The organism is Corynebacterium spheniscorum (genome assembly GCF_900113445.1).
In the GTDB taxonomy this organism is placed as follows: domain Bacteria; phylum Actinomycetota; class Actinomycetes; order Mycobacteriales; family Mycobacteriaceae; genus Corynebacterium; species Corynebacterium spheniscorum.
Window position 1 is genome coordinate 1 of the sequence record NZ_FOPJ01000002.1, and the last position, 52,994, is coordinate 52,994.

A 52,994-nucleotide genomic window follows, 5' to 3' on the forward strand; every position below is an offset into this window, starting at 1 on the left:
CCTTTCCGAACCCGGAAGCTAAGCCTGTTTGCGCTGATGGTACTGCACCTGTGAGGGTGTGGGAGAGTAAGTTGCTGCCGACCTAAAACTTGATACGGCGGTGTGTGGCACATAATAACCCTAGGGTTGTTGTGTACCACACACCGCCTTTTTTCATGCCCAAATAAAATCAGGGTTAAGTAGCAAAATCTGTGCCTGTCGGTGTCTCGCCGATTGGGCACACGTCTTGCTATCTCAGGCCTCATCTTGTTCGACTTTTTCGACATGGGATATGCGGACTCCCGGATTCCTGTGAGTCTATGCTTCGGCCTTGGTCTATCGGCAAACTACTTGCTGAGATTCCCTATTACTAAACGCAACAAAGGGCAGGCGGAAGAAGCCAAGAAATAAAGCCCTTCTATTCCTGACAAGGGCTCGGTAGCAATGTCGGCCTGGTGCGTATTGATGCGACCTGTGTCCGGGGCGAATCGCTTGGGCAACATATGCGCGTGCTGGTGTGCGGGTGCTGTCAGATGACGGTAAACCCATGGCCTTGCTTTCCCCAGGGTTGTAGCTGGGTAATAAGCGAAGTCCCTCAGGTGGGCACACTTTTTGCTACTTAACCCTAGAATCAGTCCACATGAAGGACATAGAGCAGAAGTATATTCACGGACACCAGCAATCCGTCTTGGCATCACATGGGCAAAGAACTGCCGCTAACAGTTGCGCCTACTTCCTGCCACTGTTGAATAAAGGCATGTCGCTTTTAGATGTGGGCTGCGGGCCGGGCACTATTAGCGCGGACCTAGCAGAGCATGTGCGCGAAGTAGTGGGCCTCGATATTGCGCCTATTTCACGCAGTGTGAGTGCCAAGAACCTAAAATTCTGCCAAGCAGATATCCAGGACTATGAGGGTGGTCCCTTTGATGTGGTTCATGCACACCAAGTACTCCAACACCTATCTGACCCGGTAGCGGCAATAAAGAAAATGGGGGAATTAGCCACCCAGTTCATAGCTATTCGGGAAGCCGATTATCAGGCGATGGTGTGGTACCCAGAAATCCGCGGCATGGATTTATGGCGGGAACTATATATTGAGCGTGCGCGCAGCTTAGGTGGGGAACCTAATGCGGGCAGATACCTTAAAGCCTGGGCCCATGAAGCAGGCTTTAAGGACTTTAAGATTGCGACTTCTACCTGGACCTACGCTACACCCGCGGAAACGAAATGGTGGGGTGATTCCCAAGCTAGGCGCATGCGCGAATCACAGTGGGTTGAGATGGGACATGTAGAAGAGATCGCGAGTGCTTGGGAGGAATGGGGAAGACACCCTGATGCGTATTTTTGTATGCCGCATACCGAAATCATTATCCGGTGCGGCAAAGACCCGCACGTGTAAACCGTGAAGGATCTGTGCCCAGCCTTGAGGGCACGATCTCGGGGAAAGCACAATCCCCCCGCCGAAGCGGCGGAGGGATTAAGAGGAGCTTAGTAGCAGACCGCGCCTTGGGCGGCGGAATGTACCAGCTTGGCGTACTTGCCCAGCACGCCGTGGAGACGCGGGTTCTCGGGGATCACCCAGTCCTTACGGCGGGACTCGAGCTCATCGGGGTCGACGAGGACATCGATGCGGCGCTCGGGGATATTGACGACGATGGGGTCGCCATCCTTGACCAGAGCGATGGGGCCGCCGTCGACAGCTTCGGGGGCGACGTGGCCGATGCATAGGCCGGTGGAACCGCCGGAGAAACGACCGTCGGTAATCAGCAGCACATCCTTGCCGATGCCGGCACCCTTAATTGCGCCGGTGATGGCGAGCATTTCGCGCATACCGGGGCCACCCTTGGGGCCTTCATAGCGGATGATGACAACATCACCCTTCTTCAGCTCACCATTGAGCACCGCATCCATGGCGGGTTGCTCCTGGTTGAAGACACGCGCAGTACCTTCGAAAACCTCCGCGTCGAAGCCGGCGGTCTTCACCACAGCACCTTCGGGGGCGAGAGTGCCCTTGAGGATATTCAGGCCACCAGTGGTGTGGATGGGGTTATCCAGAGCGCGCAGGATCTTGCCGTCCGGGTCCGGGGGATTAATGCCGGCGAGGTTCTCCGCAACGGTCTTGCCGGTGACGGTGAGGCAGTCGCCATTGAGCAGACCGGCGTCCAAGAGGGCGCGCATGACCACGGGGATGCCGCCGATCTTGAAAATGTCATTCATGACATATTCGCCGAAGGGCTTGAGGTTGCCCAGGTGCGGGACCTTATCGGCAACGGTGTTGAAGTCGTCGAGGGTGAGGTCAACGTCGGCTTCCTTGGCGATGGCCAGAAGGTGTAGCACTGCGTTGGTGGAGCCACCCAAAGCCATGACCACAGCCACCGCGTTGAGCAAAGAATCACGGGTAATAATGTCGCGGGCTGTGATACCGCGGCGCAGCAACTCGACCACGGCCTGGCCGGAACGGCGGGCGTAGTCGGTGCGATTGCGGTGAATAGCAGGCGGGGCAGCAGAACCCGGCAGGGACATACCCATGGCCTCCGCGGCGGATGCCATGGTGTTAGCAGTGTACATACCGCCACAAGCACCTTCGCCGGGACAGACGGCGCGCTCAATGGCGTCGACATCCTCGCGGCTCATGGTGCCGGCACGGCACGCACCGACAGCTTCGAAGGCGTCGATGAGGGTGACTTCCTTTTCGGTGCCATCGGAAAGCTTGGCGGTACCGGGCATAATCGAGCCGTTATAAAGGAAAACGCTCGAAAGGTTCAGGCGGGCGGCGGCCATGAGCATGCCGGGGATCGACTTATCGCAGCCAGCTAGCAGCACGGAACCGTCGATGCGCTCGGCGGACATAACGGTTTCCACCGAGTCGGTAATGACCTCACGGGAGACGAGGGAATAGTGCATGCCCTCATGCCCCATGGAGATGCCATCAGAAACGGAGATGGTTCCGAACTCTAAGGGATAACCGCCGGCAGCGTGTACGCCCTCTTTGGCAAACTCGGCGAGTTTCTTGAGGGTGAGGTTGCAGGGGGTGATCTCATTCCATGAACTTGCGACGCCGATTTGGGGCTTGTCGAAGTCATCGTCACCGAGGCCGACAGCGCGGAGCATGCCTCGGGCGGCGGCACGCTCTAGGCCATCAGTGACATCGCGTGAACGCGGCTTGATGTCCACTTTTGGGTGATTGTCATTGCTCATGCATGGAAGTTTAGCGCTCCCGGGTTTGAGGTCATGCACTGAGTGCAGGCATACATGGGGGGAGTAGGGGAGGAGCGGGTCTGGTACAGCGTGGACGTCTCACCAGGTGAGACGGTGGGTTGTGCAGGGCTGGTACGGGTGCGTGTGTGGGGGTTGGCTTTCTTGGCCGGTGGTGTACCTGCCTCTGCCCGGGCTCCGCTGTGGGCTGCACTCAGGCTCCGCCCGGGGCTCCGCAACCTCCTCAGGGTTGGGCCTCAGGGTTAAATCCGGGTGCATCCCAGTAGGGAATGCACGCAGCGCTGCAGTAGCGTAGGTCAGGAAGTTAATCATGGCACCGCTCAACGGAACTTGCAGAGGTTTTCGCACGTTGTTTAAGGGCCGAAAGAAGAACTATGAGAAGGAGCATGGACTACCCATGACAACGCCGACCCCCGGAAGGGCTGCTTATCAGCCCAAGCACACCGTTCCAGCCGCCCGTGCGGTGAAGTTACGGAAACAATACGGTGAAGGCGAAACCAAAGTAGTCGCCCTAGATGATGTGGATGTGGAATTCATCCGCGGGGAGTTCACCGCCATCATGGGCCCCTCTGGCTCCGGTAAATCAACGCTCATGCACTGCATGGCCGGCCTCGATGCCGGTAGCGGCGGCCAAGCCTTCATTGGGGATACGGATCTGTCCACCCTAAAAGATAAGGAAATGACCGCGCTGCGCCGCGATCGTCTGGGCTTCATTTTCCAATCCTTCAACCTGGTGCCCACCCTTACCGCCGCTGAAAATATCACCCTGCCTACTGATATTGCCGGCAATAAGGTCGATGAAGAATGGTTTAAGGAAGTCACCAACCGCCTGGGCCTAGCCAACCGTCTCACGCACCGCCCCACCGAGCTTTCCGGTGGCCAGCAGCAGCGTGTTGCCTGTGCCCGCGCCTTGGTCTCCAAACCGGAAATTATTTTCGGAGATGAGCCCACCGGCAACCTGGACTCCAATTCTTCTTCCGAGGTTCTCAGCATTTTGCGCACCGCCGTGGATCACGATAACCAAACCGTGGTGGTAGTCACCCACGATCCCAAGGCCGCCAGCTATGCGGACCGCGTGATCTTCCTAGCCGATGGCCGCATTGTGGATGAAATGCGCAACCCCACTATCGAATCCATCCTCGGCGTGATGGCTGGAATCGAGCGTGAATCCTAATGTCTTCTGGTTCCACAATGCGCAAAGTAAGCGCGCGGAATGTGGCTGCCCATAAACTCCGACTCGCACTCACGGTGCTGGCCGTGGTCTTAGGCACCGCCTTTATCTCCGGTGCATTTATGTTCACCGCTTCTCTGCAAAACACCTTCCAAGAAGCGGTCAGCACCCAATATGACGGCGTGGATGCGGTTGTCACCGCAGATACCCAAAAGGGCAGCACCACCATTAACCCGGAGATGCAACAAGAACTCCGCGATAACCCCAAGGTTGCGGCCTTGAATGTGTCTGCCTCCACCAATGTGGTGCTGGGAAATGACAAAGGCGAAGCCATCCAAACCGGTTCCGCTAGCTCCCGGCTCACCCCCTGGTATGGCGGCGATGATGCCGTCACCGGCGATAAGCACGTGGTGGAAGGTAAAACCCCCAAGGGTGCTGATGAAGTGGTGGTGAATAAGAAAGCCGCCACTAACCTGGGCTTAAGTGTGGGCCAAAAGCTCACCGTGGTGGACCCCAAGGAACGCCACGAGCGCACCATCTCCGGCATCTATGAAATTAAAGGTGTCGATAAAGGCGATGTGCTGCTCGCCATGGATGAGCAAGCCTACGTGGATGAATACACCATCAATGGCAACCTGCCTGGGGTAACTATCCGCGCCGCGGAAGGCACCAGCTCCGATGAGCTCGTCGAAGCCCTCCAAGAAAAGTACCCCACCTATGAGATCTCCACTGGCCAAGCGCTGGCGGAGAAGATCTCTGAGGAACTCTCCAAGGCACTGTCCTTCGTCAAGTACTTCCTCGTGGCTTTCGGTCTTATTGCGCTGCTGGTGGGCTCCTTCATCATTGCCAATACCTTCGCCATGATCGTTGCCCAACGCACCCGCGAATTCGCCTTGCTGCGTGCCCTGGGTGCCTCGCGTAGCCAAATCACCCGCTCGGTGATGTTAGAAGCCATCATTGTCGGCATCATTGGCTCCGCGGTGGGCGTACTCGCTGGCATGGGCCTGGTCAAGGTCATCCACCTGGTCATGGAGCACAAGGAATACCTCGAACCCGGCGCCTCCCTGGGCCTAACCCCACAATCGGTGCTGGTGCCCATGGCTTTGGGTCTGGTGGTCACGCTATTTTCTGCTTGGTTGCCGGCCCGCCGCGCCGGTGTTATTGAGCCGGTTGAAGCCATGCGCCAAAGCGAACAAACCGCTGCCGGTTCGCTGAAGGGCCGCACCATCGCCGGTACGGTTGTGCTGCTCATCGGCGTTGCTTGCGCAGCGCTTGCGGTGGTTCAAAAAGAATGGGAAACCGATCCGCGCTCCATCTTGGTCGGTGTTGCCACCGTCGCGGTGATCTTCGGTTTCTTCCTCGCCGGCCCCGCCTTCTCGCTGCCGATTGTTCCCACCATTGGTCGGATCCTTGGCCTGCCCTTCGGGGCGGTCGGCAAGCTTGCGGCCACCAACTCTTATCGCAACCCGCGCCGTACCGCCGCCACCGCCTTTGCCCTTACCTTGGGCGTGGCCCTGGTCGCTGCCTTCTCCGTATTGGGTGCCTCCATGAAGGCCTCCATGGCGGACCTGGTGGATGATTCCCTGCGTGCCGACTATGTGCTCAGCGGCACCAGCAGTGGGGAATTCCCGCTGCCCACCGAAGCCGCCGAGAAGGTCAAGGATGTAGAAGGTGTCGCCAACACCACCGAGCTTTATTACGCGCCGGTCTATGTCGCGAATATGGGTTCCACTTCCGCGGAAGCCGATGGCAAGGGCTTTAGCATCATCGTTGATGGCGACCTCAGTAACTACGCCGAGGTACCGCTGATTGATGGCCGCATGCCCGATGCTGATCACCCCGGCTTCCTCGCCTCGGAGAAGCTCGCTAAGGAAATGGATTGGAAGGTCGGCGAGAAATATCCGCTGACCTCCGCCCTGGTCCGCGAACCCACCCATGAGGTGGAGCTGCTGGGCACCTATGAGGCCAGCGCCAGCCTCTTCGGCAAGCTCGTGATCTCCAAGAATGCGGTGAGCGATGTCGTCAATGAAAATATTTTGGCCATCAACTCCGTCGGCGTGAATGCCAAATCGGATACTGATAAAGAGAAGCTGCGCCAAGACCTTGAAGAAACCACCAAGAGCTACCTGGTGGTGCAGGTCAAAGACGCGAAGCAGATCTTGGATGAATCCACCCAAATCGTCACCAAGCTTCTCGGCATTCTCTACGGTCTGCTCGCACTCGCCGTGATCATCGCGGTGCTGGGCATTGTTAATACCCTCACCTTGAATGTGATTGAGCGTCGCCAAGAGATTGGCATGCTGCGTGCGGTCGGCACGCACCGTAAGCAAATCCGCCGCATGATCACCCTCGAAGCCGTCCAAATCGCCATCTTCGGTGCACTCATGGGCGTGGTGATCGGCGTGAGCCTTGGCTGGGCCTTCCTCCGCGTGCTCAGCGGTCAAGGCCTCGATAGCTTCGCGATTGATTACCAAACCATTATCTGGATGCTCATCGGCTCCGGCGTCGTTGGCGCCATCGCTGCCATCTGGCCCGCGCATCGCGCCGCGAAGACCCCTCCGCTAGACGCCATCGCGGACTAAGCGTCCCCGCGCAAAAAGAAATGCCCTTGGTTTTCCAAGGGCATTTTTGCTTTCTCCGAGATCGTGTGGCTGCGGTATCCACAGATCCTTCACGCTTAGGCAGTGGGCTGGGCTAAGTCACGGCACCTACGTAGGCACCTAACATGATGCCGCCAATCCCGCCGCCTAGGGTCAACACCAGGTAGCCCCAGAACATGCGGTAATGCTTCACCCGAATGTATTCGCCCAATTCCTTCGCCAAGGTGGACCAGGTCGATAGCGCACCGGCGAAACCAGTACCTGCCGCAACATGGATGATCACATCCACATTCTTCTCCACGGTTTGAGAAGCAATCCAACCTACAACAATGCAGGCAATGGTGTTAGCAATAAAGGTGCCAATCACCCCACCGGGTTTCGTGGCCAGCGCCCACCGCCCCATACCACCAAAGAAGGCGCCTACGAGCACTGCGAGGAAAGAGTAGATAGCGATGATCATGCCTCTTCCTCCTCTTCGAGTTGATCTTTGAGAATGTCCGCCTCGGTGGCGATCAGCGGGGAGGAATCATTATCAGTCATATTGCGGTGGGCGCGGCGGAAGAGCTGGTCGCCTAAAAGCCAAGCCACAATGCACAACGCAATCGTGCCGGCGGCATAAGCGATGCGAACAAAAATTTCGCCCGCCGGGTCAGCTACCACCAGGGCGTAGGCGGAGAAACTGGTGAACCCACCTAGTACGCCTTTACCCCAGAACACCCCAGGCCGGGTGCGGCCCATGAGGAAGGACCCGAGGATATTAATAATGATCAGTGGCCACAGCCCAGCAAATAAGCCGATGGCGGCATAACGCAGTGCAGCGCCTAAGGCGGCACCCAGGCCGGCGGCTATTCCTTCGGTGAACTTCACGGCGATTACCCTACTCTGCTGGCATGAGGAAGACCTCGCCTAGGTAACCCTAGGCGAGGTCTGAGATATTAACGCTGAACGGCAGTGCCAACGGCAGTGCGAACGGCAGCTAGGTTATTTCCACTTCATGCCTTGGTCTTCAATGAACTGCCCAACTTCGGTGGGGGTCTTGCGCAGCTTCGGGTCGAACTTCAGGTAGGCCATGGTCTCGCGGGTAATCAGACCGGAGAGAATCAGAATACCGATCAGGTTCGGCAGCGCCATCAGGCCATTGGCCAGGTCAGCGAAGGTCCACACAACCTTAATTTCGGTGGTGGCACCAATGAACACCACGCAGGTGAAGATAGCGCGGTAAACCACCGAAGCGCCACGCCCAAAGAGCGACTCGGTGCAGCGCTCACCATAGTAAGACCAACCAATAATGGTGGAGAAGGCGAAGAACACCACCGAGATCGACACGATCGTGCCACCCCATTGGCCAGGCAGTGCCTGCGAGAAAGCATCCGCGGTCATGGTGCCGGCAACATCAGCACCCTTATCCCACACCCCGGTAATCACAATCACCAAACCGGTGATGGTCACAACGATGATGGTGTCAATGAAGGTCTGGGTCATAGAAACCAAACCCTGACGCACCGGGTGGTTGGTCTTCGCAGCAGCCGCAGCAATAGCAGCCGAACCCATACCGGACTCATTGGAGAAAATACCGCGAGCAACACCGTACTGAATCGCCATCATCAGGCCCGCACCAGCGAAACCACCGGTAGCAGCAGTGCCCGTGAAAGCATCCTTAAAGATGGTGGCCACAGCAGCGGGGATCTGCTCAACATTCATCGCCAGCACCACCAAACCGCCGATCACATAAATAACGATCATGAGCGGAACGAAAGCAGCGGTGATGCGGCCAATCGCTTGGATGCCGCCCAGAAGCACGGCACCAATGACGATGAACATCAGCACACCAGAAACCCAGGGGTCCAGGCCGAAGGTGTCATGCAGGCCAGCGGCCACCGCATTGGCCTGGGTCATATTGCCAATACCGAAGGAAGCAATAATCGCAAAGACCGCGAAGGCAATGCCCAGGATCTTGCCGATGGGCCCCTTAATGCCGCGGCGTAGGTAGTACTGCGGGCCACCGGATTGCTCTCCGGCAGCATCGGTGACACGGAAACGAACCGCCAAGAAGGCCTCAGAGTATTTCGAGACCATACCCAACAGGCCGGTGATCCAGATCCACACCAGGGCACCTGGGCCACCAAGGGAAAGGGCGGTTGCCACACCAACGATATTGCCCACACCAACGGTGGCGGCAAGCGCGGTGGTTAAAGCTTGGTAGTCGCTGATATCGCCAGCGGCTTTGTCGTCGGAACGGTCAATCAGTCCGTGGCGCAGAGCGCGACCCAGGGTGCGGAATTGGAGTCCCCGCAGCCGGATCGTCATATATATGCCGGTGCCGAGCAGGAGCGGGATGAGGAGGAAAGGTCCCCACACGATTCCTGAAATATTACCGAGGTAGTCGTTGAGCGTCATGCGAATAACCTAGCGGGCTATAGAAATAATCCGCATCACATTCGCAGAAAAAACTTGGCAAAATCGCATTATTCACCCCCGAACGTGGGGAAATTCTGGGGTTGGGGCGCAGTGGGGCAGCTCCAGCAGCGACCTTGGGCATCAAGAAAGTCCATCATGGAAGAAGTGAGAAGAACGTGACACCGCGTCCCTTTCTTAATTGATTGACCGATAGCGCCGAATGAGGAGACAGACACATGGCACATGAGCGCGCCGGGCAAGTCGCCCTTCCTGAAGATCTCATCGATATTGCCGAGCTGGTGACCGCCTACTACACCCGCACCCCGGACCCCCAAGACCCTGATCAACAAGTCACCTTCGGCACCTCCGGGCACCGCGGCTCCTCCTTGGATAATGCCTTCAACAAGGCTCATATCCTGGCCACCACGCAGGCCATTGTGGATTATCGCCACCAAGAAAAGATCGGCGGCCCGATCTTCATTGGCCGCGACCCGCACGCCTTAAGTGAACCGGCGATGATCTCCGCGATGGAAGTGCTCATCGCTAATGACATCACCGTGCTGGTGGATGATCGTGGCCGCTACACTCCTACCCCCGCAGTGTCCCAAGCCATTCTCTCCCATAACGCCACCCTCGAAGGTGGGGTCACCGGCACTGATCCCAAGCGTGCTGATGGCATCGTTATTACGCCTTCGCATAACCCCCCGCGTGATGGCGGCTTCAAATACAACCCGCCCTCAGGTGGCCCGGCAGATACTGATGCCACCGATTGGATCGCCCAGCGTGCGAATGATTACCTTCGCAAAAACCTCGAAGGTGTTAAGCGCACCCCGGTCGAAGGCGTGCTGGATAAAAAAGCCCAGCGCTATGACTTCATGGGTACCTACGTCAAGGACCTGCCCAATGTGCTGAACCTGGATGCCATCCGCGAAAGCGGCCTGCGCATCGGCGCTGACCCCATGGGTGGTGCCTCGGTGGATTATTGGGGTGCCATTGCTGAGGCCCATAACCTCAACCTTACGGTGGTGAACCCCCTAGTTGATCCCACCTGGCGGTTTATGACCTTAGATACCGATGGCAAGATACGCATGGATTGTTCCTCCCCGAACTCCATGGCCTCGCTGGTGCATAACCGCGATAAATATGACATCGCCACCGGCAATGATGCCGATGCGGACCGCCACGGCATTGTCACCCCAGATGCTGGGCTGATGAACCCCAACCACTACCTTGCGGTCGCCATCGAGTACCTCTTTAGCCACCGCGATTGGCCAGAGCACACCGCCGTCGGCAAGACCCTGGTCAGCTCCTCCATGATTGACCGCGTCGTTGCCTCCCTCGGCAAGAAGCTGGTCGAGGTTCCGGTCGGCTTTAAGTGGTTCGTCCCGGGCCTGATCGATGGTTCCATTGGTTTCGGTGGTGAAGAATCCGCCGGCGCTAGCTTCCTGCGTTTTGATGGCAGCGTGTGGTCCACCGATAAGGATGGTCTGATCCTGGACCTCTTGGCCGCAGAAATCACCGCGGTGACCGGCAAGACCCCTTCGCAGCGCTATGCGGAACTTGCTGAAGAATTCGGTGCCCCCGCCTATGCACGTACCGATGCGGAAGCTAATCGCGAGCAAAAGGCGATCTTAAAGAAGCTCTCCCCGGATCAGGTCACGGCCGATACCTTGGCCGGCGAGCCGATTACCGCCAAGCTCACTAAGGCACCGGGTAATGATGCCGCCATCGGTGGGCTGAAGGTCTGCACGGAATCCTCCTGGTTCGCAGCCCGCCCCTCCGGCACCGAAGATAAGTACAAGATCTACGCGGAGTCCTTCAAGGGCGAAGAGCACCTCAAGAAGGTCCAAGCCGAAGCCAAGGATCTGGTTACCGAGGTGCTAGGAAAGTAGCGTGCTAGGAAAGTAGACTAGGGCCCCATGAGCACAAAAATCCCCGCCACCAAAGACACTCGCAGCCTTGATGTGGCGGGGATTCTTGCGCGCTTCGGCATGGCCATGGTGTGGCTGTGGTCCGGCTACACCAAATTCATTGATACCTTCGGCACCACCCAATCCATCCTCGCGTACGAGCTTTTCTCCAACCGCCAGCTGGTCAACTTCCTTGCCATCGCGCTGCCGGTTACAGAACTGCTCCTCGGCGCACTCTTGCTCCTTGGGGTATTCCTACGCGCCAGCAGTTGGTTCGGTGCCGCACTCATGCTGGTGTTCATGGTCGGCATTGCCCAAGCCTGGGCACGCGGGCTGACCATTGATTGCGGTTGTTTCGGCACCGGCGGCGAGAACCCAGATGTCACTGCCATGACCTATATCAAGGAACTGATTCGCGACAGCATTTTCCTTGCGGCCTCGCTCTATACCGCCCGCCGGCCGTTTACACGCTTTGCTCTGCACCCTTAAGTTTCGGCGCTAAGCTAGGCTAGCTCACGTGAGCAAAGTGAAATCCCCGAACCAAGAAGGCCATGGATTCGCCTGGGTCCTGGCCATTGTCCTGATCCTGGCGGTCGCCCTCGTCGGCAGCATCGTGTGGAAGAACCGCGGCAAAGCCGAGGAAACCCACCTCGTTGATCGTGCCTATGAGAAGGTCGATATTGACGCCAAGCTGGACGGCGATGTGGTCACACTCAGCAGCTCCAAAACCACGGACGCCACCCCGCAGGTCGATCTCTACGAGGACTACTCCTGCCCGCACTGCGGCCACCTCGCTGTCGCCACTGATGCGCAGATGAAGGACGCCGTGCAGGCCGGCAAGCTGGTGGTGCACATCCACCCGCTGCACTTCCTCGACCGCGATAACACCTCCGGACACTCCCACCGCGCGCTAGCCGCCGCCCTGGCGGTCGCAGATCACGGCGATACCTCCCTTTATTGGAATTATCGCGCCATGTTGATGGAAGACATGGAAAAGATCTACAACAAGTGGTCCGATGATCAATTCGCCGACGCCGCGAAGGAAATGAACGCCCCCGACACCGTCGTCGAGGACATCCGCAAGGCCGCCTACCTCGACCGTGCCACCCAGGCCGGCAAGGACAACGCTGAGAAGCTGAAGAAGGAAACCGGCAAGGTCTCCTCCCCCCGCGTTGTCAAGGATGGCAAAGACATCTCCGGCACTGACCTGGAAAATTGGGTAGAAATAGCTTCCCAGAGCTAGACCTTCTTTAGCTTTCCCCGAGACCCTGCGGTGCGCGCCCAAGAATCGGTGCGCCCTGCAGGGTGATTTGGGGGAGCCCGCGCCTTCATTCTTTTCTTGACGCGAGTAGTTAATGGAAAGACCTGCAGATTTGTCTTCTCTTCCGGCGGGTTGTACATTAACTGGAGTCCACAAGCAGCAGCTTGATGACGCACGGGGCTATGGCGCAGCTGGTAGCGCACCACACTGGCAGTGTGGGGGTCACGGGTTCGAATCCCGTTAGCTCCACTGCGAGAAGAACTCCGGTTCCGATCGCAATTTTATAACTACACACCCTTTTCTTCGGGGCTATGGCGCAGCTGGTAGCGCACCACACTGGCAGTGTGGGGGTCACGGGTTCGAATCCCGTTAGCTCCACGGATAGTTAAACGTTTGAACCTTGTCTCGCATCATCGCGAGGCAAGGTTCTTTCGTTATGCGCTACTGCGGGGGAGTCCACATCTTCGGCTTCTGGTGCGCGCGCATCTCCCTGATTCCACTCGGATCTCAGGAAATTCCAGGAACGTATCGTCACTAGAATTCGCCGGCTACCAGGTGTTTGAGATCTTCCGCCGGTTCCTCGGCATGCCTGGCAGCTCCAAAAACCACAGTGATGAAGACCAATTTGTCATCACCCCTAGCGCATTAGTCAGCATCTGGTGTATGGTCATTACATGCTGACTATTGCTTCTCGAGTGGACGTAATGAACCGGCTCGGCCGCGCCATGGCCGATCCGACCCGTTCACGAATCTTGCTATCACTATTGGAAGAGCCCGGCTACCCAGCGCAACTTGCGCGGGACCTGGACCTATCACGAACGAACGTCTCCAACCATCTCGCGTGTCTACGCGGATGCGGCATCGTCGTCGCCGAGTCCGAAGGCCGTCGAACCCGCTATGAGATCGCAGACCCGCACCTAGCGGCAGCGCTCACGGCGCTGGTGGATGTGACGCTCGCAGTCGATGAAAACCAACCCTGCATCGACCCGGTCTGCACGGTTCCCGGCTGCTGCGACTCCAGCTCCCAGGACACCGCTGAAAACGAGAACCACACGGAGATGGCACGATGAGCCGAGAATGCTGCGGATCTGAAGAACCAGTTATGCCAGAACCAGTAGACACCTGCTGCGCCGACGAGAAGCCGGCCGCGTCGGAACCGGTTGATGCCTGCTGCGCCGACGAGAAGCCAGCCGCGTCGGAACCGGTTGATGCCTGCTGCGCTAACGAGAAGCCAGTCGCATCGCAATCGGTTGACGCATGCTGTGCCGGCGAGAAGTCTGCCGCGCCGGAACCGGTTGATGCCTGCTGCGCTGCCGAAAAACCAAACGTGGAGCAGCCAATCGACGCCTGCTGCGACCCCTCCGATTACAGCGAGGAACTCGCCCCTTGGTGGCGCGACCGTGCCCTCGCCCTACCAATCGCCTCGGGCGTGTTGTGGGTGGCCGGCCTTATCTTGGATTGGCAGAACCTGGAGACCGCCGAGGTGGTCGCCTTCGCCTTAAGCCTCGCGGCCGGTGCATGGACCTTCGTCCCCGGTGCCCTCAGGCGCTTGTTCACCGGCAAAGGCCGTGGCCGCTTGGGCGTGGCCCTATTAATGACGATCGCCGCCATCGGTGCGGTGCTCCTTGGACACGTCGGCGAAGCCGCCGCGTTGGCCTTCCTATTCTCGATCGCAGAGACCCTGGAAGACCGCGCAATGCACCGCGCCCAGCAGGGCCTGCGTGCCCTGCTCTCCCTAATCCCAGAAACCGCACGTGTCTCGCGCGGAGCCGAAGAACAGACAATCCCGGCCTCCGAAGTCCGCGAACGCGACATCCTGATCGTTGGCGCTGGAGAGCGGGTCGCTACTGACGGCATCGTCACCGAGGGGCGGTCCTGGGTGGACACCTCCGCGATCACAGGAGAATCCATCCCAGTCGAGGTTGGCCCCGGCGAACCAGTGCTGGCCGGATCGGTCAACGGCACCGGCACGCTGCACATCGAAGCGAACGCTGATGGGCGAGATAACTCACTGACGAAGATCGTCCAGCTGGTCGAACAAGCTCACGCGAACAAGGGTGAACGCGCCCGCATGGCCGACCGCATTGCCCGCCCTCTGGTGCCGCTGGTGCTCATCGCGGCTGCCCTGATCGCGGTATTCGGTTTCATCGTCGGCGATCCGGCAACCTGGATCGAACGCGCCCTCGTGGTGCTCGTCGCTGCATCGCCGTGCGCGCTAGCGATCGCAGTGCCTGTCACGGTGATCTCCGCAATCGGCTCAGCCAGCAAGTTCGGCGTTGTCATCAAGTCGGGTGCGGCCTTCGAGCTCCTCGGCACAATCAACCGAGTCGCCTTCGACAAGACCGGCACTCTTACCCGCAACCAACCTGAGGTCGTCACCACCCACGCCACGAATGGGCACTCCGAGGACGAGGTTCTCGGGCTTGCCGCGGCGTTGGAGTCAGCGAGCTCGCATCCGCTGGCCGAAGCCATTATTAACGCCGCCACGCACCGCCCCGAAGCAACCGAGGTGCAGGAGCATCCCGGCCACGGATTAACCGGTGTGATCGATGGACGCCGAGTACGAGTCGGTAGCCCCCGCTGGATCAACCCCGGCACCCTCGGCGAAGAGTCGACGCAATTAGCTGAAGCCGGGATGAGTGTGATTGTGGTGGAGGTTGATGAGCAGGTAGTCGGAGTGATCGGCATCCGTGATGAGCTGCGCCCGGAAGCTGCAGAAGCCATCGCTGCACTGAAAGCACAGGGCGTATCGACTGTGATGCTCACCGGTGATAACACTCGCACCGCTGAGGCAATCGCAGCACAGGCTGGCATCGATGAAGTTCATGCTGAACAGCTCCCCGCCGACAAAGCTGAGCACATCCGTCAATCTGCCGAACAAGTGCCAACGGCAATGATCGGCGATGGCATTAATGATGCCCCCGCTCTGGCGTCTGGCACGGTTGGCATCGCGATGGGCGTCACTGGCTCCGCCGGCGCAGTCGACTCCGCCGATGTCGTGTTCACCGGCCATGATCTGCGGCTCATCCCTGATGCCCTGGCCCACGCGAAGCGAGGCCGGAAGATTATGACTGGCAATATCGCTCTGGCGATGGCGATCATCATCGTGCTATTCCCCCTCGCCCTCTTCGGCGTGCTGGGTCTCGCCGCGGTCGTGCTGGTTCACGAGGCTGCCGAGGTCGTCGTGATCCTCAACGGCATCCGTGCCGCCCGCGTTCATCGCCGTGCTCTCCCACCCGCTAGCAACGAGGCTATGTCTTCGAAGCTCCCTGTCGAGATGGGTAGCCGCTAAGCCGCAGCATAAAGCTGTTCTTCCCGCTGATCGGTGCGAGGAAACAGCTAGCTCTAGGACGAAAGCAAGATTAGAGCACTATTAGTCAGCTCCGCGGCAATAGAAGATCCCAGGTCACAGCCCGTGACCTGGGATTTTCCATATAGTTAAAGGGGTGAGTAGGGGTTAAGTAGCAAAAAGTGTGCTCAACTTTCGATGTTCTCGCTGCTTAGAGTACGTAAATCGGGCTTTTATAAGGTTTCGGATCATGTATCCGCTACTTAACCCGGAAGCTAGAGCGCGAGCACGACGATTTTTGAAGACCAGCACTTTGTGCCGGTAACGGACGGAGTGTCTCTTCCTCAGCTGGGTTTAAGCGAAGAGAAAAGCCCAGGCCGTTAGCTCTAAGTTGGAGCATTTCTTATGTCATTAAAGACGCCAGCCCTCATATAGCCCGTAGTAGTTACAGGCCACCCGGCTACACACCCGCCGCTGCGCGGCAATAGTTTCCGCATTAATGGGCAGATCCTCGCGGTATACCTTCAAAGACCACAGCTCGTCCATCTCCCGAACCGGATCCATTAGTGCCGGCTGGCCTTCGACTAGTTGCCAGCCATGAATACTCAGCGCTTCCCAGGCTGCAATCGCATTGAGGCGATCACGAAACTCAAAAGAATGAGTCTGGCGTAGTCGCTTTTCCAGATTCCCCCTAGCTGCTAGTTCTGCGAGCTCTAGGCGATCCTCTGCCAGTACGGCGGGATCGGCATTCACCTCGCCATAGATCAGCTTCAAAGCATTCTCCACCCAATGCCTGGGGCCTTTGGTGTCGCCATCTTCGAACCACCGCTGGCGCACAGCTTCAATGGGGAAGAAGTACAGATCCTCTATCCCGGTGGGGTGCTGAGGATTATGGAGCATATAGCGCTCCTTCGTGGTTTCCTCATCCCAATAGTTATAAGGCGAAAGCAGCGCCTCTTGGCCGAGTAGTTCCCCAGCGATCACCGCTATGGTCGCAATCAGATCACTGGGGTCGGGCCGCTGCTCGCGCGGGTTTTCCAGCCAAGCATCACGTGAGGTGAAGAAGTAGTCATCAACGTCTTCTAAGGCGACCAACCCCAGCTTTTCTGCGGTGGCTAAAGCACGGCGACGCAACGTAGCCTGGCCGTGCGTCAGCTCGCTGACCACGTACTCGGGCTCATCCATGGAAGGCTCGGGAGGGAAATTTTTAAAGTCGCTGATATCCATGAAGGCTGGCCTGCTCACTTCTATTGCCCGGCGGTGCTCCTTCAACTAAGGAGCGACCAGGAGAGTGTGGGTTAAGTTACATGTGGAATCGAAGTTAGCAGCCTTCAGCAACTTGTGCAGCAACCAACCAGCCCCCTTGGCAGGGCCTCGTGCGCTACCACCAAATAATGGTGGTGATTAGCGCAAGTACCACCAACACCACTGATTGGGCCATGAGAATGGTGTTGGATTTTTGGATCAGTGAAGAGCTCGGAGCCACTTCAATTACGGGTGTGGCAACGCCACCGTGGACGCCACCGTGGTGATGATTCTGATTCATGGGAGCAGAGGTTTCTTTCTTTTCAACAGCAATGGGGTTCTCGCGGTGAGTCAGTGCACTCTTAGTTCGCCGGTGGGTAGGCCGCGCGCAGTTGCTGCATAAAATCAATAATCGTGTCTACCTGAGAGAATTCCCCCACACCCACAATGTGGTGGACTCTCTTTCCATGCTCGTAGAAGCAGGCGACACCTTCATCGACGAACACATTCTGCGGGTCATAACACAGCGCGTCTCCCACATGCCTGATGTCGCTTCCCGGCTTTGGCGGGGTCTCCTGCGAAACGAAATCCATGTTTCCTGGCCGATTGCGGACCAGGAATGCCCGGCTATTGGGTTTATCTACATGGCTATAGTGCGCGCGATGCTCGTGCGATACCTGCCGCACGAGCCGGTATTCGCCGACCTCTCTGGGCCAATCTCCTTCCGATAGTCCCTCCCAGGCCTCAGATCGCTGGAGTGGCACCTCAGTACGCAGATCACCGGTCTCTATGGCGGCGAGCGCTTTGGAGGTCATGCGGTGGAGGTCCTCTGCGATGTCCTTGGGAATGTCTTTAGGAATCTCGAAGGAGGATGTTGGGGTTAGTGCTACCGAGCTATCGGCTGCGGCTTGGATGGATGTGTGACCGGATTGGGTGTTTGCAGAGTCTGGGGTTTTGAGGCCAAGGAGTGCGAAGGCCGCCAACACCAGGGTTGCTACCCCGAGGCCACCATGTGCGGCGATCCGGTTTTTAGGTAGTTGATGAGTACTGCTTGAAGGCTCATACGAAGCCGGATTAGATGCGCAGTGATAGTGATCTTCCATTCGTTCCCTCCCGAAACTTTTCGATCACCATATAGAGCACCCCAAAGGGTGTCAATACCCCCGGGGCAGCCCCGCTAAAACGGCACCTAAGGAAAGGCAGCACCCTAAATAAAAAATGGGTAGGTGACTTCAGCTAAATAGCGCGCCGAGAATTCGGCGTGCCGGGAATGAAAGAATATGTACGTACGAGCAGATAGTAGTGCGAGATATTAAAGAAACTAAGAAGAATCTGGCGCCCAATAGTCGGGGCCTATGTGGTGGGTGGGTTCGTACAGGTTGGGGCGCTTAAATATGTGCGGTGAGCTTGCCTAAATTAGGGGGTAGTGCAGGATTTTGAGACTAATTTCATAGTCGCATTAATGGACATATATACATAGCATTTCCCCCGGTTATTACGGTCGAGTAAGGGCACGATTCAACTTAGACTTAACCGATCCTCAAGTTCAGTAGAAAAACCTCCACATTTCTATTCATTTCCCGGAAGCTCGTGTCAAGATTGGCCAGAGACGTCCACCCCCAAACCTAAGAAACAAGAACGACCATGCTGTGCCCAACTCTGGGGGAGTGCGTCACCATCTCTCACACCTCCTTAGAAAGGAACACTCCATGGTTCTGGAGTTTCTGCTTGCCATAGTTGGTATCGGGATTGTTGCGACACTGATCGCGAAGAAAGTCAACGCAACGGTTGCCCTCTTCGTCGGCGGTTTGGTCATGATGTTGGTGGCCCCGCTATTAGGACGCACGGAAACCGGAAAATACGAGATCCACCCTTCCGGAAATATCCTGCTTGACCAGCTCGATTACATTGGCCAGATCTTCGCGCACACCACCAAGGGTGTGGGCATGATCATTATGGTGCTCTTCGGGTTCTCGGCCTATATGAGCCACATTGGGGCCAACCAGTCCGTTGTCACCGTGCTCACCCGACCCCTGCTGAAGCTGAAAGCCAAGTACCTGCTGGTGCCGCTGGTGTTCTGGGTGGGCAATATTATGTCCCTGGCTGTGCCCTCGGCTTCCTCGCTGGCACTGATCTTGATGGCTACGCTCTTCCCGGCACTTATTGGTGCAGGCTTAAGCCCCTTAACCGCGGGCGCGGTTATTGCCACCACCGCAACCATCATGCCGACGCCCCTGGGTGCCGATAACGTGATTGCTGCGCAGCGCCTGGGTATTGATCTTGACCACTATGTTTTCGCATTGCACGCCATGGTCTCGATCCCCACCCTGATTGCCATTGGTGTGGTGCACTACTTCTGGCAGAAGTACATGGATAAGCGCGCTATTGCCCGCGGGGATAACCTCGGTTCTTCCATCTTGGATGTGGAAGCAGAGCAGGGCCCGGAGACCCCACTGTGGTACTCCATCTTCCCGGTTCTGCCGCTGCTGCTGATCCTGATTCCCTTCATCCTCAGCCAATTCACCAGCTTCGAACTTCATGCCGGGCTGATCCCGGTGACCTTGGTGTCCATTATCTTGGCGGTGATCGCTGAAATTATTCGTAAGCGCACCCTGGTGCAAAGCCTGGAAGACCTCATGATCTTCTTCCGCGGCATGGGTAAGGGCTTCGGTGCGGTGGTCACCCTGGTTATTGCCGCAAATATCCTGGTCCAGGCCATTATTCAGCTGGGCATTGTCGATGCGCTGACTAATGCGGTGGCAGGTATTAATGGTGCCGCGCTCTTGCTCTTCTTGGCGTTCGGTGGCTTGATGCTGCTGCTGTCTTTGCTGGTGGGTGGTGTCTCGCCCTTCTACTCCCTGGTGGAGATCGCCCCGCCGGTGGCTGCCGCATCCGGTATCAATGGTGCGCTGTTGACCTTGCCGCTGCAGCTGGTTGGCAACCTGGCGCGTGCCTGCTCCCCGATTTCCGCGGTGATCCTGATTGTGTCTTCCGCTATCAAGGTCAACCCGATTCAATTGGTGGCCCGCACGGCGGTACCCATGGGCTTTGGCATTGTGATGTCCATGATCATGACCTGGTTCATCGTCGGTGTTTAAGAGATAAGGACTAAGACATGCGCTTATGGATTGATTGCGACACCGGCTTTGATGACCTCATCGCCATTGGTATTGCGGCAACCGCCAAGGATTATCAGATTGTGGGAATCTCCACGGTGGTGGGCAACACCACCTTGGATAACACCACCACCAACACCTTGAGTGCCTGCGAGCTTTTCGACCTAGATGTGCCGGTCTACCGCGGGGCAGCCAGGCCCCTTGCCCAAGCACCCCAAACCATTGAGGGGTTACTCGGGGAAGGCGGCATGGGCACCCGTGGGCGCAAGCTCCCGAAACCTAGCCGAAGCGAAGAGAAGACCCCGGCGATTATTGCGCTGATCGAGGCTTTAGAAGAAGGCCCGCTGAGCATTCTGGCCACTGGCCCGCTCACCAACCTGGCGATGGCGTTGAATCTGCGTCCTGACCTGGTGCGCAATATCAAGGAATTGGTGTTTATGGGTGGCTCCGCAACCAGCGGTAACCACACTGCGGCGGCAGAGTTCAATACCTATGCCGATCCGGAAGCCTTGGCGGTGCTCATTGAGCTTGAGGTGCCGATGATTATGTTTGGGCTGAATCTGACGAGGCAGGTGATGATTCAGCTAGAACATGAAGACCAGGTGCGCGAAGTAGGTACTGAGAAGGCGGAGATCCTGGCGGATCATATTGGTTTCTACCTGCGCCTGGTGGAAAAGGAGAAGGGCAAGCCTATGGCTTTGCATGATCCTAGTGCCGCGGCGTACCTGCGATGGCCAGAATGCTTCAAGGTGGAGCCGATGCACATTGAAGTAGAGCTGGCAGGAAAGCACTCTCGCGGTGCCACGGTGTGTGAATTGCGGGTGCCGCGGAAAGCGGAAGCTAATGCGCAGTTGGCCACCGAAGCTGATGGCGAGAAGATTATGGAGCACGTGATTGAGGTGCTCAAGAAGGCAGCCTCTTAAACGCGGTGTTGAGCAGGGATTTTCTGGTATAGCTGGGGTTAAGACCAAGTCGAAAGAAAGGTGACCCTTATATGCTGCTGGAAAATAAAGTCGCACTGATCACCGGCGGTGCCTCCGGACAAGGAGCGGTGGAAGCTCGCCGCTTTGTGGAAGAAGGCGCCACCGTGATCATCACGGACCTCAATGATGAAGGTGGCCAGAAACTCGCCGAGGAGATCGGTGCGCACTACCTGCACCACAATGTGGCTGAGGAAGAAGACTGGGCGAAGGTCAAGCAGTACATCGAGGAAAAGCTCGATGGGAAGATCGACGTCTTGGTAAATAATGCCGGGATTTTGTCGATGGAAGGCTTGGATGCCTGCTCGGTTGAAGACTTCGACAAGATTATGGCGATTAATACTCGCTCGCAGTTCTTAGGCATGAAGCTGATCAGCCCGATGATGAAGGCAGGCGCCTCGATCATCAATATTTCCTCGCTGGCTGGTATTACCGGGCAGGTGAATGCCATTGCGTATGCCACCAGTAAGTGGGCGGTGCGCGGCATGACGAAGGCGGCGGCGTTGGATCTGGGGCCGAAGGGGATTCGCGTGAACTCCGTGCACCCAGGCACCATCGCCACCCCGATGACGGCGAAGTATGGGGTGACCGAAGATGGCCCCTTGATCTTCGCGGCATTGGATCGCCCGGGTACTGCTGATGAGGTAGCGGAAGTGGTGTGCTTCTTGGCCTCGGATAAGGCCAGCTATATTTCCGGAACGGAGATTGTGGTTGATGGTGGATCTGCAACCGGCGATACGGCGCAGCTGTATGGCCTCTTGCGTTCCCTGGCTCCGAAGGACGAGTCATAAAGGCTCGCTACTCGCGTAGAAAACACCAAGGCACGTGCGGCAAAGCTGCGCACGTGCCTTGAGTATTTTTTGAGCAGACCTTAGCCCGAAGATCTCGGGGAAAGCTTAGGAGTTCTGTTCGACGACCTGGCAAAAACGCTCGATATAGTCCTTGACGAAGTTGACGGTCTTTTCGGGCGTGAGCTTGCCGTTATCGTCGATGTACTGCGGAGAGTTGCCGAGGAAGACCTCGGGCTGGCCGGGGGTGGGCATATCGAAGTAGGAGAGCGCGAGGCGCAGGTTCTTTTGGGAGGAGTAGCCGCCCATGCGGCCCACCGAGTGGCTGATGATGCCTACCGGCTTGTTCTTCCAGGCGACATCGGAGTTGGGTTTGGAGCCGATGTCGACGGCGTTTTTGAGGCAGGCGGGGATGCAGCGGTTGTTTTCCGGAGTGACAAAGAGGATGCCATCGGAAGCCTTGATGGTCTCGCGGAAATCCGTGTACTCCTGCGGGGTGGGCTTGTCTTCGACCTCGGGATCGTCATAGTCGAAGTCATAAAGGGGCAGGTCACGGATCTCGTAGATGGTGGGCTCGAAGCCTTCGGGAAAGAGTTCGAGGGCATTGTTGGCGATCTTGCGGGCAATGGAGCCGCGGCGCAGCGAGCCGATAATAACAGTGATTCTCTTTGCCATAGCGCGGAAAGTCCTTTCAGTAGTAGTTAGAAGTCCCAGTCCTCATCAGAGGTGTTCTCTGCGGTGCCAATGACATAGGCGGAACCAGAACCGGAGAAGAAATCATGTGTCTCCTCCGAGCCGGGGGAAAGCGCGGCAAGGATCTCCGGGCGAACCTCGGTTTCCTCGGCGCTGAAGCGGTCCGCATAACCGAGATTCATGAGTGCCTTGTTGGCGTTGTAGCGGACGAACACCGCGACATCATCCATGAGGCCGACCGGCTCATAGAGCTCACCGGAGTACTTCAGCTCCAGCTCATAGAGATCCTCGAGGAGGTTGAAGGTGAAGTCCTTCATCTCTTCTTGGCGATCGGTTTGCTCCAGGCCGCGCTGGTACTTATAGCCGGAGTAATAGCCGTGGACCGCTTTATCGCGCAGGATCAGGCGGATCATATCGGCGGTATTCATGAGCTTGGCGCGCACCGAGAAGTGCAGCGGCAGATAGAAACCGGCGTAGAGCAGCAGTGAAGACAGCAGCGTGGAGGCTACTTTTCGCTTGAGGGGGTCGTCATTGTAATAGTGGACGAGCACCCGCTTGGCGCGTTCCTGGAGGAGATCATTATTGACCGCCCAGCGGTAGGCGTCGTCGATCTCTGGGGTGGAGCACAAGGTGGAGAACACCGAGGAATAACTGCGGGCGTGCACGGCCTGCATGAAAGCGATATTGGTGTAGACCGCTTCCTCGTGCTCGGTTTTGGCGTCCTGGATTTGGCTGACCTCACCGACGGTGGCCTGCACGGTATCGAGCATGGTCAAGCCCGTGAACACCCGGATGGTGAGCGTGCGTTCCTGCTCATCCATGTTCTTCCAGGCGGGGATGTCATTGGAGAGCGGGACCTTTTCCGGCAGCCAGAAGTTGGCGGTGAGACGGTTCCAAACCTCGAGGTCTTTATCGTCTTGGAGGCGGTTCCAATTCACCGGCCGCAGGCGCGCGGTGGGGTCGTGGCGGAAATGAGGTGGGGTGACAGAGATTGAGTAGAGATCACTCATTGGGTGCGGGTGCTTTCTTTACGTTAGGTGGTCGAGGGGGTTGCTTGGGAAGGGGTATTGCTGGTGGCTGCGGTGTTGGTGCTGGGTGCGGCCTCTGGGATGGCGACTGCCTCTGGGAGGGCGACTGCCTCTGGGTGAGTGCGGGCGAGTTCTGCCCAGAATTCATCGAGACCGGCGTTGACGCGCTCAACATCGCGGGCGGTGCCAAGCAGCTCGAAACGGTAGAGTTCTGGGACTTTGCACTTTTTGGCGATGAGTGGTCCGGCAATGCAGAAGTGCTCGCCGAAGTTGGTGTTGCCCGAGGTGATGACGCCGCGCATCAAGCTGCGGTTGACGGGGTCGTTGAGGAAGGCGCCGACCTGCTTGGGGACAGCTCCGGCGAGGGAGCCGCCGCCGTAGCTTGGCGTGATGAGGACAAAGGGGCGGGTAACGCGGATCATGCCCTCCACGCGCGGTCGAAGAGGGATGCGGGTGGCGGGGCGGTGAAGTTTTTCGATGAAGCGCCGGGTGTTTTCCGAGGCGGAGGAGAAGTACACCAGGTCGGTGGATTCCTCCACGGAAAGCTCGTGGACGGTGAAGCGATGTGTGGGGGCACTGCTGTGATCAGGCACGGTGATTGAAGCTCCTTCGTCGGCGTTGACACTCCACTAATAACACCCATGTGAGCTTTAGTCTACGTTGCGACGGTGTGAGAAACTACGCCACTCCTAATATCCCAGGTGGGGATAAGAAAAAGGCCCCCGAAGGGGCGAGGTTTAGGTCACTTTGGGGTGTGGGTGGGGCGTGCGGGGCGTACCTGAGGGTGTGTACCCTAGTTTCCTGGGGTGCGTGCCTGTGTTGCGTTATTTCAGGAGGGTGACGAAGACCGCGTCCGTGGCGGACTGTCCCAGCAGTAGCGGACCCTCGTGGCCTTCGAGGAGTACCTCGGTGGCATCGGAGTAGGGCGCGCCGGGGCGAGTGGAGACAATCGAGCCGACCTTGAGCCCGTTGTCACCGAAGTATTGGAGCAAGGTGGGGTCATCATCAGCGATGCGTTCCACGCGAACCTTGGATTCTGGATCGACATCGCTAAGCCGAATCGCATCGGGATGCGAGATCGTGCCGTCTTCGCTGGGGATGGGGTCACCATGCGGGTCGCGAGTGGGGTGTCCGAGTTTCTCATCGATGCGGGCGATCATGAAATCTGAGACCGCGTGCTCGAGGTGTTCCGCTTCATCATGGACCTGATCCCAGCGATAACCCAGCATCTCTACCAAGAAGCACTCAATCAGGCGGTGTCGGCGCACCATCTGCAGGGCAGCTTGGCGCCCCTGTTCGGTCAGCGAGACTTCACCGTAGGGGGTGTGTTGGACTAATTCTTGGCTGGCTAATTTCCTAATGGCATCAGAGGCGCTGGAGAGGCGCACGCCAACCTTATTTGCCAATGCCGAGGCCGTCACCGGCTCGTTGGACCATTCTTGGAGGTTCCAAATGGCCTTTACATAATTCTGAGTACTGGGCGACAGACGGGAAACGGACATAAGGGCATGTTAGCAATAGCCCAGGTCACAATGTGATGAGCGAGATGCCGACCGGTGAGTTAAAGGACGCTCGTACATCATATTCTTCACCCCATCTTTAACGATCTGTCATGGGAAAATCCAAAGATTCCTACCCCTGTTCTGGGAAAAGGGGGATAATGGGACACATGTGCTCCTATGACGACCTGATCAAGCATCTCACTCCCGAAGAGTCCTTTGAAAAGCTGCGCGGCGAGCAACTCGGTCGCGTTGTGGTGCGCCGTAGCGATGAGATGGAAATCTTCCCCGTCAACTATGTCGTCGATGAGAAGAACAACATCTACTTCCGCAGTGCCGAAGGTTCCAAGCTTTTCACCATCGCCCTTAACCATGAAGTGCTATTCGAAGTGGATTCCCACACCGAAGAAACAGCCTGGTCCGTAGTTGTTAAAGGTGATGCCGAGGTGGTGCAGGATCTCGATGAGATTCATCGCGCCGACGCCCTGCCGCTACGTGCCTGGATCCCCACCCTGAAGTACAACTATGTGCGCATCACCGCAGAAAAAGTGACCGGTCGCGCCTTCCAGCTAGGCGAGGAACCGGAGCGCTACTAGATTGCAGCCCTCCGAATTCCGGAAACATGTTGCCGAAGCAGGAGCTGCCGCCTTTGAGGCAGCCAGCCTGAAATGGTTAGGCGAAACCTCAAAGCAGGTAGCTGAGGTAGTGGATGTGGGTGAACACCACATCGCTACGGTGCGGGTGAACTCAGTGCGACCCACCGCTGGCGCTGCACGCCAGGCGGGTCGCGAGTTGGCCCGCATTCATGCTGCTGGTGCCCCAGCTTTTGGAGCACCACCAGCTGGCTACGAGGGCCCCTGCTTTATTGGCACCCAAGAACAAGAATGCACCCCGCGGGACACCTTCGCGGAGTTCTATCCGGCGCAGCGGGTGCTGCCTTTTACCTACGCAGCATTCCAGGCTGGAAATATCAGCCAAGGCTGCGTGGAGATGGTGGAAAGAGCCTGTGAACTCATTCAAGAAGCAGAGCTACCACCCTTTGGGCCCGCGCGTATCCACGGTGATTTATGGGCCGGCAACCTGATGTTTAGCGACGCCGGGCCGATCTTTATCGACCCGGCCGCCCATGGTGGGCACCCGGTGACCGATATCGCCATGTTGGCGTTATTCGGCGCACCATTTTTCGAAGAGATCGTTGCCGGCTATGAAGAGATCACGGCCTTGCCAGATGGTTGGCAAGAAACCATCCCCCTGCACCAATTGCACCCCCTAGCGGTCCACGCCTATACCCATGGTCTGGGTTATGCCGAACCGCTTTACCAAGCAGCGATGAAGACTATTCGACTGCTGGAAGGGTGATCCTGGGGGAGGGGAGTGTCTTGGGGCGGCTTGGGCGCGTTGGGTCGCCCGGACGCCCTGGGGCGCGTGGCGCCTAGCGCCACCAGGTGTCATTGGGGCCTGGGGGAAGATGACGCTTATGTTGTCCGCGTAGCCAGAGCTTTTCGAGCTGCTCGCGGGCAGCATCGGGGATCTGCTTGCCTTCCAAGTAATCATCGATGTGCTGGTAGCTCACACCTAAGGCCTCTTCATCGGGCAAGCCGGGACGGTCATCTTCAAGATCCGCGGTAGGAACCTTCTTCCACGTGGAATCCGGCGCACCAAGGTAGCGCAATAGGGCAGCGCCTTGGCGTTTATTCAAGCCTTCAAGGGGGATAAGGTCAGCAGCGCCATCACCATGCTTGGTGAAGAAGCCGGTGACATTTTCCGCGGCATGATCACTGCCGATAACTAATAGCCCCTTCTCGCCGGCTAACGCATATTGGGCGACCATCCGTAGCCGCGCCTTCACATTGCCGCGATTGAAGTCGCCGAGGTGCTCATTACCAATGCTTTGGGCAACAGCGGCGCCTAGGGCAGTGGTGGCGTCCTTAATATCTACCGTGACGGTGTGGTCCGGCTGGATGAACTCTAAGGCGATCTGGGCGTCATCTTCATCGGCTTGGACACCGTGGGGCAAACGCATCGCCCAGAATTCAGCATCCTTACCTTCGCCCCGTAATTTTTCTACGGCTAATTGGGCGAGACGCCCAGCCAAAGTGGAATCTTGGCCTCCAGAAATTCCGAGAACAAATCCCTTGGCTCCGGTCATAGTTAAGTAATCCGCTAAGAACTTAACCCTTTCCTCAACCTCTTGAGCTTCATCGATCAAGGGCTTAACGTGCAGGGCAGACACGATTGTTTCTTGGAGTTTTGACTGATTGGTGGACATGACCCACAGCCTACCCAGGTGACAGGATCAAGGACGTGAATACGCAAACCTTGAATCAAACGGAACGACGCTACGTTAATAAGATCGCGTTTATAGCCGCACTTGGTGGCCTCCTCTTCGGCTATGACACCGGAGTTATCTCTGGGGCCTTGCTTTATATCACCCCGGAATTCGGGATGGATTCCACCCAAGCCGGTTTTGTTACCTCCATGCTCTTGGTGGGTGCAGCCTTCGGTGCTGTCACCGGCGGGCGTATCGCTGATGCCTTAGGTCGGCGCAGCACCCTGATTATCGGCGCAATTATTTTTATTGTCGGCGCATTCTGGTGTGCGGTGGCAGGCACCCCGGGTAACTTAGCTGCAGCCCGCACCTTCCTAGGAGTGGCAGTAGGTGCCGTGAGCATCGTGGCACCTATGTATATCGCCGAGATGGTGCCTTCGGTGGTCCGCGGTCGCTTAGTGTCGCTAAATACTTTGATGATCGTGGTCGGCCAGCTGGTCGCATACTTAGTGAACTCGGCACTGGCGCACACCGGAAATTGGCACTTGATGCTCGGTATGGCCGCTATCCCCGGCATTATCTTCGGCCTTGGCATGATCTTCTTGCCTGATACCCCGGCCTGGTACGCCAAGCGCGGTAATACCCAGCGTGCGCAGGAAGTAGCCGCTCTGACTGGTATGTCGCGGCATCACCGCGAGGAAACCGCGGCCCTGGCGGCTGAAACCGGGCCGCGTAAGAGCGAGTGGGCGCAATTGCGCAGCCAACGCTGGTTGGCTTTGGCAGTAGTGGTAGCCGTGTGCGTGGGTGTTATCCAGCAGATCTCCGGTGTGAATGCCGTGGTGTATTTCGCCCCCACCATGATGAACAAGGTCGGTATCTCTACGGAGAACTCCGTTTACACCGCCATCGTCATTGGTGTGGTCAGTGTGATTGCCTGCTGGGTGGGCTTGAGGATCGTTGATCGTGTTGGTCGAAAGCGCCTGCTTACCATTGGCCTGATCGGCAATATCAGCTCCTTAGGATTACTTGCGATCGTCTTCCACCTGGCCCATGGATCTACTGCCATGGCGATGCTCGCTTTGGGTCTTATGGCGTTGTTTATTGCCTTCCAACAGTCGGCGGTATCGCTGACCACCTGGCTGCTGATGAGCGAATTGGTGCCACTTCCGGTACGTGGTGTGGGCATGGGTATTGCTGGCCTAGCGCTATGGGTGGCCAACTGGGCGGTGGCGCAATTCTTCCTCCCGCTGGTCGACGCCATTACTGGCTCCGGTGCCTTCGCTGTTTTCGCGGTGCTCGGTGTGCTCTCCTTGGTCTTCGTGCGCATCTTCGTGCCTGAAACCACCGGTCGTAGCTTGGAAGAAGTCGGCGAAGAGATGCGCCGCCGCTTTGGTGGTGAAAAGATTCGCCCCGATGCCCTCCCGCAGGGGGCATAAATCTTCTCAACTTGGCCATTGGGCGCTACTGCATTAGTATTGTCCGACGTGTCATAAGCCCACTAGGTGTTTATGCTATGCAGGTGTGCGCCGCGCACCCGCGTATTGACTGATGAGTATAAGAAAGGAGCGCCCGATGAAGGTCCGCAAGTCACTTCGGTCGCTGAAGAACAAGCCGGGCGCCCAGGTTGTGCGTCGCCACGGCAAGGTCTACGTGATCAACAAGAAGGAACCGCGCTTCAAGGCTCGCCAGGGCTAAACCTAAGAATTAATTTTTGGGTTGGCGCGAAGTCGCCTCACTCTTTTCCGCACGCGCGCTATTGCACGCTCCTTAGTACTTCTCTTAATACTCTTTCGCCTAGCGATTGAGGTCAGGGGAGAGGTGCTACGGGGCTAAAAGCAATAGCGCGCGTGCGTACTTTTATCTCCGGCGGGGCGAAGAAGTGTCAAGAAAGCTTTAATGTGAGTTATGTCACCTAAGTGAGGGGCTCTCCTGCGGAAATGACATCGGTGATGTTTTTAAGCGACGGGGAAGAAGCGTCGGGGGGTCAACATGTGGTGGCTTACACCGCTGTCATCCTGGGAATACTCAGCTTGTAACTACTACATGTTGTGGCCCTTGCGGGTTTCGACCACAAAGTATAGGGTTCGTGTTGTCGCTCTGAAGAGAGCAGCACCCGCGGGGCTAAGCCCCAAACACCGAGTACTGCACCGGCCTAATATGGGTCGCAGAGGTCGCAGATTTAGTCTTTGAAAGCGAGAATGAGCATGTCGATCACCGTCTACACCAAGCCCGCCTGCATGCAGTGCAACGCCACCAAGAAGGCTTTGGATCGTGCCGGTCTGGACTACAACCTGGTCGATATCAGCCTCGATGATGAAGCCCGTGACTACGTCATGGCTCTCGGATACCTCCAAGCCCCCGTCGTGGAAGTTGATGGGGAGCACTGGTCCGGCTTCCGCCCAGAGCGCATCCGCAACCTCGCCGCACAGGTTGCCTAAGTAGCTCAACCAAAAACTTTTCAAGTAGATATCGCTCTACTTCAAAGACAACCCACAAACTTTCTTCACATGCTTAGGCCCCCGCACCACGCGGGGTCTGGGCCCAAAGAAAAATAACTGATTCACCCCCTAAGGTCGCTTCCCTCGCCCCCGTACCTCGCAAAATTTTTTGTGTTGGTGGTTAAAGGTAGCGGCCATAGTCGTATCACCTGCGCACGGCCAGCTAGAACGGCCGGACACCCGCAACCTCCAACTTGATACCGCAAACGTTAAGCGACGCCTGTGGGATCAAGAAAAATTTTTAGTGCGAAGGGAAGTGAGCCAGCGTGCTCATCGTCTACTTCTCCTCGGCCACGGAGAACACCAAAAAGTTCGTGACCAAACTCGGATTCCCGAGCAAGCGCATTCCCCTGCACAAAGCAGATGAACCGCTGATCGTGGATGAACCCTACGTCCTGATCTGCCCCACCTATGGTGGCGGCGCATCCATCATGGGCCGTAACTCCAAGCCAGTACCGGTGCAAGTAATTCGGTTCCTCAATAACGAGCAGAACCGCAACTACATCCGTGCGGTCATTGCTGGCGGAAACTCCAACTTCGGCACCGACTTCGGTAAAGCCGGAGACCTCATTAGCCAGAAGTGCCACGTGCCCTACGTGTACCGCTTCGAGCTGATGGGTAATGACGAGGATGTCGAACTTGTTCGTGAAGGCATCCTTGCCAACGCCGAAGCCTTGGGGCTTAGCCCCAGCGCGGCTTAGCTTTAACTATTTGTCCCCTCTCCGCGGCGTCATCGCCAAAAACTCACCACTTCGCGCTCCTGTGAAGCGGTGGCGCGCAGAATCCTAAAGAGAATGCCGAAGGGCAATCTTTTCGACCTGAAAGGCCCACACCAACGTGACTGACTTGGGTAAAACTGTTGCAGAGCCGGTGAAGCCGGAAGACCAGCTGGACTATCACGCGCTGAACGCGCTGCTGAATCTTTATGACGATAACGGCAATATCCAGTTCGACAAGGACCGCGAAGCCGCGAACCAGTTCTTCTTGCAACACGTCAACCAGAACACCGTCTTCTTCCATGACCTCAAAGAGAAGATCGACTACCTGGTCAACAATGAGTACTACGAGTCTGAGGTCCTAGACCAATACGACTTCCCCTTCATTAAGTCACTCTTCCAGCAGGCCTACGCGCATAAGTTCCGCTTCAAGACCTTCCTGGGTGCCTATAAGTACTACACCTCCTATACCCTGAAGACCTTCGACGGGAAGCGCTACCTCGAGCGCTACGAAGACCGCGTGTGCATGGTCGCTCTGACCCTGGCAGCAGGTAACCAGGAAATGGCCCGCAACCTGGTCGATGAGATCATTAGCGGCCGCTTCCAGCCCGCCACCCCCACCTTCCTCAACGCCGGTAAGGCACAGCGCGGCGAACCCGTGAGCTGCTTCCTGCTGCGCATCGAAGACAATATGGAGTCCATCGGCCGTGCCATTAACTCCGCACTGCAGCTCTCCAAGCGCGGCGGCGGTGTGGCACTGCTGCTGACCAATCTGCGTGAAGCTGGCGCCCCGATTAAGAAGATCGAAAACCAGTCCTCTGGTGTCATCCCCGTGATGAAGCTCCTCGAAGACTCCTTCTCCTACGCCAACCAGCTCGGTGCCCGCCAGGGTGCCGGTGCGGTGTACCTGCATGCACACCACCCGGATATCCTGAGCTTCCTGGATACCAAGCGTGAGAACGCGGACGAAAAGATCCGCATTAAGACCCTGTCTCTCGGTGTGGTTATCCCGGACATCACCTTCGACCTGGCGAAGCGCAATGACGACATGTACCTCTTCTCGCCTTATGACGTGGAACGTGTCTACGGCAAGCCCTTCGCGGACCTGTCCATCACCGAACACTACGAGGAAATGGTTGAGGACCCGCGCATCCGCAAGTCCAAGATCAACGCCCGCCAGTTCTTCCAGACCCTCGCAGAAATCCAATTCGAGTCCGGTTACCCGTACATCATGTACGAAGACACCGTAAACAACGCCAACCCCATCGAAGGCCGCGTTACCCACTCCAACCTCTGCTCGGAAATCCTGCAGGTCTCCACCGCATCCACCTACCATGCGGACCTCACCTACGAGCATGTTGGTGAAGACATCTCCTGTAACCTCGGCTCGCTGAATATCGCGATGACCATGGACTCCCCGGACTTCGCCAACACCGTGGAAACCGCTGTACGTGGATTAACTGCAGTCTCCGAGCAAACCTCCATCGACTCGGTTCCTTCCATCCGCAAGGGCAACGAAGCCGCCCACGCCATTGGCCTAGGCCAGATGAACCTGCACGGCTACCTCGGCCGCGAGCGCATCCACTATGGCTCCGAAGAAGGCCTGGACTTCACCAACGCCTACTTCGCTGCAATCCTCTACCAGTGCCTGCGCGCCTCCAACCTGATCGCTAAGGAACGCGGCACCACCTTCAAGAACTTCGAAACCTCCGAATACGCCAGCGGCGCCTACTTCGACCGCTTCGATCCGGAAGAGTTCACCCCGAAGACCGAGCGCGTGAAGGAACTCTTCGAGAATTCCACCGTGCACGTTCCTACCGCAGAGGATTGGGAAGAGCTCAAGCAAGAGGTCATGAAGCACGGCCTCTTCAACCGCTACCTGCAGGCCGTCCCGCCGACCGGCTCGATCTCCTACATCAATAACTCGACCAGCTCGATCCATCCGATCGCATCGAAGATTGAGATCCGCAAGGAAGGCAAGATCGGTCGCGTCTACTACCCGGCACCGCACATGTCGAATGAAAACCTCGACTACTTCGCCGATGCCTACGAGGTTGGCTACCAAAAGGTCATCGACACCTACGCAGTAGCCACCAAGTATGTGGACCAGGGCCTCTCGCTGACGCTGTTCTTCAAGGACACCGCCACCACCCGCGATATCAACAAGGCACAGATCTACGCATGGCGTAAGGGCATTAAGACCCTCTACTACATCCGTCTGCGCCAGGTCGCTCTCACCGGCACCGAAGTTGAGGGTTGCGTGAGCTGCATGCTCTAAATCCGGGCAGAGCAAAAACAACGCCTTCCTGATTCATTTCAGGGAGGCGTTGTGCTTTATCTAGCGCTCTAACTGTGGACCTTAGCCAGCGGGGCTGTAACTGCGGGCTGCTCTCAGGAAGCGCAGTCGCGCCGGGACCGCAGCACTAGGGGAGAGGGGAGGGGGAGCAGGGGGTCCAACGCACAGCGGCCCACGAAGCACAGCACCCCACACGCCGCCGGCGCCAAGCACCCGCGCAACCCCCACAGCGCGCTAGTAGCGCTCAGGCAGCCGCGGGTACTGCGCGGTAATCGTGGTGTGGTGCAAGATGTACTGGCAGTGGTTCTCCGCCGCCGGGCCATTCCCGTGGAATACCGCCTCAGCTAATTGACGGTGCACCATCAACAACTCTTCGTTTAAGGAAGGCATCATCAGCCCATAGCGAATGCGCGCCTCCACGCCACTGAGCAAGCTGGGTGCTAGGGCGCGGAAAAGTTCATTACCCGAAAAGCACATGAGCATGTGGTGGAAGTTATAGTTCGCCTCAATAAAAAGGTCGCTGCGGAAATTCCACACGCCACCAATCGTGATGATCTTATCGGCCGCGGCCAATAACTCATCCTTTTGTTCACGGTTCGCGCGCACAGCGGTAAAACGTGCCGCCTGCGGTTCAATCGCCATTCGCATTTCAGCCAAGGTCTGCAGCTGCGGTATCCGCTCAGTTTCGCTTTCCAAACGCCAACGGATCACCAGGTCGCTATACACAGACCAATGGCTGCGATCCAGCACCGTAATGCCCACGCGGCGCGAAGAAGCAACCAAACCCAATTGCTCCAAAGCTCGCATTACTTCGCGGGCAACCGTGCGGGAAATATTGAAGCGCTCGCCGATACTCTGCAAGGTCATGACCGAACCGACACGGAGTTTTCCATTAATAATGTCGGAGCCAAGTTCGTGTAACACAATATCGAGCTTTGTTGCAGCACTTGTGCGGCGGGAGATGGCAGGCATATCGCTTCCATGGGGTGGTGCTAAAGGGTGGGTTCCTTAAGTGTAGACCTTGAGCCTGATAGTGAAATTCAGGAACCCAATTGTGTACAACCGTACACTGTCGAAACTTATGAACCAGAATTTACTAAAAGATTTCGCAGCTTCCGCATTCTCCCATAACAGGGGCTCAAAATGGGGGAGGTGCGGCGAGCTCTATCAATGCTTTATGGCAAAGGGGCCTAAACGCACTTCATCCCCCTCCCGGGCTGGTGGGAGGGGGATGCCGGGTGAGTCAGTTTCCTGACTTAAGGGCCTGTGGCCTCAAAGGCCTGGCGGACTTAAAGACCTAGGGGCCTTAAAGACCTAGGGCGATATTCGCCCCACAGGCTTCAGGCTTACTTGCGGTCGCCCAGCTCTGCATCGATGTGCAGGATGCCGGAACCGGACTCGCCGGCGATCTTCAGGCGATCGAGGATCTCGCTGACGGTGGATTCTTCTTCGATCTGCTCAGCCAGGAACTGGTCGAGCAGCGGGCGGGAATCCAGGTCGCGAACCTCTTCGCGGATGTTCTCCAGGTTGCGGATCATTGCGGAGACTTTGCGCTCGTGCTCGAGAGCAGCGGCGAAGGCATCCTCAGCGGTCTTTACGGAAACCTGGGGAGACTCGATGGCCTTGATTTGCGGGGTGATGTCGCGGTCCAGCAGGTGCTGGGAGAAGGCTTCTGCGTGCTCGAGTTCCTCTTCGTGCTGGGCGCGCATCCAATCGCGCATACCCACCAGGCCGAGGTCGTCGAGAGCGTAGGAGAGTTGGAGGTACAGCAGGGATGCGTGGATCTCTGCGGTAACTTGGTCGTTCAAAGCATTTGCGAGCTTGTCGTTGATCATCATGGCACTGATAATAACCCCTTGCGCTGGAGTTATGCATCCAAGGTAAGCGTAACTAAATAAAACACCGCCTTTTGATAGGCAAACTTCACCTGGCGTTTTAGCAGTTTAGAGGGCATTTTGCAGGTGATATGCACCGCTTAGGTAAGGGCACACTGGCCTAGAAATGCTTAAATATTCGTTCTTCCTCACATTCGGCATGCGCGCGTTTGAACTCGGGTAGAGTCGATGGCACAGACAAACCCGCAACCCCCAAGCGTTCTTTGAGACTCGCGAGGGGGATTTTCAGCGAAACCCCGAAGCCCAACAAAGAAGCAGCACCGCCAAAGTGAAGCTTCCCACGGCGCTTATGGCCACTCCCTGAAAATCTCACACCCCACCTACATGGCCCGCACGCAACGCACGGCGCCCCAAGCAGCGCACACACAAAACGCACAACGCGCGCATGTGCGCGAGTCCCAAAAGCCGCACTCAGGAAGGATGATCGCCCCAATGGGTGAGGAATACTACGAGAAGTACATTGCCGAGCATGAGGACCCCGTGCTGGCGATTAACTGGAATGAGATCCCCGACGAAAAGGACCTCGAGGTCTGGGATCGTTTGACCGGTAACTTCTGGCTCCCCGAAAAGGTGCCGGTCTCCAATGACATTAAGAGCTGGTCCACCCTGACTCCCCTCGAGCAGCAGACCACCATGCGTGTGTTCACCGGTCTCACCCTGCTCGATACCGTCCAGGGCACCGTCGGCGCGGTTTCCTTGCTGCCGGACGCCCAGACCCTGCATGAAGAAGCGGTCTACACCAATATCGCCTTCATGGAGTCCGTGCATGCCAAGAGCTACTCCAATATCTTTATGACGCTCGCCAGCACCCCGGAGATCAACGACGCCTTCCGCTGGTCTCAGGAAAACGAGAACCTCCAGCGCAAGGCCAAGATCATCCTCGCCTACTACGAGGGCAATGATCCGCTTAAGCGCAAGGTCGCCTCGGTGCTGCTGGAAAGCTTCCTCTTCTACTCCGGCTTCTACCTGCCCATGTACTGGTCCAGCCACGCCAAGCTCACCAACACCGCCGATATCATTCGCCTGATCATCCGCGATGAGGCCGTCCACGGCTACTACATTGGCTACAAGTATCAACGCGGCCTGGAGCAGGAATCTGCCGAGCGCCGCGAGGCCCTCAAGGATTACACCTTCGAGCTGCTCTACGAACTCTATGAGAATGAAACGCAGTACACCGAGGATCTCTACGATGATCTCGGCTGGACCGAGGACGTGAAGCGCTTCCTGCGCTACAACGCCAACAAGGCGCTCAATAACCTCGGCTACGAAGGTCTCTTCCCCGCCGATGAGACCCGCGTGTCCCCCGCGATCCTCTCCGCGCTCTCCCCGAACGCTGATGAGAATCACGACTTCTTCTCCGGCTCCGGCTCCTCCTACGTCATTGGTAAGGCCGAAAACACCGAAGACGAAGACTGGGATTTCTAAGCATTCCCGCTATGCCCTCAAGCCTTCTCGGCTTGGGGGCTTTTCCTTATATATACGGAGTACTTTTAGTTCTTGCGCCTCCCCGAGTTCCGCGGGCTAAGCTCCGGCAGGTTCTCCTTGGGCGCGCACAACTACAGCTTTGCCACACGTGGCTAGGGGAGTGCAGCGCGAGTTTGATTTCCCCGTTGATCATGCTGCGCCAAGCCACCTTCTGCCACCTACTGAGTCAAGGCTGAGCAGCGAATTTTATCCTTACAACTTTTGTGCGAGCCCCGTTGGGGGTACTTTTTGGAGGCCTTGACTGGCTATTCGTCAGAGCCTCAAGAAAAGTTCTGTGTTTGGTGTCACAAAAAACAAGAAGGTTTGGACGCAGTACGAGCGTCCAATCCCAGGTTGTATGCCCGAACGGACGCTAAGGGCCCTAAAAGCCCCCTTAATGCATCCGACCAAAGTTCGATAGATAAAGAAAGCCCAGGACAACAGGGGGTGGCGCATTAAAAGTAGGTGTGACATGGTGGGGTTTAAGCAACCGCGGTCCGGCTGGCTGCAAGATCGGGAGTGCTTTAAGATGAGTCCGTGTAAAACTTGGACAGCCCTGAACACCAACTGTGTGTTCATTATCAAGGGCTGTCTCGTAGTCAGGAGGTAATAATGACCGCAGTGGTGCCACGGCGCGAAGACTATGTCGCGCCTGAACGGCCCGAGCCTACGGGTCATGCTCGCACGGGGTCGAGGGCGTGGATGATGATGACCACGACCGACCATAAGCAGCTGGGCATCATGTACATCATCATGTCGTTCAGCTTCTTCTTCCTGGGCGGCCTGATGGCCCTGCTTATCCGTGCAGAACTCTTCACGCCAGGACTTCAGTTCCTGTCCAACGAACAATTCAACCAGCTCTTCACGATGCACGGCACCGTGATGCTGCTGCTCTACGGCACCCCAATTGTGTGGGGCTTCGCCAACTACGTCCTTCCGCTGCAAATCGGCGCACCGGACGTGGCTTTCCCGCGTCTGAACTCCTTCGGCTTCTGGATCACCACCGTCGGTGGTGTCGCCATGCTGGCCGGATTCCTCACCCCTGGTGGTGCCGCCGACTTCGGCTGGACCATCTACGCTCCGCTGTCTGACGCCATCCACACCCCCGGTGTGGGCGCTGACCTCTGGATCGTCGGTGTGGGTGCAACCGGTGTGGGCACCATTGCCTCCGCACTGAACATGATCACCACCATCCTGTGCCTCCGCGCACCGGGTATGACCATGTTCCGCATGCCGATCTTCTGCTGGAATATCTTCGTCGTCTCCGTCATCGTTCTGATGATCTTCCCGCTGCTGACCGCTGCCGCTCTCGGTGTTCTCTATGACCGCAAGCTCGGTGGCCACATCTACGCACCGGGTAATGGTGGCGCCATCCTCTGGCAGCACCTCTTCTGGTTCTTCGGTCACCCCGAGGTTTATGTGTTGGCTCTGCCCTTCTTCGGCATTGTCTCCGAAATCATCCCGGTGTTCTCCCGTAAGCCCATGTTCGGCTACATCGGCCTGATCTTCGCTACCCTGTCCATTGGCGCTCTGTCGATGGCTGTGTGGGCACACCACATGTTCGTCACCGGTGCGATCCTGCTGCCCTTCTTCTCCTTCATGACCTTCCTGATCTCCGTGCCTACCGGCGTGAAGTTCTTCAACTGGGTTGGCACCATGTGGAATGGCCACATCACCTGGGAGACTCCGATGATCTGGGCCGTGGGCTTCATGGGCACCTTCCTCTTCGGTGGCCTGACCGGCATTATGCTGGCCTCCCCGCCGCTGGACTTCCACCTCGCTGAGTCCTACTTCCTGATCGCGCACTTCCACTACACCCTCTTTGGCACGGTGGTGTTCGCATCCTGCGCTGGCGTGTACTTCTGGTTCCCCAAGATGACCGGTCGTATGCTCGACGAGCGCCTCGGCAAGGTTCACTTCTGGATCACCTTCGTTGGCTTCCACGGCACCTTCTTGATCCAGCACTGGGTCGGCAACATGGGTATGCCGCGTCGTTACGCCGACTACCTGGAGACCGACGGCTTCACCTTGATGAACCAGATCTCCACCGTGTTCTCCTTCCTGCTGGGCCTGTCCGTCATTCCCTTCATCTGGAATGTCTTCAAGTCCTGGCGCTACGGCGAAGTGGTCACCGTTGATGACCCCTGGGGTTATGGCAACTCCCTGGAGTGGGCAACCTCTTGCCCGCCCCCGCGCCACAACTTCGCTTCGCTGCCGCGTATCCGCTCCGAGCGTCCTGCCTTCGAGCTGCACTACCCGCACATGGTTGAGCGCATGCGCCGTGAGGCACACACCGGGCACAAGGAAGAACGCCCCGCAGTGCATCAAACCGGTGCGAAGGTTAACGCCTAAGCACGTTGTGAGTTAGCTCGGCTAACTGACAACCCCCTCCGACTAACGCAGTACAACCCCGAGGAGTACTACAGTCCCGCTGCCAGCTAGGGACTACTCCTCGGGGTTTCTGCATGCCTGAAATCCGTTGTCCCCCTTAAAGTGGCGGCGATTTCCCTTAGATAGCCGCCACCAGGTTGGATAGATATGTTCACCAGCCGCACTTAAGTACTTCCCCTAGAGGAGATGTCGACACCATCGTGGATACCCTGGATACCCCCAAGCTTTCAGCTTTACCCCGCGTAGAACTCCAAGATGGCCTGACCCCTGCGGTCATTACCGTCACCGGACCAGACCGCACAGGTGTCTCCGCCGCAACCTTTAGGGTACTGTCCGCACACCAGGCCCAGCTCCTGGATGTCGAACAAGCCCAATTCCGCGGCCGCATGAACCTCGCCGCCTATGTCGGTGTGGAAGAAGACTCCATCGAGACCCTCAAACAGGGCCTAGAAGATACCCTGCGCCAACACAACCAGCGCGTCAGCCTCGAAGTCATTAAAGATAACTCCGCGGCAACCTCCAAACCACGCTCCACTCACGTCGTGGTGGTGCTTGGTAACCCCGTCACCGCCACTGATGTCTCCCGCATTGGCCGCACCCTGGCTAACTTCAATGCGAATATCGACCGCATCCGTGGCATCGCAGACTACCCAGTCACTGGCCTGGAATTGTGGGTTACCGTTGCTGACCCCACCCCAGGTGGTGCCACGGGGCTTCGGAAGGCGCTTGCTGAACTCACTCCAGAACTAGAAGTCGATATCGCCATCGAGCGTGCTGGGCTGGCGCGTCGCTCCAAGCGCCTGGTGTGCTTCGACTGCGACTCCACTTTGATTACCGGCGAAGTCATCGAGATGCTGGCCGCCCATGCCGGTAAGGAAGATGAAGTCCGTGAGGTCACCGAAGCCGCCATGCGCGGTGAACTCGACTTCGAAGAATCCCTCCGTGCTCGCGTTGCCACGCTTGCTGGGCTTGATGCCAGCGTGATTGATGATGTCGCCCGCGATATTGTGCTCACCCCAGGTGCACGCACCACCGTGCGCACCTTAAAGCGCATGGGCTTTAGGGTGGCAGTGGTCTCTGGTGGTTTCATCCAGGTACTTGAAGACCTCGCCCGCGAACTAGACCTCGACTACGTGCGCGCTAATACCCTTGAAATTAAGGACGGCAAGCTCACCGGACGAGTAATCGGCAAGGTCGTCGACCGCGCCGCCAAGGCGGAGTTCTTAGAAGAGTTCGCCGCTGACTCGGGTCTGAAGATGCACCAAACCGTGGCGGTTGGTGATGGCGCGAATGATATTGACATGATCTCCGCAGCAGGTCTGGGGATTGCCTTTAATGCCAAGCCCGCGCTTCGCGATATTGCTGATACTTCCGTCAACCACCCCTTCCTCGATGAGGTGCTGCATATCCTGGGCATCCCGCGCGCTGATATTGATGCCAGTGACTTAGAAGAAGCCGGTGCCTACCGCCGCGTCCCCCTGGAGCAAACCCTGTGAAAGAAGCGCAAGAGCGCACAGAAGCGCAAGAGCGCACAGAAGCGCAAGAGTGCAATTCCGCCGAGGCCTTCCGCCGCGCGCACGCACTCTTAGTAGACCGCGCTAAAGCAGGCCCGCACTTCGAGGACCCTTCTAAACCGGAAACCGTTCAGGCCATGCAAATTGTCCTGAACCTTCCCAAAAATAATCCGCCGGCACGGCATAATATTTTGGCGGCTGCTGCTCAGGCAGTGGTGCGGGTATGCCTCGATGAACGCGTATCCACCGACTACGGCACCCACGAGGCCTTCCATGCGTGGTACGGGCACCTCATCCGTAAGGTCGCCCGCCGAGCACGCAATGCCGGCTGGGAGCACATCCAGCACCTCCCCGGGGTCACTGCCCAAGTAGAAGACGCTGAAGCTCGTGCCTTCGTACCCAGTGCGGTAAACGCGGTGCCCGCAGAGATCAAAAAGCTACAGATCTCCGGTACTGATGTGCCCTGGGAAGAAGAACTCCCAGAACCCACCGAACCAGTCGTGATCTACTGCGATGCTGGGCTGGTCATGTCAGTGGGGAAAGCCGCCGCCCAAGTAGGGCATGCTTCTATGATGTTGGCCGCCCAACGCCCAGTAGAACTCGTGGAAGCATGGGCGAAGGCCGGTTTCCCGCTGGCCGTGCGCGAGGTCCCCAGCGCGGTATTCCAAGAGCACTGCCAGGCTGCTGATGCTGTCGCTATTCGCGATGCTGGTTTTACGGAAGTAGAACCTGGCTCCATCACCGTCGTCGCCCGAGGGCTCACAGACGCCGGGCTCACAGACGCCGGGCTCACAGCCGACGCCTCCACCCCGAACTTATCCACAGGCCCCGCAGACACCCCTCCGGCCTAAACCGCAGCCCTAAGTACACTGACACCTCGTGACCCCAGACCCAGGCACATCCACCACGGACCGCACCCAAAGCTCTCAGACCTCTCACACCCATGATGTCCAAGAGCTGCTTAGTGCTGCCGTTAAGGCCCTAGGCGGAGCTACCCGCCCAGGCCAGGTGCGCATGAGCCAGGCCGTCGCCAAAGCCATGGGCAGCGAACGCCACCTTGCCGTACAAGCCGGAACCGGTACCGGTAAATCTCTGGCCTACCTCGTACCCGCGGTAGCGCACGCTCAAGCCAGTGACACCACGGTCATTGTCTCCACCGCCACCATTGCACTCCAAGCCCAGCTGATTAATCGTGATCTCCCACGTCTTGCTGATGCTTTAGAGCCACTACTTGAGCGTCGCCCCAGCTTCGCCATTATGAAAGGCCGCAGCAACTACCTTTGCCTGCATAAGATCTCCGCGGCCGCCCCGGAATCAGAAGGCGATGCCCTCATCGATGATGAAGAACTCACCACCATGGGTCGGCATATCCGCCGCGTTCAAGAATGGGCCCAAGAAACCGAAACCGGCGACCGCGATGAACTCGACCCCGGCGTCCCGGACCGCGCCTGGCGGCAGGTCTCTGTTACCGCGCAGGAATGCTTGGGGGCTTCCCGCTGCCCGCATGGCTCCGAATGCTTCGCCGAATTAGCACGCGAAAAAACCGCCGATGTAGACATCATTGTCACCAACCACGCCTTGCTCGCCATCGATGCGCTTAGCGACGCCCAAATCCTGCCCGAGCATGATGTCGTCATCATTGACGAAGCCCACGAACTCGATGGCCGCATCACCGCCGTTGCCACCGCCGAGCTTTCCCCCACCACGCTCAAAAACATTGCGAAGCGCTCCGCAAAACTTCATAACAATAAAAAAGAAGAAGCCCTCGAAGGCCTCGCCGAAGACTTCTCCTCCCAGCTACTTACCGTCCAAGACGGCCGCTGGACCCGCATGCCCCAAGAAGAACTCGGCCACAAAATCGAGGCGATCTCCCGGGAACTTTGGCGCATCCGCGATAACCTCCTGCCCGCCCCGGAAGGCGAAGCCGCCAATGACCCAGAACGCTACGCCGAACGCCAGCACGTCGCCCTGCTCGCCCGCGAACTCTGCGACGCCATCGAAAGAATCCAGACCGTCTTCGAGGAAACCGACCCCGCCAAACAACGCGATGTCGTCTGGCTCAACCGCGATGAACGCCGCGGCGACCGCATCAATATCGCCCCACTATCCGTCGCGCCACTGCTGTCCACCAGGCTGTTCGGTGAAGCCACCGTCATCCTCACCTCCGCCACCTTAAGCATCGGCGGCAACTTCCAGGCCATGGCCGCTAGCTGGGGACTTCCTAAAGGCTCCTGGGATGCTCTCGATGTCGGCACCCCCTTTGACCCCGCCAAAGCCGGCATCCTCTACACCCCACGCCACCTCCCAGCCCCCGGCCGCGATGGGCTCTCCGAAGAAGTCCTCGATGAAATCTACGAGCTCATCATGGCCGCCGGCGGGCGCACCCTCGGGCTCTTTAGCTCCCGCCGCGCCGCCATCCAAGCCGCCGACCGCATGCGCATGCGCCTGCCCTTCGACGTGCTCTGCCAAGGCGATGAAACCACCGGCATCCTCGTCGACCGCTTCGCCCGCAATGAAAACACCTGCCTTTTCGGCACACTCAGCCTCTGGCAAGGTGTCGACGTCCCCGGCCGCAGCTGCTCCCTGGTTATCATCGACCGCATCCCTTTCCCACGTCCCGACGACCCCCTCCTGCAGGCCCGCAAAGAAGCCGCCGACGCCGAAGGTCGCAACGGCTTCATGGAAGTCGCCGCCACACACTCCGCACTCCTGCTCGCCCAAGGTGCTGGCCGCCTGCTGCGCAGCGTCAACGACAAAGGTGTCGTCGCCATCCTCGACCAACGACTCGTCACCAAACGCTACGGCAGCTTCCTCATGAAATCCCTCCCCAAATTCTGGACCACCACCGACGGCACCGTCGTCCGCGGAGCCCTTAAACGCCTTATCGCTACACCTTAAGCTTTCCCCGAGACCGTGCGACCCCCGCTTGCACGCACCCACCCGCACCCCACAGGGCAGGGGAGTGCCACGCGTGATTCGCTGCAGGCGCGAGTAGCCTAAAAACAGCGTTAAAGCCAGTATTTAAGATCACGACGCCAAAACAATGAAAAGTGCCTATCATGTTGGGTAGGTCCAAAGCCCTCGGGGGTGGGTAGTGCTGTACATCTTCCTGGGCATCTTTTGGCTAGAACCAAGGAGAAACATTGAGTCAAAGCCCGGCCGACCCGCTCGCCCAACTATGGGCCAAATCCCGCGACAACGGTGACGCATGGATGCCACTTCGATGTCACCTCGCAGATGCCGCCGGCACCGCCGCCGAGCTCTGGGAATCCTGGCTCCCCGGACAAGCCAAAGCCATCATTGAAGACTCAGTTAAGGACCGGGAACTTGCTAAGAAGCTAGCCGTCTTTCTCACCGCCGTCCACGATGTCGGCAAAGCCTCGGCATACTTTCAGGAAAAAGTCCCCCAACTCGCGCAAAGAGTCTCCATGTCGGGCATGCATATCCCCGACCTTGGCCCCGAAAAGTATCTCGCTCCGCACGCTACTTTGGGAGCTTTCGTACTGCGTGACTGGCTCATCGACCGCTGGGGATTTAGCATCTTCGGGGCAGAAGAACTTGCCGTCGTAGTTGGCGGCCACCACGGGGTTTACCCTGGCTTGGAGCGCGGAGAAGACATCGAGGATGCACTAGCCAGAGAAAACTCACCCTGGTTTGAAGCACGCAATAAAGCCCTTGAAGAAGCATCTATTTGCGCAGGGCTAGATGAAGACGCTTGGAAAACCTTAGCGGCGGGTCGGCTGAGTCAAGCCGCGCAGCTCGTGCTCACAGCCTTCGTCATCGTCTCTGACTGGATAGCTTCCAATGAGGACTACTTCCTTTATCCCGAAGATGAAGAAGAACCTGATCCTCAAGCCACCGTGCTAGCTGACTCTTCACCACGCCACCGCGTCTCCAACGCGTTGGAGGCACTCTCCCTGCCTGGTCCCTGGCGCACCCAGCCAGCTCCCGATCCAGCCGGAGCATCCGAAGATGCGGCAATCGCCCAATTTTTCCGTGATCGCTTCGGTTTCCCCCGCGAAGCCACCCCGCGCCCTATGCAAGCAGATGCTGTTCGAGCCGCAGAAGACCTCGAAGGCCCTGGGCTCATCATTATTGAAGCACCCACCGGCGAAGGGAAAACAGAAGCCGCACTAGCAGCTGCCGAAACTCTAGCCAGGCGTTTTAACTCCGGCGGGGTCATGGTCGCACTACCTACCTGCGCCACCTCAGATGGCATCTTCAGCCGGGTGCTCCGTTGGCTAGAAAGCGCAGTCCCAGCCGGACAGCGTGCATCAATGGCCCTCACACATAGCCGAGCCGGACTTAACGACGATTACCAATCCCTCTTCGCCCGCCCGGGACGCCCGGATCCCTTTTCTGGTGTGCGTGGAGTCTGGGGCGACCAAGACAACCACCACACACAAAAAGCCGCTATTGAAGCACACCACTGGCTACGTGGCCGTAAAACCGCAGCGCTAGCAAACTTCACAGTCGGGACGATCGATCAGTTTTTGATGTGTGCTCTTAAGAGTAAACACGTGATGCTAAGGCACCTTGGGCTTGCCAGCAAGGTCGTGGTGCTCGATGAGATCCACGCGGCGGATTACTATATGCAGGTCTATCTGCACCGGGCCCTGGAATGGTGCGGCGCCCATGGCGTGCCCGTAATTGCCTGTTCAGCAACCCTTCCTCCGATCCAGCGTGCGGCGCTACTGGAATCCTATCGACGCGGCCGCTGCGTGGCCCAGGGGATGACACGTTCCAAGATCAAAAAACTGCCCAGTCTCCAAGAAACCTCTCTTGCTTTCCCTCTTATCTGCACGGTAAGCGACGCTGAAATGCGCCGCTACACCCCGGCAGCTTCAGGGCGCTGCAGTCGCACAACTCTTGAGATCATCGGTGATGATGTTGATGCCCTAGCAGAGAGAATTCTCTCGGAAATCCATGACGGGGGTTGCGTGGCCATCATCCGTAATACCGTGAAACGCGCATGTGAACTCTATGAACGGCTAGTAGCTGACCCCAGGCTCGGTGAAGACAACGTTCGGCTATTGCACTCGCGGTTCATTGCTTCAGACCGCCGCGTACTAGAGCGACAACTTTTAGACAAACTGGGTCCGAAGGGCGATCGGCCAGAACGATTAGTTGTGGTGGCAACCCAAGTCATTGAGCAATCCCTCGATATTGATGTTGACCTCATGGTCAGCGATCTGGCACCTATCGACCTGCTGGTGCAAAGGATCGGGCGACTCCATCGACATAATCGCGATAACCGTCCAGCCGGCCTACAGGAAGCCCGACTACTGATTACTGGCATGTCGAATCCGGGTAACTGGAGTGCGCCCCCAGAAATTGATCGGGGAAGCTGCGCGATCTACGGGGAAAGTACGCTTCTACGTACCCTCGCTACCCTTAACGCTTTGATCTTTAGCCGATCGACGCCAGTGCTTCGTTCCCCAGAAGACGTGCCGACCCTGGTGGCAATGACGTACGCAGAAATCCTAGGGGATGTGCCGTCACCAACTAGTGCGTGGTCTGACCCGATGGTCATAGCCGACGAGAACATGCACATTGAGAAGGCTAAAAAGGAACAAAAGGCCCGTGCATTCTTAGCGCCCGCGCCCACCAAAACAGCCGTTTGGGGCTGGAACGAGATCGGGACTGCGGAGGAAGTACGTGGGCAAGCGCAAGTGCGCGACATTCAGGATTCTATCGAAGTAATTGTGATCCGAGAGGGTGAGCAAGGCTCAACCTGTTTGGAATGGATCGACCAATACGGCGGACGTCCCGTCGACAGCATGGGTGGTATCCCGCGTGGATTGGCCTTGGCTCTAGCACGATGCACTGTGAGCCTGCCGAGTGCTCCTTTCCGCAATGGTGACCGCCTCGATCGGTTGATTTGTGAGCTCGAAAACTCAACCCCGGAGTCCTGGAGCATGAACCCATGGTTAAGAGGAATGCTGGCGATGCCTATCAACGAACGGGGGGTATTTGAATGGGATAATCTCACCTTTCAATACGACCGAAAACTAGGCCTTGAAGTGGGGAAATGTGACTAGTTTTCAAGTTGCTATCAATGGAGTTTTTACCCCCACTCGTCTCGGTGTAGATAAGTTTTAATTTGATTATTATAATTAGGTCTCGTGTTGATTGATGGAGGTAAATATGGGTACTAACGAAAGGCGTTTTGGCGCTGATGGGTGATACTTTCAATCTGGTTGATGAACCATGGATCAAGGTCCTCAAACAGGATAATTCTGTTGAGGAGGTGAGCCTTCGTGACTTCTTTAAGCACACTGATGACTATGTGGACCTGGCAGGTGAACTTCCGACACAAGATGCGGCAGTACTAAGGGTTCTCCTTACGATCCTTTACCGCGTATTTGATGTTGAGCCTGAAGATTCGGAAGAAAACATTGAAGCCTGGATGGAAGCTTGGAGTTCCAAGGCGCTGCCAGTTGCAGAAATCGATTCATATCTAGATGAATGGCATCATCGGTTTGATCTACGCGATGCAAAACAACCATTCTTCCTCACGCCGACTTTGACTAATGCTAAAGAGGCGTGGAAGGCGCTGGATGCCCTTGTGCCCGATGTCAGGGGCATTAGTGCGATGTACACCCGAAGGGATGCTGCACTACCAATCTCGGCAGCAGAAGCGGCACGTTGGGTTATTCATTGCCAAGCTTATGACCCTTCCGGTATTAAAACCGGAGCAACAGGTGATCCGCGTGTCAAAGGGGGCAAGGGCTACCCGGACGGTATTGGGTGGTCGGGCTGGATGGCTACCACTGCAATCTATGGAACCACTCTGACAGAAACTTTGCTGTTAAATCTGGTTATGGATTCTCTGCCTGAAGAGATGGGCACTCCGGCCTGGGAGCAGGAGGTTACTACTGCGAAAGCCCGTAGTGCTGATGCAATTGGGCCTGTTGGTCCGCTTAGCCTCATGACCTGGCAGTCTCGCAGGATTCGATTGAAATGGGAGGGGAACCAGGTAGTCGCGGTCAGAATCAGTTATGGCGATCGCGTCGACCACACCGCGCAGTACGGTGTAGAGCTGATGACTCCATGGCGCTATAGTGATCCTCAATCTCGTAAAGCTAAGCGGGACATCTATATGCCTCGAGGCCTTAGTCCTGACCGCGCGGCATGGCGTGGCCTTGATGTTTTATTGCCCTCTAGTAATGCTCCTATGACCAAGGGACGTGGGGGCGAAGTCAAGGCGGGTATTCCCGCAGCTAGCGTTGGGTGGGTTTCGCGTTTAACTCAACGGCGCTTTATCCCAGACGATCTATTGCTTGGGTTGCGCTTGGTTGGGATAGCCTACGGTACTCAGGATTCAAGTGTAGACCGAACGCTCAGAGACATCCTGACTTTCCGTAGCGCTCTAATTGACCTAGATACAGATCTGATCGGTATCGCCAAAACCGCCGTAGTCCGCGCAGATGATGCGATTAAAGCGTTGGGTAATTTCGCGGGCAACCTTGCTGTAGCTGCTGGTGGAGATCGTGGACCCGCGGCAGCGAAAGCTCGCCAACGCGCGTATAGCGCCGTTGACCCGCTATTTCGCGATTGGTTGAAGACCCTCCGATCTCCCAAAGGCGAGGATCCCAGTCTTCACGATGCGCAAGGTAACCGTATTGCCGAGGCTGCGCTGCAGGAGTGGACTAAAACAGTAGCCTGCACTATCGATGCATTACAACGAGAGCTGCTGGACACTGCCCCACCAGATGCCTGGCGTGGTCGGGAGGAAAACAACCGTCACATTGATGTTGGGCTATCTGACCTGTGGTACCGGATCGCCCGAAATAAGGCACTTCCACAGTCGGGAAGTAAGGAAAACAAAATAGAACGGGAGACCAAGTGATCACATTAAACCGACAGGAGCTAGACCTCCTGGCGCAAACTGTGGCGCGCAATGCAACCGTATGGGGTAATTCAGCCATAGCGGACCGAAGTACTGGCCGTGCAGCTCTTGCCGCGCTCCGTCACCCTAGCCAAGAGGGCTTTAATGCCGCTTCTTGGAGCCAGGTGCTAGAAAACTTTCCAGTTGATCTAGCAGGCTGCGGCGATGAACCGAGCATAGGAGAATGGGCTGCCCACCTGGCGCTGACCGTGTTCGCATTTCATCAGCAATCCAAGACTCACCTAATGCACAAGTCTGGGCAAGGTCTTGGTCGGGCGGTCAGACAGCTTGCACTGCGTGACAATAAAGACGAACCCGACTCGGGAGTTCTGCGGCGGTACAAGATTGTGCTCCAAGCACCGACCATTGAGGCGACTGCGTATCACCTTCGTGGCTTGGTTCAGCTACTAAGACAAGCAGATATCCCCCTCGACTATGGGCGCCTGGCGATGGATCTTGCCAATCTGCGCAATCCCCGCAGGTCTGATGGAGTTCGACTGCGGTGGAGTCGTGAGTTCTACCTCACCCCACGTGAAGAGAACCAAAAGATTTCAGAAGCAGGATCCTAAGTACTTGCGGATTTCTGAACAACAAATTCGATTTTGAAAGGTAATATGATGAGCACTTTCATCGACCTCCACATCCTCCAAACCCTCCCGCCGTCAAATGTGAACCGCGATGACTCTGGAAGTCCCAAGACTTGCGTGTACGGTGGCGTGCGTCGTGCTCGTGTTTCCAGCCAAGCATGGAAGCGCGCTACTCGCGTTGCCTTCTCTCAACGTTTGGATACCGCTGAACTGGGTGAACGAACTGTTTTTGCGGTTGAGCGCATCGCAAAGCGCATCACTGACCTTCGACCCGACCTGGCTGATGAAGCGGAACAGTTGGCCGCCGCAGTTTTGAAGAAAGCCGGCGTAAAGAGCGAGAAGAATAAGCCGAAAGATGAAAATGAGACACCCCGCACGGTGACCGGGTATCTGCTTTTCATCTCGCGCGGACAAATTGATGCGCTCGCTCGCCTCGCGGTGGATAACTCCGAGCATATCGCCAAGACCCCGGCTAAGGACGCCAAGGCTGCGATGACCGGTATTGCTTCTATCGACCTTGCACTATTCGGGCGTATGGTTGCAGATGCTCCGGACCTCAATATGGATGCGGCATGTCAGGTTGCGCATGCGCTATCTGTTCACTCCACGGCCCAGGAGTTTGACTACTTCACCGCTGTTGATGACAATGCTCCCGAAGATAACGCGGGCGCAACCATGATCGGTACCGTAGAGTTTTCTGCACCAACTTTGTATCGTTATGCGACGATCAATGCTGATGAGTTAGCGAATAATTTGGGTTCGGTGGATGCCGCCGCGCGTGCAGTGGAAGCTTTCGTCGATGCCTTCATCACATCGATGCCGACCGGCAAACAGAATACCTTCGCTAACCGGACGCTGCCAGACTTTGTCTTAGTTCAAGTTCGCGATGATCAGCCGGTCAACCTTGCGGAAGCTTTTGAAGATTCAATCGAGGATACTCGCGGCCGTACCACCGCTGCGACGAAAGCACTAGCACAGTATGCCGCTGAACTGGAGGAAGCTTATACCTCGAGGCCTGTTGCCAGCGCATTCTTGGCGGCGGGTGGTGCCGCAAAACCGGAAGCCTTGGAGGCACTCAAAGACATGGGCGAGCGCGTAAACCTTGCTGGCCTTGTCGAATTGGCCGGTTCGCAGGTCCGTGAACGAGTGGAGGCACAGTGAGCGTTCTACTCCTCAGGCTGGCTGGACCAATGCAGGCGTGGGGTGTAGAGAGTCGATTTAACTACCGAGGAACTCGACGGGAACCGTCTCGCTCAGGTGTGATTGGTCTCTTAGCCTCGGCTCATGGCAGGCGAAGGACTGATGATGTGTCCGACTTGCTCCACCTCAATTTCGGGGTTCGGATTGATCAACCTGGACAGATTGAGACAGATTTTCACACCACCAAGGACTGGCGAGCTGATAGTCGAAAACCGCTGACCACCCGGGAATACATTATGGATGCCGTATTCACGGTGGGGCTTGAAGGTGATCGCACCGAACTAGAGCAGCACCGCAAGGCACTATTGAACCCGGCATTTCCACTCTTTCTTGGAAGGCGGTCGTGCCCTCCCAGCGGTCCAATCGTGCTGGATATTGTCGACACTAATCTTTCTGACGCTTTGGAGCAGACCGATTGGCAGGCTTCCCGTTGGTTCCGACGTAAACAAGGTCCCTCTGTCACCCTCTCTATAGTGCGCGACGCGATGCTTAGCGAGGAGGCTGATGAAATTATCAGTGATATCCCCGTGAGCTTTGACCCGACTGATCGGATATATGAGCGTCGTGCAGCGGTTATTCGCTCGGTCCAAAAAGACAATGTAGACAGTCGCCGCAAACGTATCGAAGCCGCGGTCGAACAGGATCCCCTTAGCGTGTTGGAGGACCTCTGATGTATTTATCTAGAATGCGCCTGAATCCTCGGCGACGGGGCACAGTGTTCCTTATCGGAAACCCCCAAGCCATGCATGCTGCCGTGGAAAGCTGCTTCCCCCCGGTGGACGGGCAAAAGGAGAGGGTGCTCTGGCGTATCGATCAGCACCCCGACTCCGTGGAACTGTATATCCTCAGTCCACGAAAACCCTCCTTCGAACATCTTCAAGAGCAGGCTGGTTGGGAGAATGAGCCTTCATGGCGAATTCTCGATTACTCCCCGCTACTAGATCATGTGCACAAGGGGAACCGATATGGTTTCAACCTTGTGGCGAATCCCGTGCATACCGTGACGGACCCTAAGACGGGCCGTAAGGCGCGCAAAGCTCATGTCACCCGAGCACAAATGCGACAGTGGCTGCTTGATCGTGCCGATCAGATAGGGGTTGCTTTCCCCATCGACGACGCCACTGGCGAACCGTTGGTGCAGGTGGTTGGGCAACGTGATCTGAACTTCCGCCGCGGAGGCAGCACCCTACATCTGCGACAAGCCGAATTCCAGGGAGTGCTGGATGTCACTGATCCGGACTTCTTCAGAGAAGCGATCACTTCAGGTATTGGCAAAGCGCGTGCCTATGGTTGCGGACTGTTCACACTGGTCCCGGTGGCAAAGGAAGAGTAAATGCACAGAGGTGTAAAGCCCTCTACACCGCAGGAACTCCCTCGTTCCACCGACCGCATCACTTTTTGCTACCTCGAGCACTGCACCATCGGTCGCGATGCCAACGCGCTCACCGCTACCGATGCGCAGGGGGTCTTATACATTCCGAGTGCCGCGTTAAGTGCGCTGCTCCTCGGCCCCGGCACACGGGTGACTCACCAGGCCATGACTGTCATCGCTGATAGCGGTTGCACTGTCGCATGGGTCGGGGCCGGTGGTGTGCGTTATTACGCGCATGGCCGGCCTATCGGTCGTTCAACGGCACTCTTGGAGATGCAAGCTCGTTTAGTTTCTAACCAACGGCTCCGCTTAGCTGTGGCACGACGGATGTACGGGCTTCGCTTTCCAGATCACGATCCTACTGACTTGACCATGCAGCAGCTACGAGGGCATGAAGGACGACGTGTTCGAGATTGCTACTCAGAGTGGTCTAAGCGTACTGGGGTGGAATGGCAGAGGCGTGACTATAAGATCGATGATTTTGAAGATTCTGATCTTATCAATAAAGCCTTGTCTATGGCGCACGCATGTTTGTACGCTTTAACGCATTCGGTGATCGTCCAACTTGGTTGTAGCCCGGGACTCGGGTTTGTACATACAGGGCACGATCGATCATTTGTCTATGATGTTGCCGATCTGTTTAAAGCCGAGACAAGTATCCCCGTGGCGTTTGAGACTGTTGCTGAGCTTCAAAGAGATCGGCCAGGAGGTGAAGTAAGTACATCGGATCTTTCAGCACTAGTGCGTCGTCGGATGCGTGAAGAGTTCATGTCTAGGAAGCTACTAACGAAAACCGTCGACGTTATATATGAACTGCTGGTTGACGAAACGCGACTCAGCGCGGAGGACGAGCTTACGCGGCCTGCTGTGGTGGAGCTGTGGGACTATCAACAAGGCACTGTCGGAGCAGGCATAAACTACTCTCCTTTGGATGCTGACCCACCATGGTGACTTTAGTACTCACGGCGTGTCCAGCAGGTCTTCGTGGCCACCTCAACCGCTGGTTGCAAGAGATAGCTCCAGGTGTATTCGTCGGCGAGCTGAATCCGCGTTTACGCGAACATGCCTGGGCTCTTACTGTTGAAGGCATCAAAGATGGTCGGGCCATTATGGTCTATTCCGATAAAAACCAGGACCAAGGCTTCGGCTATGTGGTGCATCGACATGAATGGGAACTGATGGACTTGGATGGACTCACCGTAATTCGAAGGCCGTCGAGAAAACGGCATGACCGCCGCCGGGGTGGATGGTCGTTTGCTGCACGGAAACGCCGGTCAAGTTAATTAAAATAACTTGCTTCGGGAAGTAAAGTGCCTGTACATTTAGTGTGTTCCCCGCGAAAGCGGGGATGATCCGTACCACGGCGGCACCGTGTTCCACTACATCGCGGTGTTCCCCGCGAAAGCGGGGATGATCCTGGATTTTGCGAGTGCACCTAGCTGCACCACACGGTGTTCCCCGCGAAAGCGGGGATGATCCCTGTGACCCGTGAGCTGGAGGCCGTGAAGGCGCGGTGTTCCCCGCGAAAGCGGGGATGATCCCTGCTCCAGCATGCCCTTGAACTTTGCGAGCTCTGTGTTCCCCGCGAAAGCGGGGATGATCCGAAACGTAGTCCTCCCACGAACGCTGAGTGCCAAGTGTTCCCCGCGAAAGCGGGGATGATCCTCCGAGACCAAAACCAGCAAGGGGAAGCGCTCTAGTGTTCCCCGCGAAAGCGGGGATGATCCCA

44 protein-coding genes, 2 tRNA genes, 1 rRNA gene, 1 pseudogene and 1 CRISPR repeat array are annotated in these 52,994 nt (G+C 57.2%); of the genes and pseudogenes, 34 read left to right on the forward strand and 14 right to left on the reverse strand.

Going from position 1 to position 52,994, the window contains the following annotated elements; genetic code table 11:
- A 5S ribosomal RNA gene (rrf, locus tag BMZ01_RS01600) occupies window positions 1-83 on the forward strand; the annotation flags it as partial.
- 536 nt (window positions 84-619) lie between these two features.
- A complete protein-coding gene (locus tag BMZ01_RS01605; RefSeq protein ID WP_092283790.1) occupies window positions 620-1,378 on the forward strand; it encodes a class I SAM-dependent methyltransferase in 759 nt (252 codons plus the stop codon).
- 89 nt (window positions 1,379-1,467) lie between these two features.
- Here BMZ01_RS01605 and ilvD read toward each other — a convergent pair whose 3' ends face one another.
- Window positions 1,468-3,177 (reverse strand): dihydroxy-acid dehydratase, encoded by a 1,710-nt coding sequence (ilvD, locus tag BMZ01_RS01610; protein WP_092283792.1) that lies wholly within the window; start codon window positions 3,175-3,177, stop codon window positions 1,468-1,470.
- A 415-nt stretch (window positions 3,178-3,592) separates the two neighbouring features.
- On the opposite strand from ilvD, the gene BMZ01_RS01615 reads away from it, so the two are divergent.
- Window positions 3,593-4,369 (forward strand): ABC transporter ATP-binding protein, encoded by a 777-nt coding sequence (locus BMZ01_RS01615; protein WP_092283794.1) that lies wholly within the window; start codon window positions 3,593-3,595, stop codon window positions 4,367-4,369.
- A gap of 41 nt (window positions 4,370-4,410) precedes the next feature.
- The gene (locus BMZ01_RS01620) at window positions 4,411-6,948 is read left to right on the forward strand and encodes an ABC transporter permease (protein ID WP_317845925.1); all 2,538 of its coding nucleotides are present in this window, start codon (window positions 4,411-4,413) and stop codon (window positions 6,946-6,948) included.
- Window positions 6,949-7,060: 112 nt separating this feature from the next.
- Here BMZ01_RS01620 and BMZ01_RS01625 read toward each other — a convergent pair whose 3' ends face one another.
- The 3 genes from BMZ01_RS01625 to BMZ01_RS01635 all read right to left on the reverse strand — a co-directional run bounded on the left by BMZ01_RS01625 (window position 7,061) and on the right by BMZ01_RS01635 (window position 9,363).
- Complete coding sequence (locus BMZ01_RS01625) at window positions 7,061-7,426, reverse strand: FluC/FEX family fluoride channel (RefSeq protein WP_092283798.1); 366 nt, start codon at window positions 7,424-7,426, stop codon at window positions 7,061-7,063.
- Window positions 7,423-7,833 (reverse strand): fluoride efflux transporter family protein, encoded by a 411-nt coding sequence (locus BMZ01_RS11335; protein WP_092283800.1) that lies wholly within the window; start codon window positions 7,831-7,833, stop codon window positions 7,423-7,425. Before BMZ01_RS11335 ends, BMZ01_RS01625 begins: the two co-directional genes overlap by 4 nt.
- Before the next feature lie 114 nt (window positions 7,834-7,947).
- Entirely contained in the window at window positions 7,948-9,363 is a 1,416-nt protein-coding gene (locus tag BMZ01_RS01635; RefSeq protein ID WP_092283802.1) for an alanine/glycine:cation symporter family protein, read from the reverse strand.
- A gap of 236 nt (window positions 9,364-9,599) precedes the next feature.
- On the opposite strand from BMZ01_RS01635, the gene pgm reads away from it, so the two are divergent.
- The 7 genes from pgm (at window position 9,600) to BMZ01_RS01670 (ending at window position 15,826) form a co-directional block, all read left to right on the forward strand.
- Window positions 9,600-11,255 carry a phosphoglucomutase (alpha-D-glucose-1,6-bisphosphate-dependent) gene (gene pgm / locus BMZ01_RS01640; RefSeq protein ID WP_092283804.1) on the forward strand — a complete coding sequence of 552 codons (1,656 nt, stop codon included), beginning with the start codon at window positions 9,600-9,602 and terminating at the stop codon, window positions 11,253-11,255.
- A gap of 27 nt (window positions 11,256-11,282) precedes the next feature.
- A complete protein-coding gene (locus tag BMZ01_RS01645) occupies window positions 11,283-11,762 on the forward strand; it encodes a MauE/DoxX family redox-associated membrane protein (protein WP_092283806.1) in 480 nt (159 codons plus the stop codon).
- A 28-nt stretch (window positions 11,763-11,790) separates the two neighbouring features.
- Window positions 11,791-12,516, forward strand: coding sequence for a DsbA family protein (locus BMZ01_RS01650; protein ID WP_092283808.1), 726 nt, complete (start codon window positions 11,791-11,793; stop codon window positions 12,514-12,516).
- Between the two features lie 194 nt (window positions 12,517-12,710).
- Window positions 12,711-12,783, forward strand: a tRNA-Ala gene (locus BMZ01_RS01655).
- A gap of 56 nt (window positions 12,784-12,839) precedes the next feature.
- Window positions 12,840-12,912, forward strand: a tRNA-Ala gene (locus BMZ01_RS01660).
- A 296-nt stretch (window positions 12,913-13,208) separates the two neighbouring features.
- On the forward strand, window positions 13,209-13,604 hold the full coding sequence (cmtR, locus tag BMZ01_RS01665; protein ID WP_092283810.1) for a Cd(II)/Pb(II)-sensing metalloregulatory transcriptional regulator CmtR: 396 nt from the start codon (window positions 13,209-13,211) through the stop codon (window positions 13,602-13,604).
- A gap of 269 nt (window positions 13,605-13,873) precedes the next feature.
- The gene (locus BMZ01_RS01670) at window positions 13,874-15,826 is read left to right on the forward strand and encodes a heavy metal translocating P-type ATPase (protein WP_395891186.1); all 1,953 of its coding nucleotides are present in this window, start codon (window positions 13,874-13,876) and stop codon (window positions 15,824-15,826) included.
- Between the two features lie 408 nt (window positions 15,827-16,234).
- On the opposite strand, the gene BMZ01_RS01675 is transcribed toward BMZ01_RS01670, so the two are convergent.
- From BMZ01_RS01675 to BMZ01_RS01680, 3 genes are all read right to left on the reverse strand, one after another.
- Window positions 16,235-17,050, reverse strand: coding sequence for a ribonuclease E inhibitor RraB (locus BMZ01_RS01675; RefSeq protein ID WP_092283814.1), 816 nt, complete (start codon window positions 17,048-17,050; stop codon window positions 16,235-16,237).
- 154 nt (window positions 17,051-17,204) lie between these two features.
- Window positions 17,205-17,369 (reverse strand): hypothetical protein, encoded by a 165-nt coding sequence (locus tag BMZ01_RS11085; RefSeq protein WP_177180013.1) that lies wholly within the window; start codon window positions 17,367-17,369, stop codon window positions 17,205-17,207.
- 61 nt (window positions 17,370-17,430) lie between these two features.
- A complete protein-coding gene (locus tag BMZ01_RS01680; protein WP_143067418.1) occupies window positions 17,431-18,171 on the reverse strand; it encodes a hypothetical protein in 741 nt (246 codons plus the stop codon).
- Between the two features lie 606 nt (window positions 18,172-18,777).
- Between BMZ01_RS01680 and dcuC the strand changes: the two genes are divergently transcribed.
- The 3 genes from dcuC (at window position 18,778) to BMZ01_RS01695 (ending at window position 21,955) form a co-directional block, all read left to right on the forward strand.
- A complete protein-coding gene (gene dcuC / locus BMZ01_RS01685; protein ID WP_092283818.1) occupies window positions 18,778-20,166 on the forward strand; it encodes a C4-dicarboxylate transporter DcuC in 1,389 nt (462 codons plus the stop codon).
- 17 nt (window positions 20,167-20,183) lie between these two features.
- Window positions 20,184-21,107 carry a nucleoside hydrolase gene (locus tag BMZ01_RS01690; protein ID WP_092283820.1) on the forward strand — a complete coding sequence of 308 codons (924 nt, stop codon included), beginning with the start codon at window positions 20,184-20,186 and terminating at the stop codon, window positions 21,105-21,107.
- 71 nt (window positions 21,108-21,178) lie between these two features.
- Window positions 21,179-21,955, forward strand: a complete 777-nt coding sequence (locus BMZ01_RS01695) for an SDR family oxidoreductase (RefSeq protein WP_092283822.1) — start codon at window positions 21,179-21,181, stop codon at window positions 21,953-21,955.
- Between the two features lie 105 nt (window positions 21,956-22,060).
- Here BMZ01_RS01695 and BMZ01_RS01700 read toward each other — a convergent pair whose 3' ends face one another.
- From BMZ01_RS01700 to BMZ01_RS01715, 4 genes and pseudogenes are all read right to left on the reverse strand, one after another.
- Entirely contained in the window at window positions 22,061-22,627 is a 567-nt protein-coding gene (locus BMZ01_RS01700; RefSeq protein WP_092283824.1) for an NADPH-dependent FMN reductase, read from the reverse strand.
- Between the two features lie 26 nt (window positions 22,628-22,653).
- On the reverse strand, window positions 22,654-23,655 hold the full coding sequence (gene nrdF / locus BMZ01_RS01705) for a class 1b ribonucleoside-diphosphate reductase subunit beta (protein WP_092283826.1): 1,002 nt from the start codon (window positions 23,653-23,655) through the stop codon (window positions 22,654-22,656).
- Between the two features lie 149 nt (window positions 23,656-23,804).
- Window positions 23,805-24,212, reverse strand: a pseudogene (nrdI, locus tag BMZ01_RS01710) (class Ib ribonucleoside-diphosphate reductase assembly flavoprotein NrdI); the annotation flags it as partial.
- Between the two features lie 285 nt (window positions 24,213-24,497).
- Window positions 24,498-25,175, reverse strand: a complete 678-nt coding sequence (locus tag BMZ01_RS01715; protein WP_092283830.1) for a metal-dependent transcriptional regulator — start codon at window positions 25,173-25,175, stop codon at window positions 24,498-24,500.
- Window positions 25,176-25,342: 167 nt separating this feature from the next.
- On the opposite strand from BMZ01_RS01715, the gene BMZ01_RS01720 reads away from it, so the two are divergent.
- Complete coding sequence (locus tag BMZ01_RS01720; protein WP_092283832.1) at window positions 25,343-25,768, forward strand: pyridoxamine 5'-phosphate oxidase family protein; 426 nt, start codon at window positions 25,343-25,345, stop codon at window positions 25,766-25,768.
- A 1-nt stretch (window position 25,769) separates the two neighbouring features.
- Window positions 25,770-26,531, forward strand: coding sequence for a fructosamine kinase family protein (locus tag BMZ01_RS01725; RefSeq protein ID WP_092283834.1), 762 nt, complete (start codon window positions 25,770-25,772; stop codon window positions 26,529-26,531).
- A gap of 73 nt (window positions 26,532-26,604) precedes the next feature.
- Here BMZ01_RS01725 and nadE read toward each other — a convergent pair whose 3' ends face one another.
- Entirely contained in the window at window positions 26,605-27,441 is an 837-nt protein-coding gene (gene nadE / locus BMZ01_RS01730; protein WP_177180014.1) for an ammonia-dependent NAD(+) synthetase, read from the reverse strand.
- Window positions 27,442-27,476: 35 nt separating this feature from the next.
- Between nadE and BMZ01_RS01735 the strand changes: the two genes are divergently transcribed.
- The 5 genes from BMZ01_RS01735 to nrdE all read left to right on the forward strand — a co-directional run bounded on the left by BMZ01_RS01735 (window position 27,477) and on the right by nrdE (window position 32,933).
- Window positions 27,477-28,877 carry a sugar porter family MFS transporter gene (locus BMZ01_RS01735; RefSeq protein ID WP_177180015.1) on the forward strand — a complete coding sequence of 467 codons (1,401 nt, stop codon included), beginning with the start codon at window positions 27,477-27,479 and terminating at the stop codon, window positions 28,875-28,877.
- 136 nt (window positions 28,878-29,013) lie between these two features.
- Window positions 29,014-29,136, forward strand: coding sequence for a type B 50S ribosomal protein L36 (ykgO, locus tag BMZ01_RS01740; protein WP_092283840.1), 123 nt, complete (start codon window positions 29,014-29,016; stop codon window positions 29,134-29,136).
- 509 nt (window positions 29,137-29,645) lie between these two features.
- The gene (gene nrdH, locus BMZ01_RS01745) at window positions 29,646-29,879 is read left to right on the forward strand and encodes a glutaredoxin-like protein NrdH (RefSeq protein WP_092283842.1); all 234 of its coding nucleotides are present in this window, start codon (window positions 29,646-29,648) and stop codon (window positions 29,877-29,879) included.
- 326 nt (window positions 29,880-30,205) lie between these two features.
- Window positions 30,206-30,640: a class Ib ribonucleoside-diphosphate reductase assembly flavoprotein NrdI gene (gene nrdI / locus BMZ01_RS01750; RefSeq protein ID WP_092283844.1), complete on the forward strand. Its 435-nt coding sequence runs from the start codon at window positions 30,206-30,208 to the stop codon at window positions 30,638-30,640.
- A gap of 145 nt (window positions 30,641-30,785) precedes the next feature.
- Entirely contained in the window at window positions 30,786-32,933 is a 2,148-nt protein-coding gene (gene nrdE / locus BMZ01_RS01755; RefSeq protein WP_177180027.1) for a class 1b ribonucleoside-diphosphate reductase subunit alpha, read from the forward strand.
- 252 nt (window positions 32,934-33,185) lie between these two features.
- Here the strand turns inward: nrdE and BMZ01_RS01760 are convergent, their stop codons facing one another.
- A complete protein-coding gene (locus tag BMZ01_RS01760; protein WP_092283848.1) occupies window positions 33,186-33,923 on the reverse strand; it encodes a FadR/GntR family transcriptional regulator in 738 nt (245 codons plus the stop codon).
- A gap of 374 nt (window positions 33,924-34,297) precedes the next feature.
- Window positions 34,298-34,789: a ferritin gene (locus BMZ01_RS01765; RefSeq protein WP_092283850.1), complete on the reverse strand. Its 492-nt coding sequence runs from the start codon at window positions 34,787-34,789 to the stop codon at window positions 34,298-34,300.
- 477 nt (window positions 34,790-35,266) lie between these two features.
- Between BMZ01_RS01765 and nrdF (BMZ01_RS01770) the strand changes: the two genes are divergently transcribed.
- From nrdF (BMZ01_RS01770) to cas2e, 13 genes are all read left to right on the forward strand, one after another.
- Window positions 35,267-36,271, forward strand: coding sequence for a class 1b ribonucleoside-diphosphate reductase subunit beta (gene nrdF, locus BMZ01_RS01770; RefSeq protein WP_092283852.1), 1,005 nt, complete (start codon window positions 35,267-35,269; stop codon window positions 36,269-36,271).
- 651 nt (window positions 36,272-36,922) lie between these two features.
- Window positions 36,923-38,662, forward strand: coding sequence for an aa3-type cytochrome oxidase subunit I (gene ctaD, locus BMZ01_RS01775; RefSeq protein ID WP_092283854.1), 1,740 nt, complete (start codon window positions 36,923-36,925; stop codon window positions 38,660-38,662).
- Window positions 38,663-38,898: 236 nt separating this feature from the next.
- Window positions 38,899-40,197, forward strand: a complete 1,299-nt coding sequence (gene serB / locus BMZ01_RS01780; protein ID WP_092284195.1) for a phosphoserine phosphatase SerB — start codon at window positions 38,899-38,901, stop codon at window positions 40,195-40,197.
- Entirely contained in the window at window positions 40,194-41,066 is an 873-nt protein-coding gene (locus BMZ01_RS01785) for a peptidyl-tRNA hydrolase (RefSeq protein WP_223845983.1), read from the forward strand. Before serB ends, BMZ01_RS01785 begins: the two co-directional genes overlap by 4 nt.
- Before the next feature lie 106 nt (window positions 41,067-41,172).
- Window positions 41,173-43,113: an ATP-dependent DNA helicase gene (locus BMZ01_RS01790; RefSeq protein WP_223845987.1), complete on the forward strand. Its 1,941-nt coding sequence runs from the start codon at window positions 41,173-41,175 to the stop codon at window positions 43,111-43,113.
- A 245-nt stretch (window positions 43,114-43,358) separates the two neighbouring features.
- Window positions 43,359-46,256 (forward strand): CRISPR-associated helicase/endonuclease Cas3, encoded by a 2,898-nt coding sequence (locus tag BMZ01_RS01795; protein ID WP_092283856.1) that lies wholly within the window; start codon window positions 43,359-43,361, stop codon window positions 46,254-46,256.
- Window positions 46,257-46,393: 137 nt separating this feature from the next.
- A complete protein-coding gene (gene casA / locus BMZ01_RS01800; RefSeq protein WP_092283858.1) occupies window positions 46,394-48,067 on the forward strand; it encodes a type I-E CRISPR-associated protein Cse1/CasA in 1,674 nt (557 codons plus the stop codon).
- Window positions 48,064-48,675, forward strand: coding sequence for a type I-E CRISPR-associated protein Cse2/CasB (casB, locus tag BMZ01_RS01805; RefSeq protein ID WP_092283860.1), 612 nt, complete (start codon window positions 48,064-48,066; stop codon window positions 48,673-48,675). Before casA ends, casB begins: the two co-directional genes overlap by 4 nt.
- Window positions 48,676-48,720: 45 nt before the next feature.
- Complete coding sequence (gene cas7e, locus BMZ01_RS01810) at window positions 48,721-49,854, forward strand: type I-E CRISPR-associated protein Cas7/Cse4/CasC (protein WP_223845984.1); 1,134 nt, start codon at window positions 48,721-48,723, stop codon at window positions 49,852-49,854.
- Window positions 49,851-50,564: a type I-E CRISPR-associated protein Cas5/CasD gene (gene cas5e, locus BMZ01_RS01815; RefSeq protein ID WP_092283864.1), complete on the forward strand. Its 714-nt coding sequence runs from the start codon at window positions 49,851-49,853 to the stop codon at window positions 50,562-50,564. Before cas7e ends, cas5e begins: the two co-directional genes overlap by 4 nt.
- Window positions 50,564-51,226: a type I-E CRISPR-associated protein Cas6/Cse3/CasE gene (gene cas6e / locus BMZ01_RS01820; protein WP_092283866.1), complete on the forward strand. Its 663-nt coding sequence runs from the start codon at window positions 50,564-50,566 to the stop codon at window positions 51,224-51,226. Before cas5e ends, cas6e begins: the two co-directional genes overlap by 1 nt.
- Complete coding sequence (gene cas1e, locus BMZ01_RS01825; RefSeq protein WP_092283868.1) at window positions 51,227-52,216, forward strand: type I-E CRISPR-associated endonuclease Cas1e; 990 nt, start codon at window positions 51,227-51,229, stop codon at window positions 52,214-52,216. It abuts the gene before it with no gap.
- A complete protein-coding gene (cas2e, locus tag BMZ01_RS01830; RefSeq protein ID WP_092283870.1) occupies window positions 52,210-52,548 on the forward strand; it encodes a type I-E CRISPR-associated endoribonuclease Cas2e in 339 nt (112 codons plus the stop codon). Before cas1e ends, cas2e begins: the two co-directional genes overlap by 7 nt.
- Before the next feature lie 44 nt (window positions 52,549-52,592).
- A CRISPR array of direct repeats spans window positions 52,593-52,992; the repeat unit is 28 nt; unit sequence GTGTTCCCCGCGAAAGCGGGGATGATCC.
- Window positions 52,993-52,994: the final 2 nt, after the last annotated feature.

Bases quoted from the DNA above. Each gene is read 5' to 3' on its own strand.
- BMZ01_RS01605 (WP_092283790.1), top strand. From the start codon at position 620: ATGAAGGACATAGAGCAGAAGTATATTCACGGACACCAGCAATCCGTC.
- ilvD (WP_092283792.1), bottom strand. From the start codon at position 3,177: ATGAGCAATGACAATCACCCAAAAGTGGACATCAAGCCGCGTTCACGC.
- BMZ01_RS01615 (WP_092283794.1), top strand. From the start codon at position 3,593: ATGACAACGCCGACCCCCGGAAGGGCTGCTTATCAGCCCAAGCACACC.
- BMZ01_RS01625 (WP_092283798.1), bottom strand. From the start codon at position 7,426: ATGATCATCGCTATCTACTCTTTCCTCGCAGTGCTCGTAGGCGCCTTC.
- BMZ01_RS01635 (WP_092283802.1), bottom strand. From the start codon at position 9,363: ATGACGCTCAACGACTACCTCGGTAATATTTCAGGAATCGTGTGGGGA.
- pgm (WP_092283804.1), top strand. From the start codon at position 9,600: ATGGCACATGAGCGCGCCGGGCAAGTCGCCCTTCCTGAAGATCTCATC.
- BMZ01_RS01645 (WP_092283806.1), top strand. From the start codon at position 11,283: ATGAGCACAAAAATCCCCGCCACCAAAGACACTCGCAGCCTTGATGTG.
- cmtR (WP_092283810.1), top strand. From the start codon at position 13,209: ATGCTGACTATTGCTTCTCGAGTGGACGTAATGAACCGGCTCGGCCGC.
- BMZ01_RS01675 (WP_092283814.1), bottom strand. From the start codon at position 17,050: ATGGATATCAGCGACTTTAAAAATTTCCCTCCCGAGCCTTCCATGGAT.
- BMZ01_RS11085 (WP_177180013.1), bottom strand. From the start codon at position 17,369: ATGAATCAGAATCATCACCACGGTGGCGTCCACGGTGGCGTTGCCACA.
- BMZ01_RS01680 (WP_143067418.1), bottom strand. From the start codon at position 18,171: ATGGAAGATCACTATCACTGCGCATCTAATCCGGCTTCGTATGAGCCT.
- dcuC (WP_092283818.1), top strand. From the start codon at position 18,778: ATGGTTCTGGAGTTTCTGCTTGCCATAGTTGGTATCGGGATTGTTGCG.
- BMZ01_RS01690 (WP_092283820.1), top strand. From the start codon at position 20,184: ATGCGCTTATGGATTGATTGCGACACCGGCTTTGATGACCTCATCGCC.
- BMZ01_RS01695 (WP_092283822.1), top strand. From the start codon at position 21,179: ATGCTGCTGGAAAATAAAGTCGCACTGATCACCGGCGGTGCCTCCGGA.
- BMZ01_RS01700 (WP_092283824.1), bottom strand. From the start codon at position 22,627: ATGGCAAAGAGAATCACTGTTATTATCGGCTCGCTGCGCCGCGGCTCC.
- nrdF (WP_092283826.1), bottom strand. From the start codon at position 23,655: ATGAGTGATCTCTACTCAATCTCTGTCACCCCACCTCATTTCCGCCAC.
- BMZ01_RS01715 (WP_092283830.1), bottom strand. From the start codon at position 25,175: ATGTCCGTTTCCCGTCTGTCGCCCAGTACTCAGAATTATGTAAAGGCC.
- BMZ01_RS01720 (WP_092283832.1), top strand. From the start codon at position 25,343: ATGTGCTCCTATGACGACCTGATCAAGCATCTCACTCCCGAAGAGTCC.
- nadE (WP_177180014.1), bottom strand. From the start codon at position 27,441: ATGTCCACCAATCAGTCAAAACTCCAAGAAACAATCGTGTCTGCCCTG.
- ykgO (WP_092283840.1), top strand. From the start codon at position 29,014: ATGAAGGTCCGCAAGTCACTTCGGTCGCTGAAGAACAAGCCGGGCGCC.
- nrdH (WP_092283842.1), top strand. From the start codon at position 29,646: ATGTCGATCACCGTCTACACCAAGCCCGCCTGCATGCAGTGCAACGCC.
- BMZ01_RS01760 (WP_092283848.1), bottom strand. From the start codon at position 33,923: ATGCCTGCCATCTCCCGCCGCACAAGTGCTGCAACAAAGCTCGATATT.
- BMZ01_RS01765 (WP_092283850.1), bottom strand. From the start codon at position 34,789: ATGATGATCAACGACAAGCTCGCAAATGCTTTGAACGACCAAGTTACC.
- nrdF (WP_092283852.1), top strand. From the start codon at position 35,267: ATGATCGCCCCAATGGGTGAGGAATACTACGAGAAGTACATTGCCGAG.
- ctaD (WP_092283854.1), top strand. From the start codon at position 36,923: ATGACCGCAGTGGTGCCACGGCGCGAAGACTATGTCGCGCCTGAACGG.
- casA (WP_092283858.1), top strand. From the start codon at position 46,394: ATGGGTGATACTTTCAATCTGGTTGATGAACCATGGATCAAGGTCCTC.
- cas7e (WP_223845984.1), top strand. From the start codon at position 48,721: ATGATGAGCACTTTCATCGACCTCCACATCCTCCAAACCCTCCCGCCG.
- cas6e (WP_092283866.1), top strand. From the start codon at position 50,564: ATGTATTTATCTAGAATGCGCCTGAATCCTCGGCGACGGGGCACAGTG.
- cas1e (WP_092283868.1), top strand. From the start codon at position 51,227: ATGCACAGAGGTGTAAAGCCCTCTACACCGCAGGAACTCCCTCGTTCC.
- cas2e (WP_092283870.1), top strand. From the start codon at position 52,210: ATGGTGACTTTAGTACTCACGGCGTGTCCAGCAGGTCTTCGTGGCCAC.